At 73.2% G+C, this 51,017-nt stretch carries 50 protein-coding genes and 2 pseudogenes; 26 read left to right on the top strand and 26 right to left on the bottom strand.

The features are described 5' to 3' along the window. Positions 1–364, bottom strand: a pseudogene (locus tag ACR9ZK_RS03695) (proline dehydrogenase family protein); the annotation flags it as partial. Positions 365–530: 166 nt separating this feature from the next. Between ACR9ZK_RS03695 and ACR9ZK_RS03690 the strand changes: the two are divergent. The 10 genes from ACR9ZK_RS03690 (at position 531) to ACR9ZK_RS03645 (ending at position 11,951) form a co-directional block, all read left to right on the top strand. Further along, a complete protein-coding gene (locus ACR9ZK_RS03690) occupies positions 531–1,352 on the top strand; it encodes a maleylpyruvate isomerase family mycothiol-dependent enzyme (RefSeq protein WP_481340404.1) in 822 nt (273 codons plus the stop codon). A gap of 132 nt (positions 1,353–1,484) precedes the next feature. Further along, positions 1,485–2,780 carry an alpha-hydroxy-acid oxidizing protein gene (locus tag ACR9ZK_RS03685; RefSeq protein WP_481340402.1) on the top strand — a complete coding sequence of 432 codons (1,296 nt, stop codon included), beginning with the start codon at positions 1,485–1,487 and terminating at the stop codon, positions 2,778–2,780. A gap of 154 nt (positions 2,781–2,934) precedes the next feature. Continuing rightward, positions 2,935–3,687, top strand: coding sequence for an SAM-dependent methyltransferase (locus tag ACR9ZK_RS03680; protein WP_481340400.1), 753 nt, complete (start codon positions 2,935–2,937; stop codon positions 3,685–3,687). A gap of 110 nt (positions 3,688–3,797) precedes the next feature. Then, on the top strand, positions 3,798–4,301 hold the full coding sequence (locus ACR9ZK_RS03675; RefSeq protein ID WP_481340412.1) for a nucleoside deaminase: 504 nt from the start codon (positions 3,798–3,800) through the stop codon (positions 4,299–4,301). Between the two features lie 226 nt (positions 4,302–4,527). Next, complete coding sequence (locus ACR9ZK_RS03670) at positions 4,528–4,902, top strand: hypothetical protein (RefSeq protein ID WP_481340398.1); 375 nt, start codon at positions 4,528–4,530, stop codon at positions 4,900–4,902. Between the two features lie 307 nt (positions 4,903–5,209). Further along, entirely contained in the window at positions 5,210–7,825 is a 2,616-nt protein-coding gene (locus ACR9ZK_RS03665; RefSeq protein WP_481340396.1) for an ATP-dependent Clp protease ATP-binding subunit, read from the top strand. Between the two features lie 248 nt (positions 7,826–8,073). After that, positions 8,074–8,832, top strand: a complete 759-nt coding sequence (locus ACR9ZK_RS03660) for an ABC transporter ATP-binding protein (RefSeq protein ID WP_481340394.1) — start codon at positions 8,074–8,076, stop codon at positions 8,830–8,832. Then, a complete protein-coding gene (locus ACR9ZK_RS03655) occupies positions 8,829–10,163 on the top strand; it encodes an FtsX-like permease family protein (RefSeq protein WP_481340392.1) in 1,335 nt (444 codons plus the stop codon). Before ACR9ZK_RS03660 ends, ACR9ZK_RS03655 begins: the two co-directional genes overlap by 4 nt. Positions 10,164–10,185: 22 nt before the next feature. Further along, entirely contained in the window at positions 10,186–11,412 is a 1,227-nt protein-coding gene (locus ACR9ZK_RS03650; RefSeq protein WP_481340390.1) for an LCP family protein, read from the top strand. Further along, complete coding sequence (locus ACR9ZK_RS03645; protein ID WP_481340388.1) at positions 11,409–11,951, top strand: amino-acid N-acetyltransferase; 543 nt, start codon at positions 11,409–11,411, stop codon at positions 11,949–11,951. Before ACR9ZK_RS03650 ends, ACR9ZK_RS03645 begins: the two co-directional genes overlap by 4 nt. A gap of 18 nt (positions 11,952–11,969) precedes the next feature. On the opposite strand, the gene ACR9ZK_RS03640 is transcribed toward ACR9ZK_RS03645, so the two are convergent. The 3 genes from ACR9ZK_RS03640 to ACR9ZK_RS03630 are packed head-to-tail and all read right to left on the bottom strand — an operon-like array spanning position 11,970 to position 14,594. Then, on the bottom strand, positions 11,970–12,929 hold the full coding sequence (locus ACR9ZK_RS03640; RefSeq protein WP_481340386.1) for an ABC transporter ATP-binding protein: 960 nt from the start codon (positions 12,927–12,929) through the stop codon (positions 11,970–11,972). Beyond that, positions 12,926–13,807 carry an ABC transporter permease gene (locus ACR9ZK_RS03635; protein ID WP_481340384.1) on the bottom strand — a complete coding sequence of 294 codons (882 nt, stop codon included), beginning with the start codon at positions 13,805–13,807 and terminating at the stop codon, positions 12,926–12,928. The genes ACR9ZK_RS03640 and ACR9ZK_RS03635 overlap by 4 nt, the downstream gene beginning before the upstream one ends. Beyond that, positions 13,800–14,594, bottom strand: coding sequence for an ABC transporter permease (locus ACR9ZK_RS03630; RefSeq protein ID WP_481340382.1), 795 nt, complete (start codon positions 14,592–14,594; stop codon positions 13,800–13,802). The genes ACR9ZK_RS03635 and ACR9ZK_RS03630 overlap by 8 nt, the downstream gene beginning before the upstream one ends. Positions 14,595–14,719: 125 nt before the next feature. Between ACR9ZK_RS03630 and ACR9ZK_RS03625 the strand changes: the two genes are divergently transcribed. Beyond that, positions 14,720–15,109: a pyridoxamine 5'-phosphate oxidase family protein gene (locus ACR9ZK_RS03625; protein WP_481340380.1), complete on the top strand. Its 390-nt coding sequence runs from the start codon at positions 14,720–14,722 to the stop codon at positions 15,107–15,109. An 88-nt stretch (positions 15,110–15,197) separates the two neighbouring features. On the opposite strand, the gene ACR9ZK_RS03620 is transcribed toward ACR9ZK_RS03625, so the two are convergent. The 3 genes from ACR9ZK_RS03620 to radA all read right to left on the bottom strand — a co-directional run bounded on the left by ACR9ZK_RS03620 (position 15,198) and on the right by radA (position 18,744). Then, the gene (locus tag ACR9ZK_RS03620; protein ID WP_481340378.1) at positions 15,198–16,091 is read right to left on the bottom strand and encodes an HhH-GPD family protein; all 894 of its coding nucleotides are present in this window, start codon (positions 16,089–16,091) and stop codon (positions 15,198–15,200) included. A 90-nt stretch (positions 16,092–16,181) separates the two neighbouring features. Continuing rightward, positions 16,182–17,258, bottom strand: coding sequence for a DNA integrity scanning diadenylate cyclase DisA (disA, locus tag ACR9ZK_RS03615; RefSeq protein WP_481340376.1), 1,077 nt, complete (start codon positions 17,256–17,258; stop codon positions 16,182–16,184). Between the two features lie 55 nt (positions 17,259–17,313). Continuing rightward, positions 17,314–18,744, bottom strand: coding sequence for a DNA repair protein RadA (gene radA / locus ACR9ZK_RS03610; RefSeq protein WP_481340374.1), 1,431 nt, complete (start codon positions 18,742–18,744; stop codon positions 17,314–17,316). A 104-nt stretch (positions 18,745–18,848) separates the two neighbouring features. Here radA and ACR9ZK_RS03605 point away from each other — a divergent pair, with 104 nt between their 5' ends. Together ACR9ZK_RS03605 and ACR9ZK_RS03600 are read left to right on the top strand one after the other, a co-directional pair. Beyond that, the gene (locus ACR9ZK_RS03605; protein ID WP_481340372.1) at positions 18,849–19,118 is read left to right on the top strand and encodes a hypothetical protein; all 270 of its coding nucleotides are present in this window, start codon (positions 18,849–18,851) and stop codon (positions 19,116–19,118) included. Between the two features lie 240 nt (positions 19,119–19,358). Next, entirely contained in the window at positions 19,359–19,688 is a 330-nt protein-coding gene (locus ACR9ZK_RS03600) for a histone-like nucleoid-structuring protein Lsr2 (RefSeq protein WP_481340370.1), read from the top strand. A gap of 131 nt (positions 19,689–19,819) precedes the next feature. Here ACR9ZK_RS03600 and ligD (ACR9ZK_RS03595) read toward each other — a convergent pair whose 3' ends face one another. Next, positions 19,820–20,707 carry a non-homologous end-joining DNA ligase gene (gene ligD / locus ACR9ZK_RS03595; RefSeq protein WP_481340368.1) on the bottom strand — a complete coding sequence of 296 codons (888 nt, stop codon included), beginning with the start codon at positions 20,705–20,707 and terminating at the stop codon, positions 19,820–19,822. After that, the gene (gene ligD / locus ACR9ZK_RS03590; RefSeq protein WP_481340366.1) at positions 20,707–21,654 is read right to left on the bottom strand and encodes a non-homologous end-joining DNA ligase; all 948 of its coding nucleotides are present in this window, start codon (positions 21,652–21,654) and stop codon (positions 20,707–20,709) included. Before ligD (ACR9ZK_RS03590) ends, ligD (ACR9ZK_RS03595) begins: the two co-directional genes overlap by 1 nt. Before the next feature lie 18 nt (positions 21,655–21,672). Between ligD (ACR9ZK_RS03590) and ku the strand changes: the two genes are divergently transcribed. The 3 genes from ku to ACR9ZK_RS03575 all read left to right on the top strand — a co-directional run bounded on the left by ku (position 21,673) and on the right by ACR9ZK_RS03575 (position 24,759). Beyond that, positions 21,673–22,647, top strand: a complete 975-nt coding sequence (ku, locus tag ACR9ZK_RS03585) for a non-homologous end joining protein Ku (RefSeq protein ID WP_481340364.1) — start codon at positions 21,673–21,675, stop codon at positions 22,645–22,647. Positions 22,648–22,740: 93 nt separating this feature from the next. Beyond that, positions 22,741–23,967 (top strand): acetyl-CoA hydrolase/transferase family protein, encoded by a 1,227-nt coding sequence (locus ACR9ZK_RS03580; protein ID WP_481340362.1) that lies wholly within the window; start codon positions 22,741–22,743, stop codon positions 23,965–23,967. A 63-nt stretch (positions 23,968–24,030) separates the two neighbouring features. Continuing rightward, on the top strand, positions 24,031–24,759 hold the full coding sequence (locus ACR9ZK_RS03575) for an SDR family oxidoreductase (protein WP_481340360.1): 729 nt from the start codon (positions 24,031–24,033) through the stop codon (positions 24,757–24,759). 54 nt (positions 24,760–24,813) lie between these two features. Here ACR9ZK_RS03575 and ACR9ZK_RS03570 read toward each other — a convergent pair whose 3' ends face one another. The 5 genes from ACR9ZK_RS03570 to ACR9ZK_RS03550 all read right to left on the bottom strand — a co-directional run bounded on the left by ACR9ZK_RS03570 (position 24,814) and on the right by ACR9ZK_RS03550 (position 28,779). Beyond that, entirely contained in the window at positions 24,814–25,611 is a 798-nt protein-coding gene (locus tag ACR9ZK_RS03570) for a sugar phosphate isomerase/epimerase family protein (RefSeq protein WP_481340358.1), read from the bottom strand. A 16-nt stretch (positions 25,612–25,627) separates the two neighbouring features. Then, positions 25,628–26,557: a Ppx/GppA phosphatase family protein gene (locus ACR9ZK_RS03565; protein WP_481340356.1), complete on the bottom strand. Its 930-nt coding sequence runs from the start codon at positions 26,555–26,557 to the stop codon at positions 25,628–25,630. A 65-nt stretch (positions 26,558–26,622) separates the two neighbouring features. After that, positions 26,623–27,357, bottom strand: coding sequence for an ABC transporter permease (locus tag ACR9ZK_RS03560; RefSeq protein ID WP_481340354.1), 735 nt, complete (start codon positions 27,355–27,357; stop codon positions 26,623–26,625). Continuing rightward, positions 27,354–28,112 (bottom strand): ABC transporter ATP-binding protein, encoded by a 759-nt coding sequence (locus tag ACR9ZK_RS03555; RefSeq protein WP_481340352.1) that lies wholly within the window; start codon positions 28,110–28,112, stop codon positions 27,354–27,356. Before ACR9ZK_RS03555 ends, ACR9ZK_RS03560 begins: the two co-directional genes overlap by 4 nt. 10 nt (positions 28,113–28,122) lie before the next feature. Further along, positions 28,123–28,779 (bottom strand): TetR/AcrR family transcriptional regulator, encoded by a 657-nt coding sequence (locus ACR9ZK_RS03550; protein WP_481340350.1) that lies wholly within the window; start codon positions 28,777–28,779, stop codon positions 28,123–28,125. Positions 28,780–28,917: 138 nt separating this feature from the next. Here ACR9ZK_RS03550 and ACR9ZK_RS03545 point away from each other — a divergent pair, with 138 nt between their 5' ends. The 3 genes from ACR9ZK_RS03545 to ACR9ZK_RS03535 all read left to right on the top strand — a co-directional run bounded on the left by ACR9ZK_RS03545 (position 28,918) and on the right by ACR9ZK_RS03535 (position 31,821). Continuing rightward, positions 28,918–29,766: a DUF3109 family protein gene (locus tag ACR9ZK_RS03545; protein ID WP_481340348.1), complete on the top strand. Its 849-nt coding sequence runs from the start codon at positions 28,918–28,920 to the stop codon at positions 29,764–29,766. Then, positions 29,763–30,452 carry a class I SAM-dependent methyltransferase gene (locus ACR9ZK_RS03540; protein ID WP_481340346.1) on the top strand — a complete coding sequence of 230 codons (690 nt, stop codon included), beginning with the start codon at positions 29,763–29,765 and terminating at the stop codon, positions 30,450–30,452. Before ACR9ZK_RS03545 ends, ACR9ZK_RS03540 begins: the two co-directional genes overlap by 4 nt. 163 nt (positions 30,453–30,615) lie before the next feature. Next, positions 30,616–31,821: a flavin-containing monooxygenase gene (locus ACR9ZK_RS03535; protein ID WP_481340344.1), complete on the top strand. Its 1,206-nt coding sequence runs from the start codon at positions 30,616–30,618 to the stop codon at positions 31,819–31,821. Here ACR9ZK_RS03535 and ACR9ZK_RS03530 read toward each other — a convergent pair. The 6 genes from ACR9ZK_RS03530 to ACR9ZK_RS03505 all read right to left on the bottom strand — a co-directional run bounded on the left by ACR9ZK_RS03530 (position 31,783) and on the right by ACR9ZK_RS03505 (position 38,608). Continuing rightward, positions 31,783–33,453: a LuxR C-terminal-related transcriptional regulator gene (locus tag ACR9ZK_RS03530; RefSeq protein WP_481340342.1), complete on the bottom strand. Its 1,671-nt coding sequence runs from the start codon at positions 33,451–33,453 to the stop codon at positions 31,783–31,785. The two genes, ACR9ZK_RS03535 and ACR9ZK_RS03530, sit on opposite strands and share 39 nt — an antisense overlap. A 67-nt stretch (positions 33,454–33,520) precedes the next feature. Continuing rightward, positions 33,521–34,429, bottom strand: coding sequence for a carboxylating nicotinate-nucleotide diphosphorylase (nadC, locus tag ACR9ZK_RS03525; protein ID WP_481340340.1), 909 nt, complete (start codon positions 34,427–34,429; stop codon positions 33,521–33,523). Next, entirely contained in the window at positions 34,426–36,207 is a 1,782-nt protein-coding gene (locus tag ACR9ZK_RS03520; RefSeq protein ID WP_481340338.1) for an L-aspartate oxidase, read from the bottom strand. The genes nadC and ACR9ZK_RS03520 overlap by 4 nt, the downstream gene beginning before the upstream one ends. 90 nt (positions 36,208–36,297) lie before the next feature. Further along, positions 36,298–36,720 (bottom strand): aspartate 1-decarboxylase, encoded by a 423-nt coding sequence (gene panD, locus ACR9ZK_RS03515; protein ID WP_481340336.1) that lies wholly within the window; start codon positions 36,718–36,720, stop codon positions 36,298–36,300. A 104-nt stretch (positions 36,721–36,824) separates the two neighbouring features. Then, on the bottom strand, positions 36,825–37,712 hold the full coding sequence (panC, locus tag ACR9ZK_RS03510; protein ID WP_481340334.1) for a pantoate--beta-alanine ligase: 888 nt from the start codon (positions 37,710–37,712) through the stop codon (positions 36,825–36,827). After that, positions 37,709–38,608: a Rossmann-like and DUF2520 domain-containing protein gene (locus ACR9ZK_RS03505; protein ID WP_481340332.1), complete on the bottom strand. Its 900-nt coding sequence runs from the start codon at positions 38,606–38,608 to the stop codon at positions 37,709–37,711. The genes panC and ACR9ZK_RS03505 overlap by 4 nt, the downstream gene beginning before the upstream one ends. A gap of 31 nt (positions 38,609–38,639) precedes the next feature. On the opposite strand from ACR9ZK_RS03505, the gene ACR9ZK_RS03500 reads away from it, so the two are divergent. Both ACR9ZK_RS03500 and ACR9ZK_RS03495 read left to right on the top strand, forming a co-directional pair. Then, the gene (locus ACR9ZK_RS03500) at positions 38,640–39,668 is read left to right on the top strand and encodes an SAM-dependent methyltransferase (protein ID WP_481340330.1); all 1,029 of its coding nucleotides are present in this window, start codon (positions 38,640–38,642) and stop codon (positions 39,666–39,668) included. A 5-nt stretch (positions 39,669–39,673) separates the two neighbouring features. Continuing rightward, on the top strand, positions 39,674–40,222 hold the full coding sequence (locus ACR9ZK_RS03495) for a copper resistance CopC family protein (protein ID WP_481340327.1): 549 nt from the start codon (positions 39,674–39,676) through the stop codon (positions 40,220–40,222). A 7-nt stretch (positions 40,223–40,229) separates the two neighbouring features. Here ACR9ZK_RS03495 and ACR9ZK_RS03490 read toward each other — a convergent pair whose 3' ends face one another. Next, positions 40,230–41,552 (bottom strand): cytochrome P450, encoded by a 1,323-nt coding sequence (locus ACR9ZK_RS03490; protein WP_481340325.1) that lies wholly within the window; start codon positions 41,550–41,552, stop codon positions 40,230–40,232. 85 nt (positions 41,553–41,637) lie between these two features. Between ACR9ZK_RS03490 and ACR9ZK_RS03485 the strand changes: the two genes are divergently transcribed. Next, a complete protein-coding gene (locus ACR9ZK_RS03485; protein WP_481340323.1) occupies positions 41,638–42,840 on the top strand; it encodes an NADH-quinone oxidoreductase subunit D in 1,203 nt (400 codons plus the stop codon). An 8-nt stretch (positions 42,841–42,848) separates the two neighbouring features. After that, positions 42,849–43,148, top strand: coding sequence for a hypothetical protein (locus ACR9ZK_RS03480; protein ID WP_481340321.1), 300 nt, complete (start codon positions 42,849–42,851; stop codon positions 43,146–43,148). Between the two features lie 282 nt (positions 43,149–43,430). Here the strand turns inward: ACR9ZK_RS03480 and ACR9ZK_RS03475 are convergent, their stop codons facing one another. Genes ACR9ZK_RS03475 through ftsH form a run of 5 tightly spaced genes read right to left on the bottom strand, consistent with a single transcriptional unit; the run spans position 43,431 to position 48,359 of the window. Next, a complete protein-coding gene (locus tag ACR9ZK_RS03475; RefSeq protein ID WP_481340319.1) occupies positions 43,431–43,919 on the bottom strand; it encodes a DUF3180 domain-containing protein in 489 nt (162 codons plus the stop codon). Then, positions 43,916–44,803, bottom strand: a complete 888-nt coding sequence (gene folK / locus ACR9ZK_RS03470) for a 2-amino-4-hydroxy-6-hydroxymethyldihydropteridine diphosphokinase (RefSeq protein ID WP_481340317.1) — start codon at positions 44,801–44,803, stop codon at positions 43,916–43,918. The genes ACR9ZK_RS03475 and folK overlap by 4 nt, the downstream gene beginning before the upstream one ends. Continuing rightward, positions 44,803–45,627 carry a dihydropteroate synthase gene (gene folP / locus ACR9ZK_RS03465; protein ID WP_481340410.1) on the bottom strand — a complete coding sequence of 275 codons (825 nt, stop codon included), beginning with the start codon at positions 45,625–45,627 and terminating at the stop codon, positions 44,803–44,805. Before folP ends, folK begins: the two co-directional genes overlap by 1 nt. 50 nt (positions 45,628–45,677) lie before the next feature. Continuing rightward, positions 45,678–46,250: a GTP cyclohydrolase I FolE gene (gene folE, locus ACR9ZK_RS03460; RefSeq protein ID WP_481340315.1), complete on the bottom strand. Its 573-nt coding sequence runs from the start codon at positions 46,248–46,250 to the stop codon at positions 45,678–45,680. 3 nt (positions 46,251–46,253) lie between these two features. Beyond that, on the bottom strand, positions 46,254–48,359 hold the full coding sequence (ftsH, locus tag ACR9ZK_RS03455) for an ATP-dependent zinc metalloprotease FtsH (RefSeq protein ID WP_481340408.1): 2,106 nt from the start codon (positions 48,357–48,359) through the stop codon (positions 46,254–46,256). Positions 48,360–48,763: 404 nt separating this feature from the next. On the opposite strand from ftsH, the gene ACR9ZK_RS03450 reads away from it, so the two are divergent. The 3 genes and pseudogenes from ACR9ZK_RS03450 to ACR9ZK_RS03440 all read left to right on the top strand — a co-directional run bounded on the left by ACR9ZK_RS03450 (position 48,764) and on the right by ACR9ZK_RS03440 (position 50,977). Then, a complete protein-coding gene (locus ACR9ZK_RS03450) occupies positions 48,764–50,035 on the top strand; it encodes a GTP-binding protein (protein ID WP_481340313.1) in 1,272 nt (423 codons plus the stop codon). Positions 50,036–50,047: 12 nt separating this feature from the next. Continuing rightward, positions 50,048–50,632, top strand: a pseudogene (locus tag ACR9ZK_RS03445) (GTP-binding protein); the annotation flags it as partial. Continuing rightward, entirely contained in the window at positions 50,624–50,977 is a 354-nt protein-coding gene (locus ACR9ZK_RS03440; protein WP_481340406.1) for a hypothetical protein, read from the top strand. The pseudogene ACR9ZK_RS03445 and the gene ACR9ZK_RS03440, both read left to right, overlap by 9 nt. Positions 50,978–51,017 lie beyond the last annotated feature (40 nt).

Here is a 51,017-nt window from a genome sequence, read left to right as displayed (position 1 = left end):
GCGCGATCGTGTCGCCGTCGCCGGGCAGCGCCTGACCGAGGGCGCTCAGCTTGAGCGAGACCTCGACGGTGCCGCCCTGGGTGAGTCCCTGGTCGGCGAGGGCCGTGAGCAGCCCGACGTACGCGTCGCGGGTGTGCTGCGCGTGGGCGAGCTCGACGGTGTCCTCGCCCAGGTAGTCGATGGTGGCGAGCCGGCCCGAGGCGGCGATCTCGGCGGCGGCCCCGACGACGTCGGCGCGGTCGGTCCCGGGGACGAAACGCTTGACGACCGAGCGCGAGACGGGCGCCTTCTCGATGACGTCTCGGATCTTCTCCTGCTTGGACAGCTGCAGGAGGGAGTTGCGCAGCAGGTCGCTGGCGTCCACGGCGGGCCTCCGGGGTTCGTTGGCGGTACGGGCAGGCGGCGGTGGCCGTCCTCGCGCGAAATCTACCGCTGCGGGCCGTGATGCCCGGTCCGGGACCGCTGTGGCAGCGTGGCTTCCCCTCTCCGCGGCTCTCCGCGTCCCGGCCGCTTGGGGCAGACTCGGGGCCGTGAGCGAGCACTCCCCCGACGCGCCCGGCAGCGGCCCGTCCTCGGCCCTGGCCTCCGGGCTGACGCTCGACGACCTCGGCGAGGGCCTCGGCACGGCCGCCACCGTGCTGCGTGGCAACGCCGGCTCGGCCGGCCTCGACGCGCGCGTGCCGACCTGCCCCGGATGGTCCGTGCTCGACCTCGTCGCGCACCAGGGGATGGTGCACCGCTGGGCCGCGAGCCACGTGCGCGGTGCGCCGGTGGCCGACCCGGATCGTCTCGAGTCCGAGGGCCGGGCAGCGACCGACCTCCTCGCGTGGTTCGACGAGGGCGCTACCGGCCTGCTCCAGGCCCTGTTCGACGCCCCCGACGACCTCGACGCGTTCACGTTCCTCCACGACGCCCCCGCCCCGCGGGTCTTCTGGACGCGACGGCAGTGCCACGAGACGACGGTCCACGCCGTCGACGCCATGGCGGCCCGCCTGGGGAGGCCGCCGTGTCCGGAGGAGACGTGGCTGCGTCCAAGGGCCGCGTCCGACGGCATCGACGAGCTGCTCACCGGGTTCGTCCCGCGCGGCAAGCAGGGCGTGCAGCCGGAGCGACCGGTGCGCCTGCTCGTGCGGCCCGACGACGCCGCGCTCGCCTGGCTGCTCGACCTCGCGCCGGACCGACCCGCCACGACGACCCGGCTCACCGACGTCGAGGCCCTCGCCGCCGACGCCGACGTGGCGTGGACCGGCGGCGCCGTCGACGTGTTCCTGCGGCTCTGGAGCCGGACCGACGTCGAGCCGGCCGACGCGCTCGAGCGGTGGTGGCGTGACGCGGTGTCCGTGACGTGGTGACGACAGGGGCTTCGGCCGGGTCGGCGGACAGGGCAGCCGCCGGGGCGGCGGACGGGGCAGCCGCCGGGGCGGCGTCGGGGGCAGCAGCCCGCGGCACCGGACTGCAGTCGGGCCCGAGGACGAGGAGGCGGCATGCCTGACGGAGGGCTCGGTCGCGCGGTGCAGTCGGCCGTGTACCGGGCGGGCGTCTTCGGGCGTCGCCCCGCCGTGCCCACCGACGGGACGCGGCGCGAGGAGGCCGCGCGCCGCGTCATGTCCCGTCGTGGGTTCGCCTACGTCGCCGGGTCGGCCGGGTCCGAGGCGACCGCCCGCTCCAACCGTCAGGCGTTCGACCGGTGGCAGGTCGTGCCGCGGATGCTCGTCGACACACGTGCCCGTGACCAGTCCGTGGAGCTGTTCGGCCGGCGGCACGCCTCGCCGTTCCTCGTCTCCCCCATCGGCGTGCTGTCGATGGCCCACCGCGACGCCGATCTCGCGGTCGCGCGAGGCGCCCGCGAACAGCACGTGACGCCCGTGCTCAGCACCCAGGCGTCCGTGCCGATGGAGGACGTCGCGCGCGAGCTGGACGGGTCGGGCCACTGGTACCAGCTGTACTGGAGCAGCGACGACGCCCTCGTCGAGAGCCTCGTGTCCCGCGCCGAGGCCTGCGGCAGCGAGGCCCTCGTCGTCACGCTCGACACCGCGTACCTCGGCTGGCGACCGCGTGACCTTGACCTCGGCCACCTCCCCTTCGCCCGCGGTGAGGGCATCGCCCAGTACACGTCCGACCCGGTGTTCCGGCGCCTCGTCTCCGAACGGCTCGCGGCCGCGGAACACCTTGGGACGCAGGAGCGTCCGCGTCCGACCCCCGCCGCCGTGTCGACGCTGCTGTCCATCAGCCGCAACCACCCGGGCGACACGCGTCGCAACCTCTCCTCACCCGAGCCGCGTGCCGCGGCCGACACCTTCCTCGACGTGTTCAGCCGGCCGTCCCTGACGTGGGAGGACCTCCCCCGGCTCCGGTCGCTGACGACGCTCCCCGTGGTGCTCAAGGGCATCCTGCACCCCGACGACGCCCGGCGAGCGGTCGACGCCGGTGTGGACGGCCTCTGGGTGTCGAACCACGGTGGCCGGCAGGTCGACCGGTCGGTGGCAGCGCTCGACGCGCTGCCCGGCGTCGTCGAGGCGGTGCGGCACTCTGGTTCACGGATGCCGATCGTGTCCGACAGTGGGATCCGCTGCGGCGCAGACGCTTTCGTCGCGCTTGCGCTGGGAGCCAACGCGGTCGGCGTCGGGCGTCCGCACGTCTACGGCCTGGCCTTGGCCGGGGCTGCCGGGGTCGCCGAGGTGCTGCGCAACCTGCGCGCCGAGCTCGACCTCCAGCTGGCCCTTTCGGGCCGCACCTCGGTGGTCGGGCTGACGCCCGAGGACCTCGTCCGCGCCACCTGACCCGCGTCGCCCGTCGTCCGCCGACGCGGCGCTCGCGCGAACCCGCTGGTGGACCGACGCGTTCGCTCGCCCACACCGTCACGTCGAACCGGTCCGCATGGTCGGCCCGTGGATCTCGGTCGACGTGCGGGGCCGTCACAGGGAGGATCGGGGCATGCCAGCGCTCGACCACCTGACGAAGGACGCCTTCCCCAAGTCCGCCAAGTACGACGCCATGTGGCTCGTCGACCTCGACATGGGGCCGCACCCGCTCTGGCTGCTCGAGGACCTCGCGGCCGACCTCGAGCTGCGCCCGGGCATGCGCGTCCTCGACCTGGGGTCGGGCCTCGGTGCGACGTCGGTGTTCCTCGCCAAGGAGTACGGCGTGCACGTGGTCGCCGCCGACCTCTGGGTCGACCCGAGCGAGGCCGGTGCCGTCTTCGACAAGGAAGGCGTGGCGGACCGAGTCCTGCCGGTGCGCGTCGACGCCCACCAGCTGCCCTTCGGCCGTGGCACGTTCGACGCCGTCGTCAGCATCGACGCGTGGGAGTACTTCGGTACCGGTGACCACTACCCGCCGTACGTGGCCAGGTTCCTGCGCCCGGGCGGGCAGCTCGGCGTCGCCACGCCGGCCCTGACCACCGAGGTGCGCGAGCTCGGCGAGATCCCGGACCACCTCGACCGTGTCGTCGGGGCCGAGACCGCCGCGTGGCACACCGCGGAGTGGCTGCGCAGCCAGTGGGAGTTCAGCCGCGCCTTCGCCTCGGTGACGGCACGCAGCCAGCCGGAGGGGTGCGCCAACTGGCTGCTCTGGGAGCGGGCCGTCAACGAGCTCAAGGGCCAGGCCACCTCGCCCGTGCAGCAGATGCTCGAGGCCGACGGGGGCGCCTTCGTCACCTTCGCACTCGTCACCGGGAGGGTCGCATGAGCAGCGACGACCGGCTGGCTGGCCGCAGCGGCGGCACCGACGACCGCGCGGGCGGCTGGAGCGCGGGTGGCGCGGGTGGCGTGGGTGCGGGCCGCCCGAGCGCGCGTGGCGTGGGCGCCGGGTCGAGAGTCACCGGCGCCGACCTCGTCCACCTGCGGCGGGCCGTCGAGCTCGCCCGTCTCGCGCTCGAGCGCGGCGACGAGCCGTTCGGCTCGGTCCTCGTGTCGGGTGAGGGCAAGCTGCTCTTCGAGGACCACAACCACGTCGTCGAGCTCGACGAGACCCAGCACCCCGAGCTCGCCATCGCCCGGTGGGCCGGTGCCCGGCTGACGCCGGCGGAGCGGGCCGCCGCGACGGTCTACACCTCGGGCGAGCACTGCGCGATGTGCTCGGCTGCGCACGGTTGGGTGGGGCTGGGTCGGATCGTCTACGCCGCGAGCACCGAGCAGCTCGTGCGGTGGCGCGCGTCGTGGGGCGCCTCGCCCTCGCGGGTCCGGGCCCTGGCGATCACCGACGTCGTGCCGGGCGCCGTCGTCGCGGGCCCGGTGCCCGAGCTGGAGGACGAGGTCCGCGACCTGCACGAGCGGTTCGCGCGCCGGCACCCGCCGAGCTGACGCGTCGATGCCCTGCGCCTACGCCCGCCACAACCGCGCCACGGCGCACTTCCCGGGCAGATGAGCCCCGACTCCCCGCCACAACCGCGCCACGGCGCACTTCCACGGCCGATGCAGCACACCCTCGTCCCCAACAACAGCGCCACGGCGGAGTTGTGAAGGTGCCGCCCGTGAGGGCTGTGGAGAGCGGCTGCGCGCCGACGCGGTCAACGGGCAGGCTCTCGGCATGGCAACCCCTGACCAGCAGACGTCGGTGCTCCTCCGGTCCGACGCGATCGGGGCCGGAGTCACGGATGGCAGACTGAGGCGCAGCCACCAGCCGGTCTTCCGCGGGGTGTATGTCGTGCGCGAGGCGGGGCCGACGCCGAGGGCGCGGATCGAGGCGGCCCTTGCCGTCGTCACCCCGGGCAGCTACGTCTCGAAGGACATCTACTCCACCCCGGCGCGCACACTCGGGCGCGTCACCAAGGCGATGCGCTCCGTGGGGATGCCGGTGCCGCGGCTGCGCGAGGACTGGCGTCGCCACTTCCCGAGCCGGCCCGGCGACGTGACATCAGCCGGAGGACTCGAGACCGAGAACTTCGCCACGGCGCAGCTCTGAGGCCACCGGGACGCCAAGACGGCGGGGAACCGCGCCATGCCGCGGTCGCGTTGGCCGGCCTCGGGTGGCGTCGGTTTGCGGAGGGTGCGCGGGCCCGGTTCGTCGGAGTGTGCGTGGACAGCGGGGTGCGGATGCGGCGCGGGTATGGGACTGGTGTGTTCCGCCCATGGCGAACAGGCTCGGAACCTGAGCCCGACCGACTCAGGATGGGGAACAGGACCCGAGGCCGCCGCGTTGGTCGGGTTGTGCTCGCTGACAGCGGGCACGGATAGCATCGAGATGTCTCTCGATCAGTCAGGAGAAGAACATGTTCGAACGGTTCACCGACAGGGCCCGGAGGGTGGTTGTCCTCGCGCAGGAGGAAGCGCGTCTGCTCAACCACAACTACATCGGGACCGAGCACATCCTCCTGGGTCTGATCCACGAAGGCGAAGGCGTCGCCGCGAAGGCCCTCGAATCGCTCGACATCTCGCTCGAAGCGGTCCGGGCCCAGGTCCAGGAGATCATCGGCCAGGGGCAGCAGGCCCCGACCGGCCACATCCCCTTCACGCCCCGCGCGAAGAAGGTTCTCGAGTACTCGCTCCGCGAGGCACTCCAGCTCGGCCACAGCTACATCGGCACCGAGCACATCCTCCTCGGCCTCATCCGTGAGGGCGAGGGCGTCGCAGCCCAGGTCCTCGTCAAGCTCGGAGCCGAGCTGAACAAGGTGCGCCAGCAGGTCATCCAGCTGCTGTCGGGCTACCAGGGCGGTCAGAGCGGCGAGAAGACCGGTGCCGGCGTCGGCCAGGCCCAGGGCGAGGGCACCCCGGCGGGGTCGCTCGTGCTGGACCAGTTCGGCCGCAACCTCACCCAGGCCGCCCGCGAGGGCAAGCTCGACCCGGTCATCGGGCGCGAGAAGGAGATCGAGCGGGTCATGCAGGTGCTGTCCCGCCGCACGAAGAACAACCCGGTCCTCATCGGTGAGCCCGGCGTCGGCAAGACCGCCGTCGTGGAGGGCCTGGCCCAGGACATCGTCAAGGGCGAGGTCCCGGAGACCCTCAAGGACAAGCAGCTCTACACCCTCGACCTCGGCTCGCTCGTCGCGGGCAGCCGCTACCGCGGTGACTTCGAGGAGCGGCTGAAGAAGGTCCTCAAGGAGATCCGCACCCGCGGCGACATCATCATCTTCATCGACGAGATCCACACCCTCGTCGGTGCCGGTGCGGCCGAGGGTGCCATCGACGCCGCGAGCATCCTCAAGCCGATGCTGGCGCGCGGTGAGCTGCAGACGATCGGCGCGACGACGCTCGACGAGTACCGCAAGCACATCGAGAAGGACTCGGCGCTCGAGCGGCGCTTCCAGCCGATCCAGGTCCAGGAGCCGACGCTGCCGCACGCCATCGAGATCCTCAAGGGCCTGCGCGACCGCTACGAGGCCCACCACCGGGTCACCATCACCGACGGCGCGCTCGTCGCGGCGGCGAACATGGCCGACCGCTACATCAACGACCGGTTCCTGCCCGACAAGGCCATCGACCTCATCGACGAGGCGGGCGCGCGCCTGCGCATCCGCCGGATGACGGCCCCGCCGGACCTGCGCGACTTCGACGAGAAGATCGCCGCGCTCGTCCGCGAGAAGGAGTCGGCCATCGACGGCCAGGACTTCGAGCGTGCGGCGCGCGTCCGCGACGACGAGAAGCGCCTGCGCCAGGAGAAGGCCGCCCGTGAGGCGCAGTGGAAGTCCGGTGACATGGACGTCGTCGCCGAGGTCGACGAGGAGCTCATCGCCGAGGTCCTTGCCGCCAGCACCGGCATCCCGGTGTTCAAGCTGACGGAGGAGGAGTCGAGCCGGCTGCTCCACATGGAGGACGAGCTGCACAAGCGCATCGTCGGCATGGACGACGCCGTCAAGGCGCTGTCGCAGGCGATCCGGCGCACGCGTGCGGGCCTGAAGGACCCGCGTCGTCCGGGTGGCTCGTTCATCTTCGCCGGCCCCACCGGCGTCGGTAAGACCGAGCTGGCCAAGACGCTCGCCGAGTTCCTCTTCGGCAGCGAGGACGCGCTCATCAGCCTCGACATGTCGGAGTTCTCCGAGAAGCACACGGTCTCGCGCCTGTTCGGTTCGCCCCCCGGCTACGTCGGCTACGAGGAGGGCGGCCAGCTCACCGAGAAGGTGCGCCGCAAGCCGTTCTCGGTCGTGCTCTTCGACGAGGTCGAGAAGGCCCACCCGGAGATCTTCAACTCGCTGCTGCAGGTGCTCGAGGACGGCCGCCTGACCGACTCCCAGGGTCGGATGGTCGACTTCAAGAACACCGTCATCATCATGACGACGAACCTCGGCACGCGCGACATCTCCAAGGCCTCCATGGGCTTCAGCGCCGGACCCGACAGCCGCTCGGACTACGAACGGATGAAGGCGAAGGTCACCGACGAGCTCAAGCAGCACTTCCGCCCCGAGTTCCTCAACCGCGTCGACGACACGATCGTGTTCCCGCACCTCAGCAGGGACGAGATCACCCAGATCGTCGACCTCGAGATCGCCAAGCTCGACAAGAGGCTCAAGGACAAGGACATGGGCATCGAGCTCACGCCCGCGGCCAAGAACCTGCTTGCCAAGAAGGGCTACGACCCCGTGCTCGGTGCGCGCCCGCTGCGCCGCACCATCCAGCGCGAGATCGAGGACGCGCTCTCGGAGAAGATCCTCTACGCCGAGTTCACGTCCGGCCAGTACGTCAAGGTCGACACCGAGGGCGAGGGCAAGGAGGAGACGTTCACGTTCTCCGACATGGCCCACCCGGGCAAGACGCACCGCCCCGCGGACGACCTGCCCGAGCTGCCCGAGGGCGCCGCGCTCGACGAGGCGCTCGGCGTCAACGTCACGGCCGGCCCGCCCGTGCCCGACGACACGGTCTACCCCGACCGCGGGGTGTCCGGCGAGCGCTGAGGCACGGTCTGGAGCCGGCGCTTCGTCGGCCTCACGAGGCACCATCGGCCGAAGGGGCCGGGGACACGTTCCCCGGCCCCTTCGCCGTCCTCCCCCATGGCCGTTCCGCTCCACTTCGCCCGCCGCGGCCTCGACCGGGGGTCTGACGCCGGTGCACCGCGGGGTCAGACCGGGGTCGTAGCCGCGCCGCATGCATGGGGACCGGCGGCCGACGACGTGGCAGGTCGTCCGAGGCGAGGGTGGACGCCATGAGCAACCACGACCCGAACGCGTCCGAGGGCCTCGTCGCCCGCGACCTCGTCATGACCTACGGCCACACCCCCGGCCAGACGCCGCCCGCGCTGGGCGGCGTCGACCTCACCGTCCACCGCGGCCAGAGCATCGCCGTCATGGGCCCGTCCGGCTCGGGCAAGACGACGCTGCTGCACGTCCTCGCCGGCATCCTGCGACCCACCGGCGGCCAGGTGCTGTGGCGCGGACGCGACATCGCACGCCTGTCCGACCGGGAACGGACCACACTGCGCCGCAAGGACTTCGGCTTCGTCTTCCAGCAGGGCATGCTCCTGCCCGAGCTGCCCGCGGTGGAGAACGTCGCCCTCCCGCTCATGCTCGACGGCCTGTCGCGGCGGGCCGCCACCCGGCAGGCCCTGCCCCTGTTCGCACCCCTCGGCCTCGCCGGCCTGGAGAAGCGGCGCCCGGGCGAGCTCTCCGGCGGACAGGCCCAGCGGGTCGCCATCGCGCGCGCCATGGTGGCGCGGCCCGGCGTCGTGTTCGCCGACGAGCCCACCGGTGCGCTCGACCAGCACACGAGCGCCGAGGTCATGCGGCACCTGACCGACCTCGCCGCGCACACCGGGGCATCGCTCGTCGTCGTGACCCACGACGAGAACGTCGCTGCGTGGTGCCAGTCCGTCGTGCGGGTGCGGGACGGACGCGTCGTGGAGCGGACGACCGCCCGTTCGACGTCGGGTCACACCTCCGGTGCCGTGCTCGGAGTCGGGCGGTGAGGGCCGCGCTGTCGCTCTGGTGGCGACTGCGTCGAGCCGCCGCCGAGTCGGACCGGGGGCCGAGCGTCCTTGCCGTCGTCTCGTTCGCCGTCGCCACCGCGGCCCTGCTCGTCAGTGTCGCCGGCCTGTCGGCGTTCGAGGCGCGCAACACGACCCCGCCGCACGCCAGCGTCGCCGGCCTCTCCATCGACGCCGCGACGCTCGGCGAGCTGTACGTCACGCTGGCGTGGATCGCCACGACCTGCCTGGTCATCCCGATCCTGACCCTCGGCGGGGTGGCGGCGAGACTGGCCATCGCCCGGCGCGACCAGCGTCTGGCCGTGCTGCGCCTCGCGGGTGGGACGACCGGACAGGTGACCCTGATGACGCTGGCCGAGGCCGCCGCGCAGGCGCTCGTCGGTGCCCTGGCCGGCGTCGTCCTCTACGTGGCCGTGCTACCGCTCGTGGCCCGGCTCACGTTCCAGGGGCGCACCTTCGAGCTCGGCGAGCTCTTGCTACCGCTGTGGAAGACCGGCCTGGTCGTCGCGGCAGTCGTCGTCGTGGCCCTGCTGTCCGGGGCCTCGAGCCTGTCCCGGGTGGTCGTGAGCCCGCTCGGCGTCGCCGCCCGCACGAGTCCGAGGCGACTCAGCCTGCTCCGGCTCCTCGTGGCGGCGGCCGCCGGTGCCGCCTGGCTGCTCGTCATCACCCCCATGAAGGAGCCGGACCGCGTCGTCATCGTCCTCGTGCTCGGCGCGATGATCCTGGCCGTCAACGCCGTCGGGCCGTGGGTCGTCATGGTCGCCGGCCGCGTCGCGGCACGGGTCGCGCCCACGGCGACGACGCTGCTCGCAGCCCGGCGCATCGTCGATGACCCGAAGAGCACGTGGCGAGCCGTGGGTGCCCTCGGGCTCGCCGTCATCGTCACGGGGTTCACGAGCCTCACCTCGGTCGACGACTCCGCCAGGGGGCTCGAGCGCTACCTCGCGGCAGATCTCAGCACGGGATCGTTCGTGACCCTGGCGATCATCACCGTCGTCGGAGCGACGTCGACGGGCGTGGTGCAGGCCGCGCGCGTCCTGGACCAACGCGACCAGTACCGCGCGCTCGCCCTGGCCGGGACCGGCCAGAGGTCCCTGCACCGGGCGCGTGCCCTCGAGGTCGCGCTCCCGCTCGCGGTGACCATCGGCGTGTCGGCGGGGTTCGTCCTCGTGCTCATGCTGCCCTTCGGCAGCCAGCTCGACTCTGCCCTTGTCGTCCGCTTCGTCCTGACGTCGGTGCTCGCGGGAGCGGTCGTGCTGGCATCGGTCCTCGCCTCGCGGTCCCTGGTACGGACGGCCTCCCGCGTCGCGTGAACCGGTCGTCTACGGTGGGGCGGTGACTTTCGTGCACCGCCCCACCGCGCGCCGTCGCACCGGGCTGCGGGGCACCGTCGTGGCTGCCGTCGTCGGCGCCGTCACGCCGGCCCTGCTCGCCGCGTGCACCGCCGCACCGGCCCCGTCCAACGGCTCCTCGGCAGCCGGCACGGCCAGAGGGCCGGGCTCGTCGGGTCCGGCGAGCCCGTCGTCCGCAGCATCGGGCGGCGTGACCGGTGCACCCGCGCCGCTGGCCGCGCTCGTGAAGGGCCTATACGCCGGTGGCGACCTCGGACCGGCCGTCAGCCCCACGGCGAAGTCCGCTCTGGCACAACGCAGGCCGGCGCCGGTGCCGCCGGGCGCCAAGGCGTCGGTGGGCTCCTGGATGGGCACGCCGGTAGCCGTCGTCACCGCGGGTGCGGACGTCACGCTCGCCGTCGGACCCACGTGGAGGGTCGTCGGCGGCTGGTGGCCGGGTCTCGGCATCGACCGGCCGAGCCTCGGGCCCAAGGGCCCTCGCTGGGTGCTCGCCATCGGGTCCGACGCGCGCAAGGGCCAGCCCCTGGAGCGCACGCGTGCCGACGTGCTCCAGGTCATCGGCGAGGACGGCTCCGGCGGCGGGGGCGTCATGGGTATGGCGCGCGACCTCTGGGTGCCGCTGTCGACCGGCGGCAAGGGGAAGATCAACTCCGCCATGGTGTTCGGCGGTCCGTCGGCGCAGGTGGCCACGGTGCGACGGGTCACCGGGCTGCCGGTCCGGGGCTACGTCGTCATCGGGTTCGCCGGGTTCAAGAAGGTCGTCGACGAGCAGGGTGGCATCCCGATCGTCGTGCCGAAGACCGTCGTCGCCTCGCACGCCAGGAACCTCGTCATCAAGGCCGGTGCCCAGACCTTGAGCGGCGCCGAGGCCCTCGCCTACGCCCGGGAGCGAAAGACGCTCCCGGACGGGGACTTCGGCCGCTCGCGGCACCAGGGCGAGGTCATCCTCGCGGCAGCGGTCAAGGCCAAGCTCGCCGGTCCCATCGCCATCCCACAGGCCCTGACGAGCTTCAGCAGGGTGGGCAGGAGCAACCTCGACGCCGAGGAGATCCTGACGTTCACGGCCGGCCTGCACACGCTCAACCCGCTGAAGGTGGGCCGCGGCGTCGCCAAGGGCGCGTTCGGCTGGGCGGGTGGCCAGTCCATCGTGGTGCTCGGCGCCGAGGCGCGACGCCTCTTCGCGCAGTTCCGCGACGGGAACCTCTCGTGAGCGCCGACGCCGGCGTGGGCGTCGGCGCGGACGTCGGTGCGGGCCTGCCGGTGATCCGCCGCGCCCGGACCGCGGACGTCCGCGGCATCCGGGCGCTCGTCGCGCCCCTCGCCGAACGGCGCGTCCTCGTCAGCAAGGAGGCGGTGACCTACTACGAGTCGGTGCAGGAGTTCCGTGTCGCCGAGGTCGACGGGCGCGTCGTGGGGTGTGGGGCCCTGCACGTCATGTGGGAGGACCTCGCCGAGGTGCGTACGCTCGCCGTCGCCGACGACCAGCTCGGCACGGGCCTCGGCGGACGCATCCTCCGCGAGCTGGTCGAGGACGCCCGCGAGCTCGGGGTCCGGCGCCTGTTCTGCCTGACGTTCGAGACGCGGTTCTTCGAGCGGCACGGGTTCGTGCCGATCGAGGGCCAGGCGGTGTCGCACGCCGTCTACGCGGAGCTGCTGCGCTCCTACGACGAGGGCGTCGCGGAGTTCCTCGATCTCGAACGCGTCAAGCCGAACACCCTGGGCAACACCCGGATGCTGCTGACCCTCTGAGGCCGTGGCGAGCCGCGGTCAGCGGTCGGCGCCCGCGACCCCCCGCTCACGGCGGCCCGACGCCGCATAGATCCGGCGCACGACGTCCTCGATGTCGGGATCCTCGATGGTCAGGTCCCGAACGTCGTGGCGCGCCGACACGTGGGCGAGCACGGCCGCCGCCGTCGTCCTGGCCGGGTCGAACGACAGGCGCTGCCGCAGGCCCTCGGACTCGCTCGCCACGAGCGTCGCTCCGGGGACGGTCTGCAGGTCGGGCGTCGGCTGGGCCAGGTCCAGCACGAGCAGCCGCTGGGCGCCGACCGTCGCGGCGAGGCCCGGCAGCGTGCCGTCGAAGGCCAGGCGGCCGTGGTCGACGACGAGCACACGGTCGCAGAGGCGCTCGATGTCACCCATGTCGTGGGTCGTGAGCAGCAGCGTCGTGCCGTGCTCCAGCCGCTCGCCGACGAGGAACTCGCGCAGCCGCTGCTTGGACAGCACGTCGAGCCCGATCGTCGGCTCGTCGAGCACGAGCAGGTCGGGCGAGTGCAGGAGGGCGGCGGCGATCTCCGCCCGCATCCGCTGCCCCAGCGAGAGCGATCGCACCGGCGTGCCGAGCTCCGCTCCCATCTCCAGCTGCTCGACGAGCACGTCGGTCCGGGCGCGGGCGCGGGAGTCCTCGAGCCGGTGGATGGCGGCGAGGATCGTGAAGGACTCGCGCAGCGGCAGGTCCCACCACAGCTGGGAGCGCTGGCCGAAGACGACGCCGACGCGTCGCGCGACCTCCACCCGCTGACGCATCGGGTCGAAGCCGCACGTGCGGACGTGACCCGAGGTGGGCTTGAGGATGCCGGTCAGCATCTTGATCGTCGTCGACTTGCCCGCGCCGTTGGCGCCGATGTAGCCCACCGACTCGCCGGGCTCGACCGTGAACGACAGGTGGTCGACCGCGCGGGTGCGTCTGAAGTCGCGCACGAGGTCACGGGTCTCGATGATGCTCATCCGCCTGCTCCTTGGTAGTGACGAGTGCCGAGCCGCCAGCAGAGGGCCGCGACGGCCCACGCGAAGAGTGCCGCCAGCGGCGTGCACCAGGCGAGCCACGTCGGGGCGAGGTGGTCGCCCCCCAGGTCGAGGATGGCGACCGCCGGCACGTAGGCGACGAACGCCGTCGGGACGACGAACAGCCAGAAGATCCGCAGCAGGTCCGGGAACACCTGCTGGCTCTGCTGCGCCGCGTAGGAGCCGCCGTAGGTGAACGCGTTGGTGAACTCGGACCCGTCGACGAGGAAGAACTGCAGACCGCCGGCCGTCGTGAAGAGGGCCGCGAAGATCGCCGTGCCGCTGACGACGGTGAGGACGAGGAGCGCGACGGTCGCCCAGGACCACGAGATCGAGGCAGTGCTCAGGGCGACGGCGAGGGCCACGACCGCCACCGACATCCGCCCGACCCGGCGCAGGGACAGGTCGCTCGTCACCAGCTGGGCGAGCAGCGGCAGGGGGCGCACGTAGAAGGCGTCGACCTGTCCGGCCCGGATGTAGGTCGGCAGCTGGTCCAGGTGGCCCACGAGCATGTCCGCGACCGCGAACGCGAGGTTGGACAACGCGAAGACGAGCAGCGCGGCGGTGAAGTCGAGACCGCCGAGCACGTCGACGTTGTGGAAGATGACCCACACCTCGGCGAACTCGGCCAGCCCGGCTCCCAGCGTCCCGAGCACGTCGGTGGCGAACGAGGTCCGGTACTGCATCTGTGCGCGGGCCCGCGAGGCGAGCAGGACGCGGTAGGGGCGCAGCCGGTTCCCGACCGCGCTCGCGGCCGGGTGCGACGCCGCGCGACCCCTCGAGGGCCGGCCCGTCTTCGGGGCGCTCGTCAGCTCAGCCACCCTGCACCTCCAGCCGACGGCGACCGGCCCGCATGACGACCTGGCCCAGCGCGACGAGCGCGACCGCCCAGAACACCTGGCCGGCCAGGGTGGGCAGGACCTGCGACCCCGTCACGCGACCGGCGAGGATGTCGATGGGGTTCTGCAGCATGGACGGGAACGGCGACCACTGGGCGATGGTCCGCAGCCAGCCGGGAAACCACGGCACCGGCACGTAGAGACCGCACAGGAGGCCGCCGGTGATCATGTAGAGCAGACGCACTCCGCGCACCTCGACGAGCCAGAAGGCGAGGAGGTTGACGACGAAGCTTCCCGCGAAGGCCACGACGACGGCGAGGACGACCGACCCGAGCCCGGCCAGCCAGGTCACCGCGCCGTCCGGCCAGGCCAGGTCGAACAGCAGGGCGCCGATGAGCAGCGCCGGGGCACCACGGGCCAGCAGGTTGATGCCGGCCCTGCCGAGATCGGCTGCGAGGTAGGCGAGCTGGGGGTCGATGGGGCGCAGGAAGTCGACCGCGATGTCGCCCGTGCGCACCCGTTGGCCGACCTCCTGGAAGCCCCAGAGGTTGACCGTGCCGAGCAGTGCCTGCCCCCACCACACGAACGCGACTGCCGTCGGCGCGTCGTACCCACCGATCGCCGAGCCGGCCGAGGCGATGGCCGCGAGCACGATCGAGGCTCGGATGAGCCCGAAGACCGAGTTGGTCGTCATGCCTGCCAGCAGCGCGAGACGGTACGTCGAATGACGCCGGAAACCGGCGCGGACGAGCAGCCAGAACGTCCTCATGACGCGTCGAGACCCCCTTCGAACCAGCTCACCCGGCCCGTGGCGCAAGGGGCGACGCTACAAGTCCCGGGCCGCGCGGGCAACCTGCGGCGTGCGACCGGACTCCGCTCCTCTAGCGTGGGCCCGTGCCACGCTCCCCCCGCGACCTGACGCCGGCTGCCGTCGAGTTCCTCACCGTGCGGCACCTCGCGACCCTCACCACCACGCGTCGCGACGGCTCGCCACACGTGACGCCGGTCGGGTTCACCTGGGACACCGAGGCTCTCGTGGCGCGGGTCATCACGAGCCGCACGAGCCAGAAGGCCGTCAACGCGGCCCGCGGCGGGCGCGTCGCGCTCTGCCAGGTGGAGGGGCGCCACTGGCTGACGCTCGAGGGCACGGCGCGCGTCGTCGACGAGCCGCCCGCGGTCGCCGACGCCGTGCGTCGGTACGCGGCCCGCTACCGGCAGCCGCGTCCGAACCCGCAGCGGGTGGTCGTGGAGATCCACGTGGACCGCGTCCTCGGCAACGTCTGACCCGCCGCGCCTCGGTGGCGACGACGGTCAGCCACCGGCAGGGCGTGCCTGCAGCGCCGAGGCGCGGGCTCGGCCCGTCGGGTCCCGGTCAGGCGGGGAGGCGGTAGCGGTGCTCGGCGAGCGGCTCGACGAGTCCGTCGGCGACGAGGGAGTCGAGACACCGCATGACCTGGGCGAGGTCCGGGCCGCTGCCGGTGAGGTCGTCGAGCGCGACGGCGACGTGCCGTTCGCGCAGCCGCCGCAGCAGCTCGCCGCGGACCTGTCGGTCGGTGCCGTGCCAGGCCTGTCCGCGCCGCGGCGGCCCGTCGTGGGCCGGCCGACCGGCGAGGTTCCAGGCGCAGAGGTCGGCGACCGGACACTCCCCGCAGCGAGGTCCGCGCGCTACGCAGACGAGCGCACCGAGCTCCATGACGGCGACGTTCCACGTCGTCGCGGTGGTGCGGTCGGCCGGCAGGGAGTCGGCGGCCAGGCGTGTCTCGGCCCGGTTGAGCGTGAGGTTGGGCAAGGCCTTGCCCTCCACGGCCCGGGCCAGGACGCGGCGCACGTTGGTGTCGACGACGACCTCCGGCAGGCCGAAGGCGAAGCACGCGACGGCGGCGGCCGTGTAGGCGCCGACTCCGGGCAGCGCCAACAGCTCCTCGGGCGTGCCCGGCACCTGCCCGGCGTGCCGGTCGACCATGGCCGTGGCGGCCTCGTGCAGCCGCAGCGCGCGCCGGGGGTACCCGAGCCGGCCCCACGCGCGCACGGCGTCACCGGGCGCCGCGGCGGCGAGCGCGGCGGGCGTCGGCCAGCGCTCCATCCACTCCCGCCAGATCGGCTCGACCCGGCCGAGCGGCGTCTGCTGCGACATCACCTCGGACAGGAACACGCCCCACGGGGTGCAGTCCGGCGCCCGCCAGGGCAGCTCCTTGCGGCCGGCCTCGGCGTACCAGGCGTTGACGCGCTCGTGGAGCAGCGGCGTGGCGACGGGTGAGGCGGGCACCGACGCATCGTAGGCGCCCGCGCCGACGTCACTGGTCAGCACCGCGGCGAGAGCAAGGGGACGACTCCGGTGCGCCGGGCGGGCAGCGTGTCAGACGTAGCGCTCGAGGATGCTGGACTCGGCCAGGCGCGACAGCCCCTCCCGGACCGCGCGGGCGCGGCCCTCACCGACGCCGTCGACGAGCATGAGGTCCTCGATGCCCGCCGCGAGCAGCCGTTGCAGCGACTCGAAGTGGACGACGAGGCGCTCGACGATGGCGCTCGGCAGACGCGGGACCTTGGTCAGCAGCCGGTAGCCGAGCGGGCTGACCGGTGCGTCGAGGCTGTCGCCGACGACGGTGAACCCGACGGCCCGGGCACCGGCCGACAGGTCGAGCAGCTCGACGGAGTTGAGCGACTCGAGGTTGGCCAGCGCCTCCTCGAGCGTGAGGTCGGACTTCGTCGCCGGCAGGTAGTCGCGGATGACGAGCTCACGGTCGTTGCCGAGGCCGCCGACGAGCTCCTCGAGCTGAAGGCTGAGCAGGCGGCCGTCGGTGCCGAGCTCGACGACGTAGTCCTGGATCTCGGCCGAGATGCGCCGGACCATCTCGAGGCGCTGGAGCACCGCGGTGACGTCGCGGACGGTGACGAGGTCCTCGATCTCGAGGGCCGACAGCGTGCCGGTGACCTCGTCGAGGCGCGCCTTGTAGCGCTCGAGGGTCTGCAGCGCCTGGTCGGCGCGCGACAGCGTGGTCGGCGAGCCCTCGATGACGTGGCGGCGGTTGCCGACGTACAGCGCGACGACGCCCATCGACTGGCTCACCGAGATGACGGGGAACCCGGTCTGCTTGGCGACCCGCTCGGCGGTGCGGTGCCGGGTGCCCGACTCGGTGGTCTCGATGCTGGAGTCGGGGACCAGCTGGGTCGCCGCCCGCAGGATGCGCGCCCCCTCGCGGTCGAGCACGACGGCGCCGTCCATCTTGCACAGCTCGCGCAGACGGGTGGCGGAGAACTCGACCTCGAGGGCGAACCCACCCGTGCAGATGGACTCGACGACACGGTCGAAGCCGAGCACGATGAGGGCGCCGGTGCGTCCACGCAGGATCCGTTCGAGGCTGTCCCGCAGCTCGGTCCCGGGGGCCACCGCGGCGAGGGCCGCGCGCAGCAGCAGCTCGTCGTTCCGGTCCATCACGTCCCTGTCAGCGTGGGGCGAGCCCATCGCGTCGACCCCGGTCGGTCGCAGTCTAGACGGTGCCGAGAGCATGCGCCCCCGCTGTCCGGTCACCGGCAAGGCGTCCGATGGCCTCGATGGCGCGAGGCACGTCGGAGACCTCGACGGCCCGGAGGCCTTGCGGCACGGTCGTATCGGCGAGGCTGCCCGCGGGCACGAGCGCGTGCCGGAAACCGAGACGGGCAGCCTCGGACAGGCGGCGGTCGAGACCGGTGACGCGCCGGACCTCGCCGGCGAGGCCGACCTCGCCGAGGGCGATGACGTCGGGGGCGAGCGGCTGGTCGACGACCGACGACGCGACGGCGCACACGATGGCGAGGTCGGCGGCGGGCTCGGTGATGCGGACGCCGCCGACGGTGGCGGCGAAAATGTCGCGGGAGCCGACCGGCGCGCCGGCGCGCTTGTCCAGGACGGCGATGACCATCGCGAGGCGCGACGCGTCGAGCCCGCTCGACGTGCGACGTGGCGACGGCAGCGGCGACGGCGCGACGAGCGCCTGAACCTCGGCCACGAGGGGTCGCCGACCCTCGAGGGTCACAGTGACGCACGTGCCGGCCACGGCGTGGTCGCGGCTCGACAGGAACAGGCCGCTCGGGTCGGGCAGCCCGACGATGCCGACGTCGGACAGGTCGAAGCAGCCGACCTCGTCGGTGGGGCCGTACCGGTTCTTGACCGCGCGCACGAGCCGCAGCCGCGAGTGGCGGTCGCCCTCGAACTGGACGACGACGTCGACGAGGTGCTCGAGCACGCGCGGCCCGGCGATGGAGCCGTCCTTGGTGACGTGGCCGACCAGCAGCACCGCCATGCCCCGGGACTTGGCGGCCTGGATGAGGCTCGCGGCGACCTCGCGGACCTGGGAGACGTTGCCCGGCTGGCCCTCGACGTCGGCGCTGGCGACGGTCTGGACCGAGTCGACGACGAGCAGCTGCGGCGCGCGCGCCTCGACGTGCCCGAGGACGGTGCCGAGATCGGTCTCGGCCGCGAGGTACAGGCTGTCGGCGAGCGCCTCGATCCGCCCGGCCCGAGCCCGCACCTGCGGGGCCGACTCCTCCCCGCTGATGTAGAGGACCTCGGCGCCGGAGCGGGCCGCGCGCGCCGCGACGTCGAGCAGCAGCGTCGACTTGCCGACGCCGGGCTCGCCGGCGACGAGGACGACCGCCCCGGGCACGAGGCCGCCGCCGAGGACCCGGTCGAACTCGGCCACCCCGGTGGGGCGCGCGGCTGCCTGGGTGACGTCGACGTCGCCGATCCGCGGCGCCGGGTCGACGACGGACGCCGCCGCGGTGCGCGCCGTCGTGGCGCCGACCTCGGCCACGGCCCCCCAGGCCTGGCACTCGCCGCACCGCCCCACCCACTTGACGGTGGTCCAGCCGCACTCCGCGCAGCGGTACCCGGGCGCGCGTCGGCCCGTCGTCGACGATCTCGTCACGGTCCTGGATGCCATGGCGACGACCGTAGGGCCCGGGACCGACACCGGCCGGAAGGCCGGCCGGAAGACCGGCCGGTGGCGAGGCCGAGGCCCTCTCACGTGCGTGCGAGACTGGAGGCATGGAGTCGGTCATGCCGTACGTGCTCGCCGTCGTGCCGACGATCGGTGTGGCCACGCTGTTCTATTTCCTCATCAAGACCATTCTCGAGGGCGACCGGCGTGAGCGCCTCGCCCAGGCGAAATGGGAGGCCGAGCACGACCGCCGTGAACGGGCCCAGCGCCTCGACCGGACCGGCGAGGGGCTCTCGGACATTTCCTCCGACGCCTCGCACGACGTGAATGGACCTCGTGCCGGGGAGGGTTCGGGCACCGACCGCGTCGACCACTGACACGGCCATTCAGAGAATGCGGTCTTCCGGGAACAGCCCCGATCGGCATTCGCCCGAGGCGGCCACACACAACGACGAGGCGACCTGAAAGGTCACGTTTCGGCAATTCACCGCCATTCAGGGCCTCATTTCCCCCGCGGAAAATGCATTTCGGGACCGGGAGCGGTAAATTGATCCTGCCCGCCACGGCGGGCATGCATTTCCCCTCCAGAACAACCCATCATCTGAAGACGGAGAAACATGGCTCAGCGTGTCGAAGTGAGACTCATCGACGACATCGACCAGGGTGACGCCGACGAGACCGTGACGTTCGCCCTCGACGGCGTGACGTACGAGATCGACCTGTCCGACCAGAACGCGAAGAAGCTGCGCGAGGACTTCGCCTCGTGGGTCGGCCACGCGCGACGCAGCGGCGGCGCCTCGCGCGCGGCGACCAAGCGACGCGGGGGCGGGTCCCCCAAGCGCGACCTCGGCGCGGTGCGCGAGTGGGCCCGGGCCAACGGTCACCAGGTCTCCGACCGCGGCCGCATCTCGGCCGAGGTCCAGGAGGCCTACGACAAGGCGCACTGACGCCACCGGTCGCCTCACGGCTCCAGCAGGGCCCGGCACCCGACGGTGCCGGGCCCTCGCGCGTCCCGGCCGGCGTCAGACCCGGCGGCGGGCCGGTGTCAGGCATGCGGCAGGCCGGTACCAGGCATGTGTCAGGCGCTGGTGATCGAGGCGGCGAGGTCGCCGTCGGAGGCCACCCGCTCGACGACCTCCTCCATCCGCAGCTGCTCGAAGGTGCCGCCGTCCGCACCGGCCTCGACCTCGTCCCACGAGCGCGGGCACGCCGCCGTCGGCCGCTCCCGGCCCCGGAGCGAGTACGGGCAGACCGTGGTCTTGGCGGCGACGTTCTGGCTCCAGTCGAGGAAGACCTTGCCGTCGCGCAGCTCCTTGGCCATCTTCCACACCACGAGGTCGGGGTGCTTCTTGCTCAGCTCCTGGGCCAGCTGCTGGACGGTGTCGCGGATGGCGTCGCTCGTGTGCTCGCCCGGTAGGACCGCGTACAGCTGCATGCCCTTGCTGCCGCTCGTGACCGGGACCGTGTCCAGGCCGATGGCGCCCAGACGCTCACGCACGACGAGCGCGACGTGCGCGCACTCGGGCAGGCCCGTGCCGGGGCCCGGGTCGAGGTCGATGACGAGCCGGTCGGGGTTGCGGGCCACCGCGTCGCGGCCCTCGCCCTCGTACCTCCACTGGTGCACGTGCAGCTCGAGGGAGTTGAGGTTGGCGAAGAACGTCAGGCCGGCGAGGTCGTCGACGAGCGGGAACACCGGGTCCCGGCCGGCACGCCGGATCCATGACGGGGTCCCGGCGGGGATGTTCTTCTCGAAGAACTGCATGTCCCCGACGCCGTGGGGGTAGCGGATGCGGGTCACGGCGCGGTCGCGCAGGTGCGGCAGGATCACCGGGGCGACGCGCGCGTAGTAGTCGATGACCTGCGCCTTCGTCGTCCCGGTGGCCGGGTACATGACCTTCTCGAGGCTCGACAGACGTATCCGGCGCCCCTCGACCTCGACGGTGACCTTCGGCGGTTCGACCGGCATCACTCCCCCTCGACGGCGTCGTCGACGTCACCCGGCGTCAGGTCGGTGCGCAGCCCCTTGAACGCCGGCTGGCGCAGCCGGCCCTGCCCGCTCAGGCCGAGCGACTGGACGTCGGCGACGAGCACGGGATGCACCCACGTCGCGCCGTCGGCGTCCTCACGGGGCACGTCCGTCCCGAAGGGCGAGTCGGCCGACGCCAGGGGCGTCAGGTCGCGCAGCAGCGCCTGCCCGCTGCGCCCGGCCAGCCCGGCGCCGACGCGGCCGAGGTAGCGCAGGCCGCCGGACGCCGGGACGCCGACGAGCACCGAACCGAGCCGGCGCGACCCGGACCCGGCCGCCTCGGGGCGCCACCCGCCGATGACCACCGACACCGTGCCGCGGTGCGGCGACTTGAGCCAGGCGGCGGACCGGACGCCGGGCAGGTAGGCCGAGTCGACCCGCTTGGAGACGACACCCTCGAGTCCCTGCTCGCGGGTCGCGTCGTGCAGCGCGACGCCGTCGGCGAAGGTCGGCGGGGTCTGCCAGCGGGCGGTCGACAGCTCCAGCCGCTCGAGCGTCGAGCGCCGGTCGCTCCACCGGCGGCCGAGCAGGTCGACGCCGTAGAGCCGCAGCAGGTCGAAGGCCATGAGGGTCACCGGCGCCTCCTCGGCGAGCCGGGCGGCCCGCCGCACGTCGGTGACGTGGAAGCGCTCGGCCATCGCGGCGAACGACGGGACCCCGCCGCGCATGGAGACGATCTCGCCGTCGAGGAGCATGTCGGCGTACTCCGAGCGCAGCCCCTGCAGCTCCGGAAAGGCGACGGTGACGTCGCGCTCGGTGCGTGAGTACAGCCGCAGCCGGCCGTCCGAGACGTCGGCCAGGACGCGCATCCCGTCCCATTTCACCTCGTGCCGCCACGTGTTCCCGGTCGGAATGGTCGACGCGGGCGTCGCGAGCATGGGGCGCATGGGTGCATTCTTGTTCCCATGCGAGCCATCTGGAAGGGCGCCGTGTCGTTCGGACTGGTCAATGTGCCGGTCCGGCTGTTCTCGGCCACGGAGAACCACGACGTGCAGTTCCGCCAGGTCCACGAGAAGGACGGTGGACGAATCCGGTACCAGCGCGTCTGCGCAATCGACGGCGAGGAAGTCCCGTATTCGGACATCGCCAAGGGATACGAGACATCCGACGGCCAGATGGTCGTGCTCTCCGACGAGGACATGAAGAGCCTTCCCTCACGCTCGTCCAAGGAGATCTCGATCGAGAAGTTCGTCCCCTCCGAGCAGATCGACCCGCTCCTTTTCGACCGGAGCTACTACCTCGAGCCGGACAAGACCGGCCTCAAGCCCTACGTGCTGCTCCGTGACGCTCTGGAGAAGGCCGACCGGATGGCCCTCGTCACCGTCTCGATCCGCACCCGCATGACCCTCGCGGTGCTCCGGGTCCGCGAGGGCGTCATCGTCCTGCAGACGCTGCTGTGGGCCGACGAGGTGCGCAAGCCGGAGTTCGAGTCGCTGTCGGAGGACACGCACGCCACGCAGAAGGAGCTGGCCATGGCGTCCTCGCTCGTCGACTCGCTCTCCGGGGACTACGAGCCCGACGAGTTCGAGGACGACTACTCGGAGGCCGTCGAGGCGCTCGTGTCCTCCAAGATCGAGGGCGGCGAGCTCAAGGAGACGCCGCAGCGCGCCGAGGAGGAGACCGAGGTCGTCGACCTGCTCGCGGCCCTGCAGCGCAGCGTCGACCGGGCCAAGGCCTCGCGCGGCGGGGCGGGCGGTGGCGCGTCGTCCGCAGCAGGGACGGCCGACGAGGCCGACGAGGCCGAGGCCGGTGGGACGTCCGGCGCCGGGAAGGGCGCCAAGAAGGCCGCGGCGAAGAAGTCCGCCACCAAGGCGGGCGAGAAGAAGGCGTCGACCGCGAAGAAGTCCGCCGCGAAGAAGGCCTCGCGCAAGGCCAGCTGACCAGCCTGGCCGCCGCGTCGGACGAGACCCATCTCACTACCCCACGGGTCGGCTGGAGCTCTGCCGAGCCGCCGCCGGCGGGAGGATGAACGCGTGCAGATCGTCACCGTCGAGGAGCTCCAGAAGCGTCTTCGTGGCCTGCCGGACAACCCGCGCATCGTCACGAGCGGCAACATGGCCATCCCGCTAGAGGCCGTGCAGGCGGTCGACGAGGCCGTGCCGGCCTACGTCCTCCACGCGCTCAACGCGCCGAAGGGGCTGCCCGAGCGGGACGGGGTCACCGTCGAGACGTGCTTTGTCGGCCCGGGCATGCGTCGCCACCCGAACCTGCGGTACGTGCCCTCGCGGCTCTCCCTCGTGCCGCTGCTCTACCGGCGGTCGCTGCCGCCCGACGTCGTCCTCGTGCACTGCGCGCCGCCGGTCGACGGGCAGGTCAGCCTCGGGGTCGAGGTCAACGTGCTGCCGGCCGCGATCGAGGCGTGTCGCGCCCGGGGTGGGCTCGTCGTCGCCGTGCTCAACCCGCGGATGCCGTACACGTTCGGCGACGCCCAGGTGCCCGTCGAGCACGTCGACCTCGCCGTCGAGGTCGACGCGCCGCTGGCCGCGCACGTGCCGGTGCCGCCGGACGCCGACAGCGCGGCCATCGGACGGATGGTCGCCTCGATGGTCCCGGCCGGCGCGACGATGCAGCTCGGTATCGGTGCCGTTCCCGACGCCACTCTCGAGGCCCTCGTCGGGCGCCGGGACCTGCGCGTGTGGACCGAGATGTTCTCCAACGGCATCCTCGCCCTCGACGCAGCGGGGGCGCTCGACCGTGACCACCCGCTCGTGACCTCGTTCGTCTTCGGCTCACCCGACCTCTACGACTGGCTCGACCGCAACCCGAGGGTCCGGATGCTGCGGACCGAGAAGACCAACGACCCCGGGCTCATCGCCCAGCAGCGTCGGATGACCTCGGTCAACACGGCCCTCGAGGTCGACCTGTTCGGGCAGGCCAACGCCTCACGCATCGACGCCCGCATCCACTCCGGGTTCGGGGGGCAGACCGACTTCATCGTCGGGGCGCTGCACTCGCCAGGCGGCCAGTCCTTCATCGCGCTCCGGTCGTGGCACCCGAGGGCGGACTGCTCGACGGTCGTGCCCCTCGTCGACGAGCCGGTGACGAGCTTCCAGCAGAGCGCGTTCGTCACCGAGCACGGCGTCGCGGCGCTGTGGGGCCGCAGCGAGCGCGAGCAGTGTCACGACATCATCGAGAACTGCGCCCATCCCCGCGTCCGCGACGACCTCTGGGAGGAGGCGCACGCGCTCGGCCTCACGTGAGCCGACCACCCCTCGGGCCGGGAGGCCCGACCGCGCGGGACCGGCGACCCTAGGGTGGGCCGCATGAGCCAGACCGACGCCTCCCGTCCCGTCGCCGTCGTCACCGGGGGCACCCGCGGCATCGGCCTCGCCGTCGTCCGCGACCTCGCACCCACCCACCACGTCGTCGTGGGTGGCCGCAGCACCGAGTCGGTCGGCCGCGTCGTCGGCGAGCTGCCTTCTGCCGAGGGGCTGGTCGCCGACCTGGCCGACTGCGCACCGGGGGGCTCGCTCGACGCGGCGCTCACCGACCTCGCGGTCCGCCTGCCGCGCGTCGACGTCCTCGTCCACTCGGCGGGCATCCTGCGCAGCGGCACGGTGGCCGAGGCGCCGGTCTCGGACTGGGTGGAGTCGCTCACCGTCAACGTCGTGGCCGTCGCTGCGGTGACGCGTGTCCTGCTGCCCGCCCTGCGGACCGCTCGGGGACGCGTCGTGGCCCTCAACTCGGGCTCCGGCTTCACGAGCTCGCGGGGCGGGGGCGCCTACGCCGCATCGAAGTTCGCGCTGCGCGCCCTGACCGACGCGTTGCGTGAGGAGGAGCGCGGCAACGGGGTGCGGGTCACGTCGGTGCACCCAGGACGCGTCGACACCGACATGCAGCACGAGCTCGTCTCCTTCGAGGGCGCCGACTACGACCCGCAGCGCTACCTCGACGTCGAGTCGGTCGTCGCCGCGGTGCGGCTCGCGCTCGAGGCGGGTCCGCGCGCCAACGTCGACAGCATCAGCGTCCGTCCCCGCGGGTTCACCGCCTGACGGTCCGGCCGGCGGGCGCCGTGCCGGCACGTCGTTCCCGCCGCGCGCCAGGTGTCAGATGCGGCTGGCACCACGCGTCGGGACGGTGGCCAGCCGGGCGAACGCGAGCGCCTCGGCGAGGTCCAGTTCACGGTCCTCGGCCGACAGCTTGCGCGTCGACACCTCGACGACGACGTCCCCGGACCAGCCGGCGTCGGCGAGCAGCTCGAGCACCTCGGAGCACGGCTGGCTCCCCCGCCCGGGAACGAGGTGCTCGTCCTTGAACGACCCCAGCCCGTCGGCGAGGTGCAGGTGCGCGAGCCGTGGGCCGAGCGCGCGGGCCATCGCGACGGCGTCCGACCCCGCGGTGGCCGTGTGCGACAGGTCGAGGGTGACGCTGTCGTAGGGCTGGTCGACGGGGTCCCAGTGCGGCAGGTAGGCCAGCACGTCGCGACGGGCCGTGCGCCACGGGTACATGTTCTCGACGGCGAGCCGGACTCCGGCCGCGGCCTCCCGCTCGGCGATCCCGTCGACGAACTCCGCCGCGTAGTCCTTCTGCCAGCGGAACGGGGGGTGGAGCACGACGACCGGCGCACCGACCTCGAGCGCGAGGTCGACCGACCGGTCGATCTTGGTCCACGGGTCCGTGCCCCAGACCCGCTGGGTCAGCAGGAGCGTCGGGGCATGGACCGAGGCGATCGGCAGGCCGTGCAGCTCGGACAACGCGCGGAGCGCACCGGGCTCGCGGGTGACCGGGTCGGTCCACACCATGACCTCGACCGAGTCGTAGCCGAGCCGGGCCGCCGTGGCGAACGCGGTGGCGGCGTTGCCGGGGTACACCGACGACGTCGACAGCCCGATGCGGATCGTCATCCGGCCATTGTCGGCATCACCCGACGAGGTGGTCGAGGCGACGGAGGATGAGCCCCTCGCGCAGCGCCCAGGGGCAGATCTCGACGCGTTCGACCTGGAGCAGGTCGAGCGCAGCCTCGGCGACGAGGGCCCCGGCGAGCAGCTGGCGTGCCCGGCCCTCGGACACGCCGGGCAGCGCGGCACGGGCGGCGACGTCCATACCGGTGAGCTTCTGGCCGATCACGTGGAGGTCGCCGCGGGTCATCGACCGCGCCACGAACGGTCCCTCGGCGCGCGGTGCGGCACCGGCGATCCGCGCCAGCGAGCGCATCGTCTTCGACGTGCCGACGACGCGGTCGGGGACCCCACCCGTGAGGAGGGGGCGCACGTTCTCGCCGAGCGTCGCGCGGATGCCGGACCGGACGCGGCGGACGACGTCGGGCTCGGGCGGGTCGCCGGGCAGCTGCTCGCGTGTCACCCGTCCGGCGCCGAGGGGGAGGCTGAGCGCGACGTCGGGCTCCTCGTCGAAACCGGCCGCCAGCTCGAGGGAGCCACCGCCGATGTCGACGACGAGGACCCGCCCGCTCGACCAGCCGAACCAGCGTCGCACCGCGAGGAACGTCATGCGAGCCTCGTCGACGCCGCTCAGCACCTCGAGGTCGATGCCGGTCTCGGCGCGCACCCGGTCGATGACGGCCTCGCCGTTCGGCGACTCGCGCAGGGCCGACGTGGCGAAGGCGAACAGGTCGGTGACGCCCTGGTCGTCGGCCACCTCGAGGCACTCGTGCAGGAACGCGACGAGCCGGTCGGCGGTGCCGTCGTCGACGCGTCCCTGCGGGTCGAGGCTCTCGGACAGGCGCAGCTCGGTCTTGTGCGAGAAGGCCGGCAGCGGGTGGGCTCCGGGGTGGGCGTCGACGACGAGGAGGTGGACCGTGTTCGACCCGATGTCGACGACGCCCAGACGCATGCCCTCACCCTAACGGCGGCCGCGGTCGCGCCCTCCGGACCGCCCAGCGGGCGGGCAGCGACCGGTCACGGGGTGCGGCGGCTGAGGGTGAGCGAGCCGAGCGCGAGCGCGCCGACGATGAACGCGACGACGATGCCGAGGGACCGCAGCGCGTCCCCGGTGCCGTCGGCGCTCGAGGTGATGGCGTTCATCGCGTCGACGGCGTACGACAGCGGCAGGACGTCGGAGATCCACGACAGGAGGGTCGGCAGCTGGTCGCGAGCGACGAAGAGGCCGCAGAGCAGCGCCTGCGGCAGCACGAACGCCGGCATGAACTGGACGGCCTGGAACTCCGTGCGCGCGAAGCCGCTCGCGAGCAGACCGAGCGCGGTGCCGAGGACCGCGTCGGCGAGGGCGACGACCAGCAGCAGCCACAGCGGGCCCGCGACGTCGAGGCCGCACACCCACACCGCGAAGCCCGTCGCGACCACACCCTGGACGATGGCCAGCCCGCCGAACGCGAGTCCGTAGCCGAGCATGAAGTCACCCTTGCCCATCGGCGTCGTGAGCAGGCGTTCGAGGGTGCCCGACTGCCGCTCGCGCAGCGTGGCGATCGACGTGACGATGAACATGACGATCATCGGGAAGATCCCGAGCAGGGCCGGCCCGATGTGGTCGAAGACCGGGGTGCCGTCGAAGATCCAGGCGAGCAAGCCGAGCAGGACGCACGGCACGACGAGGATCATGGCGATGGTGCGGTGGTCGGTGCGGACCTGGCGCAGGACGCGTCCGGCGGTGGCGAGGGCGAGGCCGGGGTTCACGACGCGCTCCTCTCGCGCGCGGCCTCGGCGTCGATGAGGGCGAGGAACGCGGCGTCGGCGTCGGCAGCGCCGGTGCGGGCGAGCAGCTCGTCCGGCGTGACGTCGGCGAGGACGCGTCCCTCGCGCAGGAGGACGAGCTGGTGGCAGCGCGTCGCCTCGTCCATGACGTGGCTCGAGACGATGAGGGAGTGGCCCGCCTCGGCGAGGTCGCGGAAGAGGTTCCAGAGGTCGCGCCGCAGCACGGGGTCGAGGCCGACGGTCGGCTCGTCGAGGACGAGCAGGCTGGGTCGGCCGACGAGGGCGGCCGCGAGCGAGACGCGCGACTCCTGCCCGCCGGACAGGTCGCGGACGAGCTGGTCGGCGTGGGAGGCGAGGTCGACTTCGGCGAGGGTCCGGTGCACGGCCGCCCGCAGCTCCGGACCGCGCAGCCCGACGGCCCGCCCGAAGTAGGCGACGTTCTCGCGGACGGTGAGGTCGGCGTAGACGCTCGGGGTCTGCGTGACGTACCCGACGTCGGCCCGGAGCGGGGCCGAGCCGGCAGGGTGCCCGAGGACGGTGACGGTGCCCGACTCGATGACCTGCACGCCGACGATGCACCGGATCAGCGTGGACTTCCCGGAGCCGGAGGGGCCGAGCAGCCCGACGACCCTGCCCGAGGGCACCTCGAGGTCGAGACCGGGCAGCACGAGGCGCTTGCCGCGCACGACGCGCAGGTCGCGGACGACGACCGCCGGGTCCGACGAGTTATTCATCATGCGATGAAATCTACTCCTCGGCCCCCGCGCTGTAAACGGGTTCGGCCGGTCCGACCCCGGCCGGTGCCGAGCGGCCGAACAGGTGGTGCTCGATGACGGGCCCGATGCGCTCGACGAGCTGCTCGACGCTCGCATCGGCGACCCCCGGCATGCGCAGGACGTACCGCATGACGACGAGCCCGATGATCTGCGAGGCCACGAGGCCGCCCCGCAGCTGCACGTCGGGCAGCCCGAAGGCGGCGGCGACCCGGCCGAAGATCTCGCGGCCGAGGAACTCGCGCAGCACCCGGGCCGCGTCCTCGCTCGTCATGCTCGAGCGCACCAGCGCCACGAGGGCGTCGCGCCGGTCACCGGGCTCCCACACCGCCAGGAACGTCTCGATGACACGCCGGCCGACGCCGTCCGGGCCGCCGGCCAGGATGCGCTCGACGATCCGGGCCGGGTCCACGGGCACCGACAGCGTCTCGGCGAACAGGGCCGCCTTGCCGTCGAAGTAGTGGTGGACGAGGGCGGGGTCGACGCCGGCCTCGCGCGCGATGCCACGCACGCTCGCCTTGTCGTAGCCGTGCGTCGCGAAGGACCGGCGCGCGGCGTCGACGATGGCGGCGCGGGTGTCTGCCCCGCCCGGACGCCGGCCCCTCCCCCGCGGCGTCGGTCTCGCTGTCATGCACCACACGGTAGGCCCCACCGGTTCCCTCGGCGACCACCGTGCTCGCGCTCGCCCGGGTGCCGGAGCGCACCGTCGGACCGACGCGGACGCGAACAGGGTGTTCGCCCCGGAGGAAGACGGACGTAGGGTGTGCCGGTGGCCGAAGCACCCCTTGACCTGCCTCGCGTCTGGGTGGAGTTCACCGACCCGGCGGACGCCGAACAGCGCTTCCGGTGCGACCTGACCTGGCTCACGAGCAGCTGGACCTGCATCTTCGGCTCGGGGTGCCACGGCATCTACGCCGACCGGCCCGACGACGGGTGCTGCACGCTCGGGGCACACTTCACCGAGAAGGCCGACTGGAAGCGGGTCCAGCGGGCCGTCGAGGAGCTCGGTGAGGACGAGTGGCAGTACCACTCGGTCGGCACTGCCACCGGCGACAAGGACGACTGGACCGAGAAGGAGGACGGCGCCCGCAAGACCCGGGTCGTCGACGGCGCCTGCATCTTCCTCAACCGTCCGGGGTTCCCGGCGGGCGTGGGCTGCGCGCTCCACCAGCACGCCGTGCTCACCGGCGTGCAGCCGCACACGCTCAAGCCCGACGTCTGCTGGCAGCTGCCGATCCGCCGAACCTTCCGCACCGTCGTGCTGCCCGACGAGACCAGCTACCTCGAGGTGACGATCACCGAGTACGACCGGCGTGGCTGGGGCCCGGGCGGCCACGACCTCGACTGGTACTGCTCGGGCAACCCCGAGGCGCACGTCGGCCGAGAGCCGGTCTACCGCTCCAACGAGGCCGAGCTCGTCGAGCTCATGGGCCCCATGGCGTACGCCGAGCTCGTCATCCGCGCCGAGGCGCACCTGGCCCAGGTCAAGGCGGTCCGCGCTCGTGGCGTCCGCAAGCTGCTGCCGCTGCTCGTCCACCCGGCGACGCTCGACGCGCAGGGCGAGCGGCTGCGACCGGCGCCGCGCTCGCCGGGCCGGGACGCGGGAGCCGCACGGTGAGCGAGGTCATCCCCTCCCCCAACATCTGGGACTCCCCGGACGTCTACGAGATCGAGAACCTCGGCGTCGACCGCGACCACGTCATCGAGGCGGCCATGCGCTCGGTGCTCGACTGGGCGGACCGCGACGTCGTCGACATCGGCTGCGGCACGGGTTTCCACCTGCCGATGTTCGCCGGTTCCGCGCGGACGGTCGTCGGCGTGGAACCACACCCGCCGCTGGCCGCCCTTGCGGCGCAACGGGTCTCACACCTGCCGAACGCCTCGGTCCGCGAGGAGGCAGCAGCCGCGATCGGGGTGCCCGACGGGTCCTTCGACGTCGCGCACGCCCGCTGGTCCTACTTCTTCGGCCCCGGCTGCGAGCCCGGGCTCGCGGAGCTCGACCGGGTCATGCGCCCCGGCGGTGCCGCGTTCGTCATCGACAACGACGCCACCCGCTCGACCTTCGGCACGTGGTTCCGGCGGGCGCTGCCGTCCTACGACCCGCGCGCCGTCGAGCGCTTCTGGCAGCGGCGGGGCTGGTCCCGCGAGCGCCTCGACATCCGCTGGGACTTCGACTCGCGCGAGGACTTCGAGTCCGTCGTCGGCATCGAGTTCGCGCCGGAGCACGCCGACCTCGTCCTGGCGGAGCACCCCGACGCGACCGGCGTCGACTACGCGGTCAACCTCTGGTGGCGCCGCTACTGACCTGACCTGCCCACCGCCGTCGGACCGTCGCCTCGAGCCCGCGCCGAGGCGCCGTCGTGGTCATTTCTGCCCATTCCCGCATCGCAGCGGATGGGCATCATGACCGACGCGGCACCCGGGCCGCCGTTCCTACCGTGGCTGCACGGACCACAGGAGGAACACCATGGACGACATCAGGACCACCACAGCCGCCGATCACCCCGCCACTGAGGACCTCGAGACCCTGGAGACCCACGAGACGGTCGACACCGTCGTCGTCGGCGCCGGCCAGGCCGGGCTCGCCACGGCACGGGAGCTGCTCGCCCGGGGCCGCGACTGCATCGTGCTCGAGCGCAACGCCGCCGTCGGCGACGGTTGGCGCCAGCAGTACGACTCGCTCCGGCTCTACACGCCCGCGGCGCACGACGCACTGCCCGGGCTCCGGTTCCCCGGCGACCCGCGCGTCTTCCCGGGCAAGGACGACGTCGCCGCCTACCTCGCCGCGTACGCCGCACGGTTCGACCTGCCGGTGCGACTCGGCGTGCGCGTCGAGAACGTCTGTGCCGCAGGAGATTCCCAGGGCTTCGTGGTGACGACGGACCACGGCGTCATCGCGTGCCGCAACGTCGTCGTGGCCACCGGGACGTTCGGCCGGTCGCCGCACGTGCCGGCCTTCGCCGCCGACCTGGACCCCGGCATCCTCCAGCTGCACTCGAGCCAGTACCGACGCCCGTCACAGCTGCGGGAGGGGCCGGTGCTCGTCGTGGGCGCGTCGCACTCGGGGTGCGACATCGCCTACGAGCTGGCGCAGGGACGTCCGACGACGCTCGCCGGTCGCGACTGCGGGCAGCTCGGCGTCCGGTGGGACTCCCCGGCGGTCCACGCGCTCTTCCCGCTGCTGCTCTTCGCCTGGCGGCACGTGCTGACGCGGCGGACGCCGATGGGGCGCAAGGCCATGGCCGGCATCCGACACCACGGCGGCCCGATGCTGCGCGTCAAGCGCGAGGACCTCGCGGCCCGGGGCGTCGACCGGCGCCTCGACCGCGTCACCGGCGTGACGGACGGACGCCCCACCCTGGCCGACGGCTCGGTGCTCGACGTGCCGAACATCGTCTGGGCCACCGGGTTCGAGCAGCGCTTCGACTGGCTCGACCTTCCCGCCATCGGTGACGACGGCTGGCCGCGCGAGTTCCGGGGCGTGGCGCAGGACGTGCCGGGCCTCTACTTCTGCGGCCTGTCGTTCCAGTACTCGTTCGCCTCGATGGTGCTCCCGGGTGTCGGTCGCGACGCCGCGTACGTCGCCGGGCACATCGCCCGGCACCGGGCCCCGGCGCAGCGGGCGGCGTCCGGCTCAAGGGTCGCCGGCCGGGCGGCCGACCGCGTCGCGTGAGCCGGCGACGAGCCCCTGCTCGAACGCGAAGGCAGCCGCGGCCGTGCGGCTGCCGACGCCGAGCTTGCCGAAGATGTTGGACAGGTGGCGGGCGACGGTCCGCTCGCTGAGGACCAGCTCGGTCGCGATGTCGGCGTTGCTGCACCCGGCCGCGACCAGACGCAGCACCTCGACCTCCCGCCCGGTCAACCCCGCAGGCAGGGGCCGGCGGCCGGTCAGCGCATCGACCTCCTCGACGGCGGGCCGGGCTCCCAGCCGGTCGAGCACCTCGCGCGCCCCGGCGAGGCAGCGCCGCGCGGCGTCGACGTCGCCGAGGGCGAGGAGGGCGCGGCCGGTCTCGAGGTCGGCCAGGGCGGTCTCGTACGGCAGGTCGAGCGACATCGCCGACTGCCGGGCGCGACGCAGGTACGGCAGGGCGCCGGACGCGTCGCGCTGCGCCAGCTGCACGCGTCCCCACACGAGGGCGGCCCGGACCCCCAGCGCGTCGGACCCGAACGCCGTCGCCACCTCGTCGAGCTCCTGCGCCGCGGCGCGGGCGGCGTCCACGTCACCGGCAGCCACGAGCACCTCGACCACCCCAGGCAGCAAACGGCCGCGAAGGACGCTCGACCCGGGCTCGGCCAGCAGCCGCCGTGCCGTGGCGGCCGCCGCGCTCGTATGCCCGCGGGCCGCCGCGAGCAGCGCCAGGCCCGGCTGCGCCTCGTACCCGTGCCTGCCGGCGCGGGCGTACGCCTCGTCGGCCGCCGCGAGCTCGCCGCGCAGCCGCAGCAGGTCGCCCCGCTCGCTCGACGCCTGCCCCACCGCATCGACGGCCCCGGCCGCGAGGTAGCGGGTGACCGCGGCATCGAGCTCGTCGAGCGCCTCGTCCCACGCGCCCCGGGCCCGCATGACCTGCGCGCGGTGCAGCGCGCACTGCCCGGTGAACAGGACGAGCGCGGGACGAGCCGCGCACCAGGCGGTCAGGCGCGTCGTCCACTCCGCGACGCGGAGGAGGTCGCAGACCTCCTGGCAGCCCTCGATCGCCGTGCAGTAGACGTGCCCCACGGTGACCGGCTCCCGCGCTCCGCGCTCGGCCTCGAGCATCGACTCGTCGAGCAGGGCGATGCCGTCGCGGACCCGGCCACCGTAGATCGCCATCCGGCCCTGCGCGCACAGCCCGATGGCCACCAGGTCGGCATCGTCGCCGGCGCGACCGGTGTCGGTCACGGCCAGGGCGCACGCGAGGGCGTCGTCGAAGCGTCCTGCCTCCAGGTGGGTGAACATCCGCGCGAACGTGACCCAGCCACGTGCGGCGTCGGCGGGTGGCAGGTCGGTCACGAGCCGCTCGGCGCGAGCCAGCCACCCGGCGGCGGCCGAGCGGCCACCGGCCGCGCGCAGCACCATCGTCACGTGGAACGCGCACATCGCCGCGGCGGCGTCCTGCCCCGCTGACAGCCGGGCCTCGTACGCAGCCGCGTACCGCTCGGTCGCCTCGTCCGCCCGGCCCAGGAGGTTGGCGGCTGCAGCGGACCGCTCGAGGTCCTCCACGGACAGACCGGCGAGGTCGAGCCCGGTCCACGTGGCGTAGGCCGCCCGCCAGTCGCCGCGTTCGAACTCGGCTCTGGCGCGGAGCAGCTCGTCGACGACGCCCATGGGCCTCACCCTCCTGCCACGAAGGGTACGCCGACGACCCCCGCGCGTGGGCTGCGTCGCGGGCCCGTCAGTCGACGAGGTCGAGGGCGATGTCGACGATCGGCGAGGAGTGGGTCAGGCCGCCGACCGAGATGAAGTCGACGCCCGTCTCGGCGTACGCGCGCGCGACCTCGAGGGTCATCCCGCCCGTCGCCTCGATCTCGACCGGCTCGCCGGCCGCGCGCAGCAGCGCGACGGTCTCGGCGAGCACCGGCACGGTCATGTTGTCGCACATGACGAACCGGGCTCCGGCGTCGTAGGCCTCCCGGGCCTCGGCCGGCGTCGTGACCTCGACCTGCACGTCGACGTCGGGGAACCGCCCCCGCACCAGGGCGTACGCCGCGGCGACCGACCCGGCCGCGAGCTTGTGGTTGTCCTTGATCATCGCGACGTCGTAGAGCCCCATGCGCTTGTTCGTGCCGCCGCCGCAGCGCACCGCGTACTTCTCGAGCCAGCGCAGCCCAGGCGTCGTCTTGCGGGTGTCGAGGACCATCGTCGGCGTGCCCTCGAGCGCGTCGGCCCACCGGCGCGTGTGGGTCGCGACGCCGGACAGGCGGCTGAGCACGTTGAGGACGGTCCGCTCGGCGACGAGCACCACCTGGGTCCGGCCCGTGACGCGGGCGATGACGTCACCGCGCTCGACCCGGGCCCCGTCGTCGGCGAGCACCTCGACCGCCGGCACCGGCAGCTCGAGCCGTGCGGCCACCGCTGACAGGACGAGGCCGATGACCGGCACACCGGCCACGACCCCGGGGCCGCGGGCCACGACCTCCGCGACGCGGTCCTGGTCGGCGGGGATCGTCGCCAGGGTCGTGACGTCGAGGCCCCGCGGCCCGAGGTCCTCCTCGAGGGCCACGTCGACGACTCGGCGGGCCCACTCCTCGGGGAAGCCGCTCAGGCCGCTCGGCTGCGTCGCGATGTCGTGCCGGTCGGTCACCGGTCCTCCTCGGATCGTGAGTCGCGCTGTGCCACAAGGTGGCCGGCGGGTCGGTCGGGCACGCCGGCGTCGAGGTCGAGGCCGTCGAGGCTCGCGCGCGGCACCGGGACGACGCTCGCTTCCAGACGCCCCGCGGCGCCCCGCACGAGGTGGACGTGGTGGAGGAAGCGCTCGTCGTCGCGGGTCGGGAAGTCCTCGCGCACGTGGCCGCCGCGGGTCTCCTCGCGCAGCGCAGCCGCGTGCGTCAGGGCCCGGCCGAGGTGCACGAGGTTGGTCGTCTCCCAGCTCTTGGGTCCGCCCTGCCGGTCGGTGTCGCGGGCGGACCGCTCGGACACCGCGGCCAGCGCCTGCTCGGTCGCCGCGAGCGACGCCGCCGAGCGCACCGTGCCCGCCCCGGCCGTCATGGCCCGCTGCACGTCGAGCCGGCGCTTGCCCCGGACCAGCTCCGGCGCGACGGCGTCCGGCTCCTGCGCGGGCGTCGTGGGTGGCAGCTCGCCCGCGCCGAGCCGTGCGGTGAGGTCGTCGGCGATGCGCCGGGCGAAGACGAGGCCCTCGAGCAGCGAGTTGGACGCGAGCCGGTTGGCCCCGTGCACGCCGGTGCACGAGGTCTCGCCGCACGCGTAGAGACCTTCGAGGGAGGTGCGCCCGCGCAGGTCGGTGCGCACGCCGCCGGACGCGTAGTGCTGGGCCGGCGCGACCGGCAGCAGCTGCGTCGCCGGGTCGAAGCCGAGCTCCCGGCAGCGCGCGACGATCGAGGGGAACCGCTGCTCGAGGAAGGCCGCACCGAGGTGGCGGCAGTCGAGGTAGACGTGGTCGGCGTGGGTCTCTCGCATCCGCCGGATGATGGCCCGGGCGACGACGTCACGCGGCGCGAGGTCGGCCAGCGGGTGCTGGCCCTGCATGAACCGCTCGCCCGCCGCGTCGACGAGGAAGGCTCCCTCGCCGCGGACCGCCTCGGAGATGAGTGGCTGCTGGCCGCGCGAGCCCTCACCGAGCCACAGCACGGTCGGGTGGAACTGGACGAACTCGAGGTCGGCGAGGACGGCACCGGCCCGCAGCGCGGCCGCCATGCCGTCGCCGGTCGCCACGGACGGGTTGGTCGTCGAGGAGTAGATCTGGCCGAGCCCACCGGTCGCGAGGACGACGGCCCGCGCGTGCGCCGCACCGACGCCGTCGACCTGGCCCTCGCCGATGACGTGCAGCGTGACGCCGCAGACGCGCCGGTCGGCGTCGGTGAGCAGGTCGACGACGAGCGCGTGCTCGATGACCTCGATGCCGGGGTCGTCACGGACGCGGTCCAGCGCGGCGATGAGGGCGCGGCTGATCTCCCGGCCGGTGGCATCACCACCCGCGTGCAGGATGCGGTCGCGGTGGTGCCCGCCCTCCCGCGTCAGGCTCAGGCCGCCGGCCTCGCCCCGGTCGAAGTCGGCCCCGAGCGCGATGAGGTCCCAGACGGCGTCGGTGCCCTCCGTGACGAGCGTGCGCACGGCGTCGACGTCGCACAGCCCGACGCCCGCCACGAGCGTGTCGTGGATGTGCTCCGCCGGGCTGTCCTCCGGCGACATCACGGCGGCGATGCCGCCCTGCGCCCAGGCCGTCGACCCCTCGTCGAGGACGGTCTTCGTCACGAGCAGGACGCGGTCGACGCGACGCCGCAGCCGCAGGGCCGTCGTGAGGCCCGCGATGCCGCTGCCGACGACGATGACGTCGGCCGTCGCCGTCCAGCCCGGCGCAGGCGCCCGGAGCCGGCGCGGGACGGTGATGCCGCTGTCGTTCATGAGCACCTTCTCGATGGGGGCGTCTCGGTGGGACCGGTGGGGACGGTGGGGTCCCGGTGGAGGTCGTGCCCCATACCGTATGCCGCGGCGTCAGAGGTGGTGGGCGTGGTTCCGCTCCGTGACCGCGGACGTCAGGAGGCCGAAGCCGTCCGGCACGTCGCCGGCGTCGTGGCCGGTCCCGACGACGCGGTTGTCGCGGTCGACGAAGACGACGTTCGGCTCGAAGGCGCGCGCTTCGGCGTCGTCCATCGCGGCGTACGCGATGACGATGACGGTGTCGCCGGGCGAGATGAGCCGCGCCGCCGCGCCGTTGATGCACACGATGCCGCTGCCGCGCTCGCCCTCGATGGCGTACGTCGTGAGGCGGTTGCCGTTGTCGACGTCGACGACGTCGACCTGTTGACCGGGCCAGAGGTCCGCGGCGTCCATGAGGTCGCGGTCGATGGTGAGCGAGCCGACGTAGTGCAGGTCGGCCTGGGTCACCGTGGCACGGTGGATCTTCGAGTGGAGCATGAATCGCTGCACGGTGGATCTGTCCTCAGGAGAAGGGGATTCGACGGGGTTTGAAGGGGATGCGATGGGCTGCGGTGGGCTCGGGCTGACGGCGCCGGGGAGCGTCAGGGGTGGGAGAAGGTCTCGCGGGCGCCGCCGCCGGGGCCGACGAGCACGGGCAGGTTGTCGATGAGACGCGTCGTGCCGACCCGGCCGGCGACAGCGAGCAGGGCCTCGCCGCGGTACCACTCGGGCACGTCCTCGAGGGTGTCCGGGTGCACGAGCACGAGGTAGTCGACCAGCGCCAGCGGCTCCCGGACGAGCACCGACCGCGCCGCGCGACGGACGGCCGAGGGCCCCTCGGTGGCGGCGTCGGCTCCGGCTCGCAGCGCCGCCGACAGGCACAGCGCGGTCTCGCGGTCCGACGGCGTCAGGTAGGTGTTGCGGCTCGACATCGCGAGCCCGTCGGCCTCGCGGACCGTCGGCACCGACACGACGTTGACGGGGAAGTCGAGGTCGCGGACCATCCGACGGATGAGGAGCAGCTGCTGGGCGTCCTTCTGGCCGAAGTACGCCGACGTGCAGCGGGTCAGCTGCATCAGCTTGGCGACGACGGTGAGCATGCCGTCGAAGTGCCCCGGCCGGGCCTGACCCTCGAGGACGTCACCGAGCGGTCCGGCCGAGACGCGCACGCCCGGGTCGCCGTCGGGGTAGATGACGTCGGGGGTCGGGGCGAACACGAGGTCGACCCCGGCGTCGGTGCAGATCTGCAGGTCGGTGTCGAACGTGCGCGGGTACCGCGAGAGGTCCTCCTTGGGCCCGAACTGCAGCGGGTTGAGGAAGATCGTCACGACGACGTGGGCGTGGGTCTCGCGCGCCCGCCGGATCAGCGTCGCGTGGCCGTCGTGCAGCGCGCCCATCGTCATGACGACGGCCACGTCGCCGTCGTCGAGGCAGGCCCGGGCCTCGCGCAGCTCGTCGCGCGTCCGGGCGACGACGGGGGTCTGGGTCACGGTCGGTCCTCCTCGCGGGCCAGCAGCTGGAGCAGCGGGTCCGCGACGTCCGCCCGGAGGCGTCCGCTGAGCAGGGCCCGCTGCGCCGTCGCGCGCGCCAGCGCCAGGTAGGTCGGCCGGATGTCGGGCGCCACCGTGCGCAGCATCGCGACGTGCCCGGCCACGGTACCGGCATCTCCGCGCGCCACCGGGCCGGTGAGGGCAGCATCACCCAGCTGGAGGGTGTTGCCCAGCGCGGCGGTCAGCAGCGGCTCGAGCACCCGGGCCGGGTCCTCGATGCCGGCCTCCCCGAGCAGCTGCATCGACTGCGCCACGAGCGTGACGAGGTGGTTGGCGCCGTGCGCCAGGGCCGCGTGGTAGGTGACCCGGTCCTGCTCGGGGACCCAGAGGGGGTCACCACCCATCTCGATGACCAGGGCCTCGCCGACCGGCCGCGCGAGGTCGACGGTCGTGACCCCGAAGCAGCAGTCCTGGAGGCGCTCGAGGTCCACCTCGGTGCCGGTGAACGTCATCACCGGGTGCAGCGCGAGCGGGACGATGTCGCTGTCGAGGGCGGCCTCGAAGACGCCGATGCCGTGGGCGCCCGAGGTGTGCACGACGAGCTGCCCGGGCGTGAAGGTGCCCGTCGCGCCGAGACCGGCGACGAGGTCGGCGAGCGCGTCGTCAGGCACGGCCAGCACGACGAGGTGGGCTCCCGAGACGACGTCGGGGATCGGCTTGACCGGCACGCCGGGAAGCATCCGGGCCGCCCGGTCGAGGCTCGCCTCGCTGACCGCCGAGACGCCCGTGACGTGGTGACCGGCGCGCGCGAGGGCCGCGCCGAGCACCGAACCGACGCGTCCGGCCCCGACGACGCCGACGTCGAAACGGGCGGGGCGCTCGCTGGGGCTGCTCACCCGCGCACGGTATCGCCTACAGTCGGGCGCCGTGGACGTCCTTCCCTGGCGCGAGGCGTGGCACGAGGCGCTCTACGCGCCCGGGCGCGGCTTCTACGTCGCAGCGGGCGGGCCCGCGGCCCACTTCACGACGGCGGCGCACGGCGCACCCGGCGCCGTGCTGGCGCGAGCCCTCCTCGCGCTGCCGGACCACCCGGTGCGGCTCGTCGTCGACGTGGGGGCGGGACGCGGCGAGCTGGCGACGCACGTGCGCGCCGCGCTGGACGACGGCGCCCCCGCCGGGGCGAGGTACGCGGACGGGACCGACCGCGGCGCGTCCCCTCCGAGCGAGGCCGGCGTCCGGGTGGTGGCCGTCGACGTCGTCGACCGGCCCGAGGGCCTCGACGAGCGCATCGAGTGGGTCCGCTCCCCCGGCGGCCCCGACCTGCCGGAGGCGCTCGACGGGCTCGAGGACTGCCTCGTCGTGGCGCACGAGTGGCTCGACGTCGTTCCGTGCACCGTGGCGGAGGTCGACGGCTCGGGCCTGCTGCGCGTCGTGCTCGTCGACGCGGCGACCGGTCAGGAGCAGCTCGGCGGGCCGCTCGAGGGCGCGGACCTCGCCTGGGCCCGCGACCACTGGCCGGCGTCGGCCCCCGGCGACCGCGTCGAGGTCGGCCTCGACCGTGACCGTGCGTGGGCCGGCCTCGTCCGACGCGTCCGCTCGGGCACCCTCGTCGGCGTCGACTACGGCCACACCCGCGACGTCCGGCCCGCGCACGGCACGCTCGCCGGCTACGCGTCCGGGCACCTGACGACACCGGTGCCCGACGGGTCGTGCGACCTCACCGCCCACGTCGCCGTGGACACCCTGGACGCCGACGAGACCCCGACCCAGCGCGAGGTGCTGCGCCGGCTCGGGGTCACCGCGACGGTCCCGCCGCACGCGCTCGCGCTGCAGGACCCGCTCGGCTACCTCGCCGCCCTCGAGCGCACGAGCGCGGAGGCGCGCCTCGTCGACCCGGCGGGCTTCGGCGGGTTCCGGTGGGCGGTGAAGCGGCTGCGAGGGCCCCACGTACCCTGATCGTCATGCGTCGCGTGTCGTCCCTCCTGCTCGCCCTCGGCGTCGCGCTCTCGGTCACCGTCGGGCTGCCCGCCGTGGCATCGGCCCACGACGTCCTCGAGCGCACCAACCCCTCGGACGGCGCGGTCGTCGACACGCTGCCGGGCACGGTCGAGCTCACCTTCGCCGAGGCGCCCCTCTCGGTCGGGACGCAGGTCGTCGTCACCGGCCCGAAGGGCGACGTCGCCGAGGGCGCGCCGACGATCGACGGCTCGGTCGTGCGCCAGCGGCTCGCAGCGAGCGCCCCGGGCGGCGACTACACGGTGACCTACCGCGTCACGTCCGACGACGGCCACCCGGTCAGCGGCACCTTCTCCTTCCACGCCATGGTCGGCCTCGACGGCTCGACGGCTACGGCGGGGCCGAGCGTCCATGTGCGCCAGCACGACTCGACGAACGAGGAGGCCGCCTCGTCCACCTTCGTGCCGGTGCTCCTGACCATCGTCGGCACCGCCGTCCTGCTCGCGCTCGGCGGCTTCCTGGTCGTGCGCACCCGCACCTCGAAGCGGCCCTGACGAGGCCTCAGCGGTCGTCGACGCGCGCGTCCACCTGCGAGTCGACGCGCTCGACGACGAGGCGCTCGTAGCCGCGGAGCACGAAGGTCGGACGTCGCTGCGCCTCGACGACGCGAACCGCACCGAGGCGCCGCAGCAGCGCCCGGACGGAGATCTGCAGCTCCATCCGGGCCAGCGGCGCGCCGAGACAGAAGTGGATGCCGGCCCCGAAGGCCAGGTGGGGGTTGGGGTCGCGCCCGGCGTCGAAGCGGTCCGGGTCCGGGAAGACGGCGGGGTCGCGGTTGGCGGCGCCGAGCAGGGCGGCGACCTTCTGGCCCTCGCGGACCGTGACACCGTGCAGCTCGACGTCGGTCGTCGCGGTGCGCTCGAACAGGTGCAGCGGCGAGTCGTGCCGGAGCATCTCCTCGACGAGGCGCGCGACCGCTGCGTCGTCGTCCAGCGAGCCGAGGACCGCCTGCAGCTGTGCCTGGTCCGACAGCAGGGACGCGAGGCCGTTGCCGAACCCGTTGACGCTGGCCTCGTGGCCGGCGTTGAGCAGCAGGACGACGGTGGCGACGAGCTCGCGGCGCGAGAGCCGGTCCCCGCCGTCGCGCTCCTCGACGAGGGCGGTGAGCAGGTCGTCGCCCCGGTTCTCGACGCGCTCGGCCGCGAGCGCCTCGACGTACCCGGCGAACTCGGCACAGGCCCGCTGCGCCTCCAGCTGCGCGTCGGCGGACGGCGCCACCTCGTACATCCGGACGATGGCCTGGCTCCAGTCGCGCAAGCGCTTCCAGTCGGACGCGGGCGCGCCCAGCAGCTCGCAGATGACGCGGACGGGCAGGGGCTCGGCGTAGGTCTCGATGACGTCGACCCCGTCGCCGTCGAGGCGCGCAAGGGCCTCGGACAGCAGCTCGTCGGCGATCTGCTCCACGCGCGGCCGGAGCCGTTCGATGTGCCCGCGGTTGAAGGCGCCGGCGACGAGGCGGCGCAGCCGGGTGTGCTTGGGCGGCTCGGAGTCCAGGATCGAGTCGGCGTGCAGCCAGTCGAACACGGTCCAGGGGTCGTCCTCGGAGGTGGCCCGAGGCCGGAAGATGCGGCCGAGCCGTCGGTCCCGCAGCACGTCGTTGGCCGCGGCGTGCGTCGTCGTGAGCCACAGGCCGAGCCCCTCGTGCCAGACGATGGGCGCCACCTGCCGCATGACGGCGAGGTCGCCGTACGGGTCGGCCACGAAGGCCGCCGCGGACAGGTCGACGGCGGCCGGTGCGGTCGGCACGGCGGAACGACGTCCGGCGGGGTCGGGGACGCCGGAGGCGGTGCCGTCGGCAGCGGTGTCGGGTTCTGGCTGGCTCACGAACCCACTGTGCCCGACCCGGGTGCGCCACGGCAGCCCCGGGGTCGCGACGTGACGACCGGCGCGGCACGGCATACTCGAGCACATGCCCCCCGCGTCCGAGGTCCCCGGCACGACCGCGGCTCCGGCACGCCGCCAGGCCCTGACCGTGGGGGTCGGGGCCGGCGGCCTCGCGACCGCCGACATGGTGCTCAACATCGGCCCGCAGCACCCCGCGACCCACGGCGTCCTGCGGCTGCGCATCGTCGTCGACGGCGAGCGCATCGTCACGGCGGAGCCGGTCATCGGGTACATGCACCGGGGCGCCGAGAAGCTCTTCGAGGTGCGGGACTACCGCCAGATCATCGTGCTGGCCAACCGCCACGACTGGCTGTCGGCCTTCTCGAACGAGCTCGGGGTCGTCCTCGGGGTCGAGCACATGCTCGGCATGGAGGTCCCCGAGCGGGCCGTCTGGGCTCGCACCCTGCTCGCCGAGCTCAACCGCGTGCTCAACCACCTGATGTTCCTCGGCTCCTACCCCCTCGAGCTCGGCGCGATCACGCCGGTCTTCCACGCGTTCCGTGAGCGCGAGGAGCTCCAGGCGGTCATGGAGGAGGTGTCGGGGGGCCGGATGCACTACATGTTCAACCGCGTCGGCGGCCTCAAGGAGGACCTCCCCGCGGGGTGGCTCGGGCGCGCGGGCAAGGCGGTCGAGAACGTCCGCCGGCGGCTGCCCGCGCTCGAGCGGCTCGTCGTCGGCAACGAGATCCTCGAGGGTCGCACCCGCGGGGTCGGCGTCCTGCCGCGAGAGACCGCCCTGGCCTACGGCGTCTCGGGTCCCATCGCCCGGGCGAGCGGCGTCGACGTCGACCTGCGCCGGGACACCCCGTACCTCGCGTACGGCGAGCTCTTCGCGAAGGGCGGTCCCGGACGCGTCGTGACCCGCAGGGCGGGCGACTGCCTGGCCCGCCTCGAGGTGCTGCTCGAGCAGGTCCACGTGTCGCTCGACCTCGCCGAGGCCTGCCTCGACCGGCTCGTCGGCCTGCCGCAGGGCCCCGTGAACGTCAAGCTGCCCAAGGTGCTCAAGGTGCCCGAGGGGCAGCTGTACTGCGCCACCGAGAACCCCCTCGGTTTCAACGGCTACTACCTCGTGTCCCGCGGCGAGAAGACCCCGTGGCGGCTCAAGCTGCGGTCGGCCTCGTTCAACAACATCTCCGTGCTGAGCGAGATGCTCCCGGGCCAGCTCATCGCCGACATGGTCGCCATCCTCGGCTCGATGTTCTTCGTCGTCGGCGACGTCGACAAGTGAGGCCCCCGATGTCGCGGTCGACCTGGTGGCGCGGCGCGTCGCGGGCGACGTGGCTGCGCGCGGCCGCGGTCGCCGTCATCACTACGTCGGTGACCCTCGCCGCCGCGTGCTCCGACGAGGACACCGTCGACACCATCCCCCCGCCGTGGCCGGCGCGCACGACGACACCCGACGGCCCGGCCGGCCCACCGCGTCAGACCGGAACAGCCTCGACGACGACGCCGGTGTCCCCGACCACGACGCCGACCACGACGCCGACCACCACGTCGACAACGACCGGCCCGCCGGTCCTGTCGACGCCCCGCTGACGCCCGCGGCGCCGGGACCCGACCCACGCCGCTGCGACGGCTCGACGGCGGTCGCCGCGGGGCTCAGCCTGCGCCTTCCACCAGGGGGTACCTCAAGGGTGTACCGCTGGTCCCCCGGCGCCTACGTCACTGCTCACTCTGAGTGAGCAGTGACGTAGCCGATCGGGGCCCAGCGGGTCCGGTCGGCGGATGGGCCGAGTGGTGCCCGTGGCCAGGGGGTGCAGGGGCGGAGGGGCCCTGCGGGTTCTCGGCTGCCACCCGTTGCGGGCGCATCGGGCGCCGTCAGGCGCCGTCGCGTCCGTTGCGGGGCTCGTCCTCGTCGTCGGTCGGGCGCAGGCGGCACCAGCGCTGCACGAGCATGCCGGCCGCCGACAGCAGGAGGGCGACCACGGCATGGGCCACGAACGGCCAGATGCGGTCGCGCTGGGACTGGACGTCGGCGTCGGGCAGGAGCACGAGGACGTTCGCGGCGTACCAGCCGACGAGGGCGGCGCCGGTGAGCGCGCCCGCCTGGCCGAGCACGAGGGTGCGGGCCGCGCGCAGCGGCGTGACGTGCGGCTGGTCGAGACCGTCGCGCACCTTGCGGACCTGCCAGCCTGCCACCACGAGGCCGCCGCCGAGGAAGAGCATCGCGACGAGGCCGAGCCAGCCGGGGTCGGGCAGGCCGTGACCCCCGCCGGCCACCGAACGAAGCACGGCCCAGGCGAGCACGGTGACCACGAGCCCGGTCAGCACCAGGGCCGTGACGCGGATGCCGGCGTGCGGTCTCACTGCTGCTCCCATCCGGGGCCGGGGCGCACGCCGGAGCGGTCGAGGTCGCAGAGGAGCTCCTCGACGCGGCGAATGCCGGCCGTGCCCTCGCCGACCCGCAGGGTCGCGCGCGGGTCGGCATCGAGCCACGGCACGAGGACGAACGCCCGCTCGCGCGCGCGAGGGTGCGGCAGCGTCAGCTCCGGGTCGTCGCTGACGACCTCGTGATGACCCCCCGGGCGGCCGTACTGGATGAGGTCGAGGTCGAGCGTCCTTGCGCCCCAACGGACCTCACGCGTGCGTCCGTGCTCGGCCTCGATGCGGTGCAGCTCGGCGAGCAGGTCGGCCGGGTGCAGCAGCGAGCGCCCCACCACGACTGCGTTGAGGTACTCGGGCTGCTCGGGGCCGCCGACCGGGTCCGTGGCGACGATGTCGGAGATGCCGGTCAGCGTCAGCCCGGGCAGGGCGGTCAGGGCCACCATCGCGTCCGTCAGCGTCTGGCCGCGGTCCCCGAGGTTGGTGCCGAGCGCGACGACGACGTGCGCGGCGTTGCTGCGCTCGACGCGCACCTGGACGTCGGTGAAGGGGTGCCCCACCGGCGCCTCCGGCTTGTGCACGACGACCTCGACGACCTCGACGAGGTCGTGGCGCAGCACGTCGTCGGCGATCACCTCGGCGAGCCGCTCGATGAGGTCGAACGACGGGCCGGTGACCCGGGCCACGACGTCGCCGGCCACCTCCGCGTAGTTGACCGTGGCCACGAGCGCGTCGGTGCGTCCGGCCGGCTCGAGGTCGAGCGTCATGGTGACGTCGACGACGAAGGTCTGCCCGTCTCGCTTCTCGGCAGCGAGCACTCCGTGGTGGCCGCGGGCGGTGACACCCTGCAGCACGATGCGGTCAGGCATCAGTCGAGCTCCTCGATGAGGTCGTCACCGGCATGGTCGAGCGCCGCCTGCACGACGGCGAGGGCCCGGACGGTGGAGGCGACGTCGTGGACCCGGACGCACCACAGCCCGGCCATGGCGGCCATGACGGAGGTGGCCGTCGTCTCGAGGTCACGCTCGGCGGCCGGGCGCGGTGGGGCGTCGACATCGCGACCGAGCCGGCCGAGGAACGTCTTGCGGGAGGCACCGAGCAGCACCGGGTGCCCGAGCCCGTGGAGCACCGGCAGCGCCGCCATGAGCGCCCAGTTGTGTTCGGCGGTCTTGGCGAAGCCGAGCCCGGGGTCGAGCACGAGCCTCTCCGGCGCGATGCCCGCCCCGAGCAGGTCGTCGCGTCGGGCCGCCAGCTCGTCGAGCACCTCGCCGACGACGTTGCCGTAGACCGCCCGGGACTGCATCTGCGTGCTGTGGCCGCGCCAGTGCATCGCGACGAACGGCCGGCCCATGGCGGCCACCAGCGGCACCATGTCCGGGTCGGCGAGGCCGCCGGACACGTCGTTGACGAGCGCAGCACCGGCCTCGAGCGCCGCCGCGGCCACCTCGGCGCGCATCGTGTCGACGGACACGACGGCGCCCTGCCCGCTCAGGGCCTGCACGACGGGCACGACGCGGCGCATCTCCTCCGCCACCGACGGACGCTCGGCCCCGGGGCGCGTCGACTCGCCGCCGACGTCGACGACGTCGGCGCCCGCAGCGAGGACCTCCAGGCCGTGGGCGACGGCGGCCTCCGGCTCGAACCACTCACCGCCGTCGGAGAAGGAGTCCGGCGTGACGTTGACGACGCCCATGACGAGCGTGCGGTCGGTGACCTGCAGCAGCTCCTCGATGCCGGTGGCCGTCACTTGTTGCCCTCGAGCATGAGCGCCATGGCCTCCGCTCGAGTGGCGGGGTCACGCAGCTGGCCTCGCACGGCCGAGGTGATCGTCGAGGCGCCCGGCTTGCGGATGCCGCGCATCGACATGCACAGGTGCTCGGCCTGGATCACGACGATGACGCCGCGCACCGACAGGTGGTCGACGAGCGCGTCGGCGATCTGCGAGGTCAGCCGCTCCTGCACCTGCGGCCGCCGCGCGAACACCTCGACGAGCCGCGCGAGCTTGGACAGGCCCGTGACGCGGCCGTCCTTGTCCGGGATGTACCCGACGTGCGCGACGCCGTGGAACGGCACGAGGTGGTGCTCGCACGTGCTGTAGAGCTCGATGTCGCGGACGATGACGAGCTCCTCGTGGTCGATGGAGAACGTCGTGCTGAGGACCTCCGCGGCCGTCTTGTCGATGCCGGCGAAGATCTCGGCGTACGCCCGTGCCACGCGGGCCGGGGTGTCCCTCAGCCCTTCCCTCTCCGGGTCCTCACCGACGGCGAGCAGCAGCTCGCGGACCGCCGCCTCGGCGCGTGCGTGGTCGACCGCCACCCGTCAGCCCTTCTCGCTGGGGTTGACCGGACGGTCGTCCGGCACCTCGATGACCTCCTGGGCCGGGTGCTCCTCGGCGAGGGGGTGAGCACCGACGGACGCGGCCTCGTCGATCTTCTCCTCCAGCTCGCGGTCGGGTGGGACCGGCGGCGGCAGGTGGCCGTTCTGGCCCGAGCCGTTCTGCGATGCCGCGATCTCCGCCGGTGTCAGGACCGGCGGCCGGTCGCCCGGCACGCGGGTCTGCGAGGACAGCCACGTCGGGCGCTCCGGCAGCCGCACGACGTTCTTGAACACCTCGGCGAGCTCGGCCTGGTTGAGCGTCTCCTTCTCCAGCAGCTCGAGGACGAGGTGGTCGAGGATGTCGCGGTTGGTGTTGATCGCCTCGTACGCCTCGTCGTGGGCGGCCTCGATGAGCTTGCGGACCTCTTCGTCGACGACGCTCGCGACGCGCTCGGAGTAGTCGCGCTCGTGGCCCATGTCGCGGCCGAGGAAGACCTCGCCGTTGGACTGGCCGAGCTTGATGGCGCCGATGCGCTCGCTCATGCCGAACTCGGTGATCATCTTGCGGGCCATGCCGGTGGCCTTCTCGATGTCGTTGCTGGCACCGGTGGTCGGCTCGTGGAAGACGATCTCCTCGGCGACGCGTCCGCCGAGGGCGTACGAGAGCTGGTCGAGGATCTCGTTGCGCGTCGTCGAGTACTTGTCGTCGACGGGCATGACCATCGTGTAGCCGAGCGCGCGGCCGCGCGGCAGGATCGTCACCTTGGTCACCGGGTCGGTGTGGTTGAGCGCCGCCGCGACGAGGGCGTGGCCGCCCTCGTGGTAGGCCGTGATCTTGCGCTCCTTGGCCGACATGATGCGGGTGCGCTTCTGCGGGCCGGCGATGACGCGGTCGATCGCCTCGTCGAGCGCCACGTTGTCGATGACCTTCCGGTCGCTGCGCGCGGTGAGCAGCGCCGCCTCGTTGAGGACGTTGGCGAGGTCGGCACCGGTGAAGCCGGGCGTGCGGCGGGCAACGGCGAGCAGGTCGACGTCGGGGGCCATCGGCTTGCCCTGGGCGTGCACCTGGAGGATGCGGTGTCGGCCGAGCATGTCGGGCGCCTCCACCGCGATCTGCCGGTCGAAGCGTCCGGGGCGCAGCAGGGCGGGGTCGAGGATGTCGGGGCGGTTGGTGGCCGCGATGAGGATGACGTTGGTCTTGACGTCGAAGCCGTCCATCTCGACGAGCAGCTGGTTGAGGGTCTGCTCGCGCTCGTCGTGGCCACCGCCGAGGCCAGCACCACGGTGGCGTCCGACGGCGTCGATCTCGTCGACGAAGACGATCGCCGGGGCGTTGGCCTTGGCCTGCTCGAAGAGGTCGCGGACGCGGCTCGCGCCGACACCGACGAACATCTCGACGAAGTCCGAGCCGGAGATCGAGTAGAAGGGCACCCCCGCCTCGCCGGCGACGGCCCGCGCGAGGAGCGTCTTGCCGGTACCGGGCTGGCCGTAGAGCAGCACGCCCTTGGGGATCTTCGCCCCGACGGCGAGGAACTTGGCCGGCTCCTGGAGGAACTCCTTGATCTCCTGGAGCTCCTCGATGGCCTCGTCGCAGCCGGCGACGTCGGCGAAGGTGACCTTCGGGGTGTCCTTGCTCGCGAGCTTGGCCCGCGACTTGCCGAACTGCATGACGCGGTTGCCGCCGCCCTGCATCTGGCCCATGAGGAACCAGAAGATCGCGAGGATGACGATGATCGGCAGGATCGAGAACAGCAGCGAGCCGAACCAGCTCTGCTGCTCGATGTAGTCGTCGACGCCGTTGGCCGGCTGCTTGGCGTCGAGGGCCTGCACGACCTGGTCGGCACGCGCGTCGACGTAGTAGGCGTAGACCGACTTGGCGTCCTTGACCGACCCGTCGGGCGACGTGTACGGCTTGGAGAGCGTCAGCTCCATCCGCTCGTTGTTGATCAGCTTGGCCGACGTGACGTTGCCGCTCGTGATCTGCTTCATCGCCTCGGAGGTGTCGATCCGCGGCGGGCCGGACTGGGAGAACATCATCCCGAAGACGAGCGCGCTGATGAGGACCAAGATCCACAGCAGTGGGGTGCGCAGTATCCGCTTAGCGTCCATGTACGTGCGGGGCGGGCAGCCCCGGTCCTCCTGCTCGTCCGGTGGGTTCGTCCTCCGGCTCAACGTCCGGCCACCTACCAGTGTTCCGCATCGCGAGGGTGGCTGACCAACCAGCCCGCACCCGTCCCCGCCCCCGGACCGTGCCGGCGGACGCCTCGCGGCCGGGAGCGTGGCGGATATTCGGTTGCCCGTCGCGTCGGGGGTTGCTGCACTGGAGGGCGCCGCCACGTCGCAGGGACGTGCGGACGGACGCCGGACAGAGCTCGAGAGAGCTCGAGAGAGCTCGAGAGCTCGACGGAGCCCTGAGACAGCCAGAGACCCAGAGAGAAGGGAGAGCGGGATGCGCCGCAGCTTCATGTCACCCGAGCAGGTCAGCCGTACCTACGCACAGGACATGGAGCACCTTGGACACCCCACTCACCTCACCGGTGCCGTCGCGCACCACCAACCTCGGGATCCTCGCCCACGTTGACGCGGGCAAGACCAGCCTGACGGAGCGCCTGCTGCTGCACGCCGGCGTCATCGGCGAGCTCGGCAGCGTGGACGACGGCAGCACCCAGACCGACACGCTCGCCCTCGAGCGGGCCCGCGGCATCACGATCAAGGCCGCCGTCGTGTCGTTCGAGCTGGCCAGCGGTGCGCCGGGCGGACTGCTGACGGTCAACCTCGTCGACACACCGGGCCACTCGGACTTCATCGCCGAGGTCGAGCGCTCGCTCGCGGTGCTGGACGGCGCCGTGCTCGTCGTCTCCGCCGTCGAGGGCGTCCAGGCACAGACGAGGGTCCTGCACCGGGCGCTGCGGCGGCTGGGCGTCCCGACCCTCCTGTTCGTCAACAAGCTGGACCGCACCGGCGCGTGCACCGACCGGGTCCTGCGCCAGGTCGTCGAGCGTCTCGGCGTGACGCCCGTGCTCCTCGAGCGCGGCATCGACGAGGGGACGCGCTCGGCCACCGTCGTGCCGGACGGTCTCGGAGTTCTCGGGCTCGCCCCGGCGGTCGGGACCACGTCGACCTCCGTGCCCGGGCGCGGACGGCCGGCACGGACGGCCGCCCGCGAACGCGTCGTCGAGGCGCTGAGCCGGGCCGACGACCAGCTGCTCGAGGACTGGCTCGAACGCCCCGGTCGCGTCTGCGCCGATCGGCTGCTCGCCGAGCTCACCGACCAGACCCGGCGCGGTCTCGTGTGCCCGGTCCTGCTCGGCTCCGCGATGACCGGCGTGGGTGTCCGGGAGCTGGCGGACGCCCTGCCGTGGCTGCTACCGACGACGACCCCCGACGCGCACGGCCCGCTCGCCGGAACCGTCTTCGCCGTCCAGCGGGGGGCGGCCGGCGAGAAGGTCGCCCTCGTCAACGTCACGTCGGGCTCCGTCGCGGTGCGCGAGCGCGTGCCTCTCCACGACGGCCGGGCTCTCGAGGCCGGCGCCCCGACGGACGCACTCGCCCCCACGGAGGTCACCAGCGAGCGCGGCGCTCCCCCGAGGACGGGAGGTCGGGCAGCCGGACGCGCGACCGACCGGGACGCGCGGGTCACCGGGCTGGCCGTCCACGAGGCCGGCGGGGTCACGCGCGTCGACCGCGTCCCGGCGGGCCGGATCGCGAGGGTCGTGGGGCTCGAACGGGCCCGCATCGGCGACCTCGTCGGTGACGTCCGGCTGGCGCGGCCGCTCGTCCACTAGTTCTCGCCGCCGACGCTCGAGACCGTCGTCGAGCCGCTCGACCCCGCCGACCGGGCGCAGCTGCAGACGGCCCTGACCCGGCTCGTCGAGCAGGACCCGCTCATCGACCTGCGCCACGACCAGGTCCGCGGCGAGACGCACGTCTCGCTCTACGGCGAGGTGCAGAAGGAGGTCATCGGCGCGACGCTGGCGACGGACCACGGCGTGGAGGTGAGGTTCCGCACCACGACGGTCATCTGCCGCGAGCGGGTCACGGGGGCCGGTTGCGCCGTCGAGCTGATCGGGGTGGCGCCGAACCCGTTCAACGCCACGGTCGGCCTGCGCGTCGACCCCGCGCCGGCGGGCAGCGGCGTGCGGTTCGCGCTCGAGGTCGAGCTCGGGTCGATGCCACCGGCGTTCTTCACGGCCGTCGAGGAGACCGTCCACGCGACGCTCGGACAGGGGCTCGACGGGTGGCCGGTCACCGACTGCGCCGTCACGATGACGCACTCGGGCTACTGGCCGCGGCAGAGCCACATGCACCAGAAGTTCGACCGGTCGATGTCGAGCACCGCGGGTGACTTCCGCAACCTCACCCCGCTCGTCCTGATGGACGCGCTCCGCACCGCCGGGACCGCCGTCGAGGAGCCGGTGCACCGGTTCGAGCTCGAGGTGCCGAGCGACGTGCTGGGTCAGGTCCTCACGATGCTCGGCCACGTGCGGGCCGCGCCGCGTGAGACGGAGGTCCTCGGCGAGGTGACACGGCTGCGCGGCGAGGTCCCGGCCGAGAGCCTGCACGAGCTGCAGCACCGGGTGCCCGGCCTGACGAGCGGGCTCGGTGACCTCGTGTGCGACTTCGACGGGTACCGACCGGTCGTCGGCCCGCGCCCGTCGCGACCACGCACCGACCTCGACCCGCTCCACCGGCGCGAGTACCTCCTCCGCGTCGCCGGCAAGCTCTGACCCCTGTCTCTTATACACATCTGACGCTGCCGACGACGGA

Source organism: Monashia sp. HAY1-5C, assembly GCF_056755255.1.
Note: the sequence above shows the minus strand (reverse complement) of the source record. Positions and strands in the feature narration are given on the sequence as shown.

Bases quoted from the DNA above. Each gene is read 5' to 3' on its own strand.
- ACR9ZK_RS03685 (WP_481340402.1), top strand. From the start codon at position 1,485: ATGCCTGACGGAGGGCTCGGTCGCGCGGTGCAGTCGGCCGTGTACCGG.
- ACR9ZK_RS03680 (WP_481340400.1), top strand. From the start codon at position 2,935: ATGCCAGCGCTCGACCACCTGACGAAGGACGCCTTCCCCAAGTCCGCC.
- ACR9ZK_RS03670 (WP_481340398.1), top strand. From the start codon at position 4,528: ATGGCAACCCCTGACCAGCAGACGTCGGTGCTCCTCCGGTCCGACGCG.
- ACR9ZK_RS03665 (WP_481340396.1), top strand. From the start codon at position 5,210: ATGTTCGAACGGTTCACCGACAGGGCCCGGAGGGTGGTTGTCCTCGCG.
- ACR9ZK_RS03660 (WP_481340394.1), top strand. From the start codon at position 8,074: ATGAGCAACCACGACCCGAACGCGTCCGAGGGCCTCGTCGCCCGCGAC.
- ACR9ZK_RS03640 (WP_481340386.1), bottom strand. From the start codon at position 12,929: ATGAGCATCATCGAGACCCGTGACCTCGTGCGCGACTTCAGACGCACC.
- ACR9ZK_RS03630 (WP_481340382.1), bottom strand. From the start codon at position 14,594: ATGAGGACGTTCTGGCTGCTCGTCCGCGCCGGTTTCCGGCGTCATTCG.
- disA (WP_481340376.1), bottom strand. From the start codon at position 17,258: ATGGACCGGAACGACGAGCTGCTGCTGCGCGCGGCCCTCGCCGCGGTG.
- radA (WP_481340374.1), bottom strand. From the start codon at position 18,744: ATGGCATCCAGGACCGTGACGAGATCGTCGACGACGGGCCGACGCGCG.
- ACR9ZK_RS03605 (WP_481340372.1), top strand. From the start codon at position 18,849: ATGGAGTCGGTCATGCCGTACGTGCTCGCCGTCGTGCCGACGATCGGT.
- ACR9ZK_RS03600 (WP_481340370.1), top strand. From the start codon at position 19,359: ATGGCTCAGCGTGTCGAAGTGAGACTCATCGACGACATCGACCAGGGT.
- ligD (WP_481340368.1), bottom strand. From the start codon at position 20,707: ATGCCGGTCGAACCGCCGAAGGTCACCGTCGAGGTCGAGGGGCGCCGG.
- ligD (WP_481340366.1), bottom strand. From the start codon at position 21,654: ATGCGCCCCATGCTCGCGACGCCCGCGTCGACCATTCCGACCGGGAAC.
- ku (WP_481340364.1), top strand. From the start codon at position 21,673: ATGCGAGCCATCTGGAAGGGCGCCGTGTCGTTCGGACTGGTCAATGTG.
- ACR9ZK_RS03575 (WP_481340360.1), top strand. From the start codon at position 24,031: ATGAGCCAGACCGACGCCTCCCGTCCCGTCGCCGTCGTCACCGGGGGC.
- ACR9ZK_RS03570 (WP_481340358.1), bottom strand. From the start codon at position 25,611: ATGACGATCCGCATCGGGCTGTCGACGTCGTCGGTGTACCCCGGCAAC.
- ACR9ZK_RS03565 (WP_481340356.1), bottom strand. From the start codon at position 26,557: ATGCGTCTGGGCGTCGTCGACATCGGGTCGAACACGGTCCACCTCCTC.
- ACR9ZK_RS03555 (WP_481340352.1), bottom strand. From the start codon at position 28,112: ATGATGAATAACTCGTCGGACCCGGCGGTCGTCGTCCGCGACCTGCGC.
- ACR9ZK_RS03550 (WP_481340350.1), bottom strand. From the start codon at position 28,779: ATGACAGCGAGACCGACGCCGCGGGGGAGGGGCCGGCGTCCGGGCGGG.
- ACR9ZK_RS03535 (WP_481340344.1), top strand. From the start codon at position 30,616: ATGGACGACATCAGGACCACCACAGCCGCCGATCACCCCGCCACTGAG.
- ACR9ZK_RS03530 (WP_481340342.1), bottom strand. From the start codon at position 33,453: ATGGGCGTCGTCGACGAGCTGCTCCGCGCCAGAGCCGAGTTCGAACGC.
- ACR9ZK_RS03520 (WP_481340338.1), bottom strand. From the start codon at position 36,207: ATGAACGACAGCGGCATCACCGTCCCGCGCCGGCTCCGGGCGCCTGCG.
- panD (WP_481340336.1), bottom strand. From the start codon at position 36,720: ATGCTCCACTCGAAGATCCACCGTGCCACGGTGACCCAGGCCGACCTG.
- ACR9ZK_RS03495 (WP_481340327.1), top strand. From the start codon at position 39,674: ATGCGTCGCGTGTCGTCCCTCCTGCTCGCCCTCGGCGTCGCGCTCTCG.
- ACR9ZK_RS03485 (WP_481340323.1), top strand. From the start codon at position 41,638: ATGCCCCCCGCGTCCGAGGTCCCCGGCACGACCGCGGCTCCGGCACGC.
- ACR9ZK_RS03480 (WP_481340321.1), top strand. From the start codon at position 42,849: ATGTCGCGGTCGACCTGGTGGCGCGGCGCGTCGCGGGCGACGTGGCTG.
- folK (WP_481340317.1), bottom strand. From the start codon at position 44,803: ATGCCTGACCGCATCGTGCTGCAGGGTGTCACCGCCCGCGGCCACCAC.
- folP (WP_481340410.1), bottom strand. From the start codon at position 45,627: ATGGGCGTCGTCAACGTCACGCCGGACTCCTTCTCCGACGGCGGTGAG.
- ftsH (WP_481340408.1), bottom strand. From the start codon at position 48,359: ATGGACGCTAAGCGGATACTGCGCACCCCACTGCTGTGGATCTTGGTC.
- ACR9ZK_RS03440 (WP_481340406.1), top strand. From the start codon at position 50,624: ATGGACGCGCTCCGCACCGCCGGGACCGCCGTCGAGGAGCCGGTGCAC.